Origin of the sequence: Bradyrhizobium genosp. SA-4 str. CB756 (genome assembly GCF_000473125.1) — a bacterium.
In the GTDB taxonomy this organism is placed as follows: domain Bacteria; phylum Pseudomonadota; class Alphaproteobacteria; order Rhizobiales; family Xanthobacteraceae; genus Bradyrhizobium; species Bradyrhizobium arachidis.
Genome location: NZ_KI421499.1, coordinates 3,426,436 through 3,483,815, shown reverse-complemented (window position 1 = coordinate 3,483,815; position 57,380 = coordinate 3,426,436). Strand labels below are relative to the sequence as shown.

At 65.6% G+C, this 57,380-nt stretch carries 48 protein-coding genes (2 of these 48 only partly in view); 21 read left to right on the top strand and 27 right to left on the bottom strand.

The window, feature by feature from the left end:
* Positions 1-149, top strand: the 3' end of a protein-coding gene (locus BRAGE_RS0117170; protein WP_027557772.1) for a helix-turn-helix domain-containing protein. It extends 388 nt beyond the left edge of the window; 149 of the gene's 537 nt are visible here — the last part of the coding sequence; the start codon falls outside the window, past its left edge; its stop codon occupies positions 147-149.
* Positions 150-177: 28 nt separating this feature from the next.
* On the opposite strand, the gene BRAGE_RS0117165 is transcribed toward BRAGE_RS0117170, so the two are convergent.
* A complete protein-coding gene (locus BRAGE_RS0117165; RefSeq protein WP_027557773.1) occupies positions 178-423 on the bottom strand; it encodes a hypothetical protein in 246 nt (81 codons plus the stop codon).
* A 267-nt stretch (positions 424-690) separates the two neighbouring features.
* Between BRAGE_RS0117165 and BRAGE_RS0117160 the strand changes: the two genes are divergently transcribed.
* Positions 691-972 (top strand): hypothetical protein, encoded by a 282-nt coding sequence (locus tag BRAGE_RS0117160; protein ID WP_028146306.1) that lies wholly within the window; start codon positions 691-693, stop codon positions 970-972.
* 268 nt (positions 973-1,240) lie between these two features.
* Here the strand turns inward: BRAGE_RS0117160 and BRAGE_RS0117155 are convergent, their stop codons facing one another.
* Positions 1,241-2,284: a hypothetical protein gene (locus BRAGE_RS0117155; protein WP_027557774.1), complete on the bottom strand. Its 1,044-nt coding sequence runs from the start codon at positions 2,282-2,284 to the stop codon at positions 1,241-1,243.
* Between the two features lie 375 nt (positions 2,285-2,659).
* On the bottom strand, positions 2,660-3,337 hold the full coding sequence (locus BRAGE_RS0117150; RefSeq protein WP_027557775.1) for a phasin family protein: 678 nt from the start codon (positions 3,335-3,337) through the stop codon (positions 2,660-2,662).
* 193 nt (positions 3,338-3,530) lie between these two features.
* On the opposite strand from BRAGE_RS0117150, the gene BRAGE_RS0117145 reads away from it, so the two are divergent.
* Entirely contained in the window at positions 3,531-4,529 is a 999-nt protein-coding gene (locus BRAGE_RS0117145; protein ID WP_027557776.1) for an acyl-CoA desaturase, read from the top strand.
* A gap of 117 nt (positions 4,530-4,646) precedes the next feature.
* Here the strand turns inward: BRAGE_RS0117145 and BRAGE_RS0117140 are convergent, their stop codons facing one another.
* From BRAGE_RS0117140 to BRAGE_RS0117130, 3 genes are all read right to left on the bottom strand, one after another.
* Positions 4,647-5,162 carry a ParB N-terminal domain-containing protein gene (locus BRAGE_RS0117140; protein WP_027557777.1) on the bottom strand — a complete coding sequence of 172 codons (516 nt, stop codon included), beginning with the start codon at positions 5,160-5,162 and terminating at the stop codon, positions 4,647-4,649.
* Positions 5,163-5,396: 234 nt separating this feature from the next.
* Positions 5,397-6,185 (bottom strand): transglycosylase SLT domain-containing protein, encoded by a 789-nt coding sequence (locus BRAGE_RS0117135; protein WP_028146305.1) that lies wholly within the window; start codon positions 6,183-6,185, stop codon positions 5,397-5,399.
* Between the two features lie 790 nt (positions 6,186-6,975).
* On the bottom strand, positions 6,976-10,743 hold the full coding sequence (locus BRAGE_RS0117130) for a vitamin B12-dependent ribonucleotide reductase (protein ID WP_027557779.1): 3,768 nt from the start codon (positions 10,741-10,743) through the stop codon (positions 6,976-6,978).
* 766 nt (positions 10,744-11,509) lie between these two features.
* Between BRAGE_RS0117130 and BRAGE_RS0117125 the strand changes: the two genes are divergently transcribed.
* Positions 11,510-12,406, top strand: a complete 897-nt coding sequence (locus BRAGE_RS0117125) for a DMT family transporter (RefSeq protein ID WP_027557780.1) — start codon at positions 11,510-11,512, stop codon at positions 12,404-12,406.
* A 100-nt stretch (positions 12,407-12,506) separates the two neighbouring features.
* Here the strand turns inward: BRAGE_RS0117125 and BRAGE_RS0117120 are convergent, their stop codons facing one another.
* A complete protein-coding gene (locus BRAGE_RS0117120) occupies positions 12,507-14,756 on the bottom strand; it encodes a CHASE3 domain-containing protein (RefSeq protein ID WP_027557781.1) in 2,250 nt (749 codons plus the stop codon).
* Positions 14,753-15,166 carry a response regulator gene (locus tag BRAGE_RS0117115; protein WP_027557782.1) on the bottom strand — a complete coding sequence of 138 codons (414 nt, stop codon included), beginning with the start codon at positions 15,164-15,166 and terminating at the stop codon, positions 14,753-14,755. The genes BRAGE_RS0117120 and BRAGE_RS0117115 overlap by 4 nt, the downstream gene beginning before the upstream one ends.
* Positions 15,167-15,699: 533 nt before the next feature.
* On the opposite strand from BRAGE_RS0117115, the gene BRAGE_RS0117110 reads away from it, so the two are divergent.
* The gene (locus BRAGE_RS0117110) at positions 15,700-16,839 is read left to right on the top strand and encodes a helix-turn-helix transcriptional regulator (protein WP_027557783.1); all 1,140 of its coding nucleotides are present in this window, start codon (positions 15,700-15,702) and stop codon (positions 16,837-16,839) included.
* A gap of 106 nt (positions 16,840-16,945) precedes the next feature.
* Here BRAGE_RS0117110 and BRAGE_RS0117105 read toward each other — a convergent pair whose 3' ends face one another.
* Positions 16,946-17,593, bottom strand: coding sequence for a BA14K family protein (locus BRAGE_RS0117105; protein WP_027557784.1), 648 nt, complete (start codon positions 17,591-17,593; stop codon positions 16,946-16,948).
* Between the two features lie 251 nt (positions 17,594-17,844).
* On the opposite strand from BRAGE_RS0117105, the gene BRAGE_RS0117100 reads away from it, so the two are divergent.
* Positions 17,845-18,252 (top strand): NADH:ubiquinone oxidoreductase subunit NDUFA12, encoded by a 408-nt coding sequence (locus BRAGE_RS0117100; RefSeq protein ID WP_027557785.1) that lies wholly within the window; start codon positions 17,845-17,847, stop codon positions 18,250-18,252.
* A gap of 364 nt (positions 18,253-18,616) precedes the next feature.
* Here BRAGE_RS0117100 and BRAGE_RS0117095 read toward each other — a convergent pair whose 3' ends face one another.
* The gene (locus BRAGE_RS0117095) at positions 18,617-19,270 is read right to left on the bottom strand and encodes a glutathione S-transferase family protein (RefSeq protein ID WP_027557786.1); all 654 of its coding nucleotides are present in this window, start codon (positions 19,268-19,270) and stop codon (positions 18,617-18,619) included.
* A 157-nt stretch (positions 19,271-19,427) separates the two neighbouring features.
* Entirely contained in the window at positions 19,428-20,114 is a 687-nt protein-coding gene (locus BRAGE_RS0117090; RefSeq protein WP_027557787.1) for a DJ-1/PfpI family protein, read from the bottom strand.
* Between the two features lie 94 nt (positions 20,115-20,208).
* On the opposite strand from BRAGE_RS0117090, the gene BRAGE_RS0117085 reads away from it, so the two are divergent.
* Positions 20,209-21,147, top strand: a complete 939-nt coding sequence (locus BRAGE_RS0117085; RefSeq protein WP_027557788.1) for a GlxA family transcriptional regulator — start codon at positions 20,209-20,211, stop codon at positions 21,145-21,147.
* A 23-nt stretch (positions 21,148-21,170) separates the two neighbouring features.
* Entirely contained in the window at positions 21,171-21,971 is an 801-nt protein-coding gene (locus BRAGE_RS0117080; protein WP_027557789.1) for a methyltransferase domain-containing protein, read from the top strand.
* Here BRAGE_RS0117080 and BRAGE_RS0117075 read toward each other — a convergent pair.
* Entirely contained in the window at positions 21,968-22,975 is a 1,008-nt protein-coding gene (locus BRAGE_RS0117075; RefSeq protein WP_027557790.1) for a hypothetical protein, read from the bottom strand. The genes BRAGE_RS0117080 and BRAGE_RS0117075 overlap by 4 nt on opposite strands.
* Before the next feature lie 30 nt (positions 22,976-23,005).
* Entirely contained in the window at positions 23,006-23,950 is a 945-nt protein-coding gene (locus BRAGE_RS0117070) for an alpha/beta hydrolase (protein ID WP_027557791.1), read from the bottom strand.
* A gap of 200 nt (positions 23,951-24,150) precedes the next feature.
* Between BRAGE_RS0117070 and BRAGE_RS0117065 the strand changes: the two genes are divergently transcribed.
* Positions 24,151-25,188, top strand: a complete 1,038-nt coding sequence (locus tag BRAGE_RS0117065; protein WP_027557792.1) for a DUF2155 domain-containing protein — start codon at positions 24,151-24,153, stop codon at positions 25,186-25,188.
* A 12-nt stretch (positions 25,189-25,200) separates the two neighbouring features.
* Here BRAGE_RS0117065 and aat read toward each other — a convergent pair whose 3' ends face one another.
* The 10 genes from aat to BRAGE_RS0117015 all read right to left on the bottom strand — a co-directional run bounded on the left by aat (position 25,201) and on the right by BRAGE_RS0117015 (position 35,067).
* Positions 25,201-25,881 carry a leucyl/phenylalanyl-tRNA--protein transferase gene (aat, locus tag BRAGE_RS0117060; protein ID WP_027557793.1) on the bottom strand — a complete coding sequence of 227 codons (681 nt, stop codon included), beginning with the start codon at positions 25,879-25,881 and terminating at the stop codon, positions 25,201-25,203.
* 50 nt (positions 25,882-25,931) lie between these two features.
* Positions 25,932-27,038, bottom strand: coding sequence for a sensor histidine kinase (locus BRAGE_RS0117055; RefSeq protein ID WP_027557794.1), 1,107 nt, complete (start codon positions 27,036-27,038; stop codon positions 25,932-25,934).
* A complete protein-coding gene (locus BRAGE_RS0117050) occupies positions 27,035-27,475 on the bottom strand; it encodes a response regulator (protein ID WP_027557795.1) in 441 nt (146 codons plus the stop codon). The genes BRAGE_RS0117055 and BRAGE_RS0117050 overlap by 4 nt, the downstream gene beginning before the upstream one ends.
* Positions 27,472-28,989 carry a sensor histidine kinase gene (locus tag BRAGE_RS0117045; RefSeq protein ID WP_027557796.1) on the bottom strand — a complete coding sequence of 506 codons (1,518 nt, stop codon included), beginning with the start codon at positions 28,987-28,989 and terminating at the stop codon, positions 27,472-27,474. Before BRAGE_RS0117045 ends, BRAGE_RS0117050 begins: the two co-directional genes overlap by 4 nt.
* A 107-nt stretch (positions 28,990-29,096) precedes the next feature.
* Positions 29,097-30,455, bottom strand: a complete 1,359-nt coding sequence (gene accC / locus BRAGE_RS0117040; protein ID WP_027557797.1) for an acetyl-CoA carboxylase biotin carboxylase subunit — start codon at positions 30,453-30,455, stop codon at positions 29,097-29,099.
* An 82-nt stretch (positions 30,456-30,537) separates the two neighbouring features.
* The gene (gene accB / locus BRAGE_RS0117035; RefSeq protein ID WP_027557798.1) at positions 30,538-31,035 is read right to left on the bottom strand and encodes an acetyl-CoA carboxylase biotin carboxyl carrier protein; all 498 of its coding nucleotides are present in this window, start codon (positions 31,033-31,035) and stop codon (positions 30,538-30,540) included.
* Positions 31,036-31,072: 37 nt separating this feature from the next.
* Entirely contained in the window at positions 31,073-31,540 is a 468-nt protein-coding gene (gene aroQ, locus BRAGE_RS0117030) for a type II 3-dehydroquinate dehydratase (protein WP_027557799.1), read from the bottom strand.
* A gap of 260 nt (positions 31,541-31,800) precedes the next feature.
* Positions 31,801-32,571 (bottom strand): DUF1236 domain-containing protein, encoded by a 771-nt coding sequence (locus BRAGE_RS0117025; RefSeq protein ID WP_027557800.1) that lies wholly within the window; start codon positions 32,569-32,571, stop codon positions 31,801-31,803.
* A gap of 215 nt (positions 32,572-32,786) precedes the next feature.
* On the bottom strand, positions 32,787-33,554 hold the full coding sequence (locus BRAGE_RS0117020; RefSeq protein ID WP_027557801.1) for a DsbA family protein: 768 nt from the start codon (positions 33,552-33,554) through the stop codon (positions 32,787-32,789).
* Positions 33,555-33,663: 109 nt separating this feature from the next.
* A complete protein-coding gene (locus tag BRAGE_RS0117015) occupies positions 33,664-35,067 on the bottom strand; it encodes a M48 family metalloprotease (protein ID WP_027557802.1) in 1,404 nt (467 codons plus the stop codon).
* A gap of 192 nt (positions 35,068-35,259) precedes the next feature.
* Here BRAGE_RS0117015 and BRAGE_RS0117010 point away from each other — a divergent pair, with 192 nt between their 5' ends.
* The 3 genes from BRAGE_RS0117010 to BRAGE_RS0117000 all read left to right on the top strand — a co-directional run bounded on the left by BRAGE_RS0117010 (position 35,260) and on the right by BRAGE_RS0117000 (position 38,511).
* Positions 35,260-36,447, top strand: coding sequence for a pyridoxal phosphate-dependent aminotransferase (locus BRAGE_RS0117010; RefSeq protein WP_028146303.1), 1,188 nt, complete (start codon positions 35,260-35,262; stop codon positions 36,445-36,447).
* An 87-nt stretch (positions 36,448-36,534) separates the two neighbouring features.
* Positions 36,535-37,092 carry a biotin transporter BioY gene (locus tag BRAGE_RS0117005; protein WP_027557804.1) on the top strand — a complete coding sequence of 186 codons (558 nt, stop codon included), beginning with the start codon at positions 36,535-36,537 and terminating at the stop codon, positions 37,090-37,092.
* A gap of 84 nt (positions 37,093-37,176) precedes the next feature.
* Positions 37,177-38,511: a dicarboxylate/amino acid:cation symporter gene (locus tag BRAGE_RS0117000; RefSeq protein WP_027557805.1), complete on the top strand. Its 1,335-nt coding sequence runs from the start codon at positions 37,177-37,179 to the stop codon at positions 38,509-38,511.
* Between the two features lie 28 nt (positions 38,512-38,539).
* On the opposite strand, the gene BRAGE_RS0116995 is transcribed toward BRAGE_RS0117000, so the two are convergent.
* On the bottom strand, positions 38,540-39,424 hold the full coding sequence (locus BRAGE_RS0116995) for an SDR family oxidoreductase (RefSeq protein ID WP_027557806.1): 885 nt from the start codon (positions 39,422-39,424) through the stop codon (positions 38,540-38,542).
* Positions 39,425-39,528: 104 nt separating this feature from the next.
* Here BRAGE_RS0116995 and BRAGE_RS0116990 point away from each other — a divergent pair, with 104 nt between their 5' ends.
* Entirely contained in the window at positions 39,529-40,365 is an 837-nt protein-coding gene (locus BRAGE_RS0116990; RefSeq protein WP_027557807.1) for a helix-turn-helix transcriptional regulator, read from the top strand.
* Between the two features lie 56 nt (positions 40,366-40,421).
* Positions 40,422-42,506 (top strand): tetratricopeptide repeat protein, encoded by a 2,085-nt coding sequence (locus BRAGE_RS0116985; protein WP_027557808.1) that lies wholly within the window; start codon positions 40,422-40,424, stop codon positions 42,504-42,506.
* Here the strand turns inward: BRAGE_RS0116985 and BRAGE_RS0116980 are convergent.
* Both BRAGE_RS0116980 and BRAGE_RS0116975 read right to left on the bottom strand, forming a co-directional pair.
* Positions 42,503-43,735: an NAD(P)/FAD-dependent oxidoreductase gene (locus BRAGE_RS0116980; RefSeq protein WP_027557809.1), complete on the bottom strand. Its 1,233-nt coding sequence runs from the start codon at positions 43,733-43,735 to the stop codon at positions 42,503-42,505. The genes BRAGE_RS0116985 and BRAGE_RS0116980 overlap by 4 nt on opposite strands.
* A 66-nt stretch (positions 43,736-43,801) precedes the next feature.
* Entirely contained in the window at positions 43,802-46,912 is a 3,111-nt protein-coding gene (locus BRAGE_RS0116975; RefSeq protein WP_027557810.1) for an Rne/Rng family ribonuclease, read from the bottom strand.
* Between the two features lie 705 nt (positions 46,913-47,617).
* Between BRAGE_RS0116975 and BRAGE_RS0116970 the strand changes: the two genes are divergently transcribed.
* The 7 genes from BRAGE_RS0116970 (at position 47,618) to BRAGE_RS0116940 (ending at position 57,070) form a co-directional block, all read left to right on the top strand.
* A complete protein-coding gene (locus tag BRAGE_RS0116970; protein ID WP_027557811.1) occupies positions 47,618-48,913 on the top strand; it encodes an N-acetylmuramoyl-L-alanine amidase in 1,296 nt (431 codons plus the stop codon).
* A gap of 231 nt (positions 48,914-49,144) precedes the next feature.
* Complete coding sequence (locus BRAGE_RS0116965) at positions 49,145-51,655, top strand: penicillin-binding protein 1A (protein ID WP_027557812.1); 2,511 nt, start codon at positions 49,145-49,147, stop codon at positions 51,653-51,655.
* 185 nt (positions 51,656-51,840) lie between these two features.
* Positions 51,841-52,972, top strand: a protein-coding gene (gene prfB, locus BRAGE_RS0116960) for a peptide chain release factor 2 (RefSeq protein ID WP_108914303.1) whose coding sequence is annotated in 2 segments (ribosomal slippage) — positions 51,841-51,909 and positions 51,911-52,972 — 1,131 coding nt in all. Because the reading frame shifts where the segments join, the coding sequence is not laid out codon by codon here.
* Positions 52,873-53,856, top strand: coding sequence for an NAD(P)-dependent oxidoreductase (locus tag BRAGE_RS0116955; protein WP_231164380.1), 984 nt, complete (start codon positions 52,873-52,875; stop codon positions 53,854-53,856). Before prfB ends, BRAGE_RS0116955 begins: the two co-directional genes overlap by 100 nt.
* A 12-nt stretch (positions 53,857-53,868) precedes the next feature.
* Positions 53,869-54,744, top strand: coding sequence for a DMT family transporter (locus tag BRAGE_RS0116950; RefSeq protein ID WP_027557815.1), 876 nt, complete (start codon positions 53,869-53,871; stop codon positions 54,742-54,744).
* 73 nt (positions 54,745-54,817) lie between these two features.
* Positions 54,818-55,729 carry a DMT family transporter gene (locus tag BRAGE_RS0116945; RefSeq protein ID WP_027557816.1) on the top strand — a complete coding sequence of 304 codons (912 nt, stop codon included), beginning with the start codon at positions 54,818-54,820 and terminating at the stop codon, positions 55,727-55,729.
* A 105-nt stretch (positions 55,730-55,834) separates the two neighbouring features.
* On the top strand, positions 55,835-57,070 hold the full coding sequence (locus BRAGE_RS0116940; RefSeq protein ID WP_027557817.1) for an ABC transporter substrate-binding protein: 1,236 nt from the start codon (positions 55,835-55,837) through the stop codon (positions 57,068-57,070).
* On the opposite strand, the gene BRAGE_RS0116935 is transcribed toward BRAGE_RS0116940, so the two are convergent.
* Positions 57,071-57,380 carry the 3' end of an O-antigen ligase family protein gene (locus BRAGE_RS0116935; protein ID WP_027557818.1) on the bottom strand. The gene runs 971 nt beyond the window's last position, so the window shows 310 of its 1,281 coding nt (coding positions 972-1,281); the start codon falls outside the window, past its right edge; its stop codon occupies positions 57,071-57,073. It lies immediately after the preceding gene.

Here is a 57,380-nt window from a genome sequence, read left to right as displayed (position 1 = left end):
TCGGCGTGTCGCCCGATTTCCTGTCGCTGGCCGAGAGGGGCGAGGCGGACATTCCGGTCTACCAGCTGATGCACATCGCCGATTTGCTGATGGTCAGTCTCGACGGGCTCGTGGCAGGGCCTGCGCCCGAGGACGCCGACGCGGCGTAGCGCTTCGCCCGCCGCACCACTTCGTCAATCAGCCGTGCGCCTCCAGGCAGGCGCGGACCTTGTCCGCCTGCGGGCGCGGGACGGCATGGGCGCGCCACTGCTCGCGCGTGGCGCCGGCAGCGGCGAGGCAGCGATTGATGTTGCGCTCATAGGTCTCGCGGGACATGCGATCGCGCTTGGCCTGGCAGGCGGGGTTGCCGCCGCACTCGTAAAGGGGAGCAGCCTCGGCCGCCGAGATGCCCACCGACAAGACCGTCACGACAAAAACCGTCATCAATTTGTTCATCAATCCCCCAAAAGATACGAATCGATTTGAATAATGACCAAACGTCTAGCGTGTTCAATTGGGCACTGCAATCCAAGGGGGTGCGCCGGTTGAGCCTGGACGTCGGACCGCCGACCCCACGAGGTTGCGGCCCGGAGAGCTGATCGGGGCGGGCGGCGAGCGAGAACCGACAGCGTTCATTCAAGCAAGTTGACAGCGAATTGGCTTGCCTTGCCTTGCATCCTTGAGCACTCTTCCCGCGAAGGAGATCAACGCATGAAGAAAATGACCCTCGCCTGTGCGCTCGGAGCCGCCGTGGCGCTGTGCAGCCTGGCAACGACAGGTGCTGAAGCCCGGACGCGGAAGGCTGTCGTCGTTCGCGCACCACAGGAGAGGCTTATCGTGACGGCGCCCGTGCTCCGGCCGACGCCGTGGGATTACAATGTCGTTCCGCGCTATCGTTATCGGCCTGAAGACGACCGCGTCGATCCCTACGGCCCGCCGCTGGTGCCGTCATATGTTCGTTATGAGGGATGGCGCTGGCCGTATTGGTGGTAGCGCCCCGGCTCTCGTAGCTCTCGTAGGGTGGGCAAAGCGACTTGTCCGCCGAAGCTCGAACAGCGAAGGCGGAAGCGTGCCCACCATTCCCGGCCGTAGAACTGGCTCGTGGGCACGGCGCAAGAGCGCCTTTTGCCCACCCCACGGATATTCCCCAGAGCGGCGTTCATAGGATGGGTAGAACGAAGCGAAATCCATCAACAGCGGTCGTGGAATGATGGGTTTCGCTTCGCTCTACCCATCCTACGGGCGAACCTGCCTTGCGAGCTCACCAATCCGGATCGCCGTAATAGGGATCCATATAGGGCGGAGGCATCCAGGGGCCTCGCGGCGGCGGCCTCGGCCGCCGGGGCGCAGCGTCTGGTACGTGCGGCCGGGCACGCGCAGCGGCCTCGTTGTTCACACTGCGCACGACGGGCTTTGCGGCTGCGGGCGTCGATGACGCGGTCGGCTGCGTTTGCAGCGCCTGGACCTGCGCGGCGAGGCGGGCGGTCTCCGCCGCATCCTTCTCCTGCGCCGCCTTGAGCTGTTGAATGGTGTCGGCCTGCTCGCGCAGGGTCTGCTCGCTGCGGCTTTTCAGTTGCTCGAGCTTGCCGTTGATGCTCGCAAGCTCGCTCGTGATGGCCTTGAGCGATTGCGCGAGATCGGACGATGACGTCTCAGGCGCCGCGGCGCCAGGCTTTGGGGCGCTTTCCGTGTTCTTGGCTTGCGTGTCCTTTGCTTGGGTGTCCTTGGCGACCGGCGGCGCGGGCACCGGGCTCGCCTCATCCGCCGCAGCCAGCAGCACGGCCTGCGGCTGCGCCGGACTTTCCACAGCGGAGGCTTGCGATTGTGTGCTCGTGGCCGGCGGACCCAATCGGGCCATGATCGACTTGCTGATCAACTTGGCCTCATCGCGATATTGCGAAGCGAAGGCCGCGCCGAGAAGGCCGATCGCCAGCACGAGGCCGACCAAGGCGCGCATCATGGTTCGGTCTCCCTTCAAGCCTTGATCGCGAGGCTTGTCATTCGGAACCCTGGCATCCGGCGTCGGCGCCTTGTTTGCGGGACCAGCGGCCGCCGTCGCAGCGGCGCTTGCGTGCGAGACGGGCGGGCTTTCGCTGGTGCGTTCCATTCCGGAAACCAGCCGGTCCAGCCGAGCAAGGTCTTCCTCGGCGCTCTTGATCCGGTCATAGGCCCGCGCCAGGCCGCCGTCGACGCGCGCCTCGTCCGGCTTGGCGGCATCAGGCTTCGTGTCATCAGGCTTGGCGTTATCAGGCCTGTCGGTCTCGGGTTTGGGGTCGTTCGTCTCAGGCACCGATGCGCTCTCCATCCGGTCGGGCGTCAATGGGAGGCAGTCCGATCGCTGGAAGGATAGGTCTCGCCGCTGTCCGACACAACGTGTGTGCAAAGGTAAAATTATGGCGGGCCCAGGGAGCTGGGCGGAGTGAGCGTAGGCTGGGTTGGCTCCGCGACTGCGCAAGCGCAGTTCGCAGGATGGGCCGAGCGGAGCGAAGCCCATCAACGTCGATGATCGTATGATGGGCTTCGCAAGGGTTCTACCCCTAAGGGCTTCCGGCCACGCGGCTCGGAATACGCAGCCGCCGCTAAAGCATGATCCGGAAAAGTGCGAAGAGGTTTTCCGAAAAGATCATGCGCAAACAACAACCTAAAGCGCGAGGACGATTCGTCCCAATCTCATCGCGCTTTAGTGATGTGTTGCGCGGATTTCGAGCGTCGTCTGGGTGAGCCTGGCCACGAACCCCTCAAAATGCATGACCCTTTGTCTGGTCATTTGTTCATGCAGCTCGGCGATCTCTTGGGATTTGGCGACGAAGGATTCGCACGCCTGTTTCGCGTACGCCATCTGAAGCTCAACGGCCTCAACGGGTGAGCGCGCCGTCGCGAGCTGTCCCAGGAAGGTCCAGGCGTGCTCAAGCGACGTCCTGATGTAGTCGCCATAGGCATCGGCAATCGCCTGCGCGCCGGCCTGGGAGGGTTCCCTTGGTGCGACGGGCGCGGCTGCAACGATCTCTATCCCGGACGGCAAGGTTGCAGCCGAGGGAACCTGCGCGCCGATCAGTCGGCTCGTCTCTACCTCTTGCTTGGTCTCTTGCCTGTTCTCTTGCTTGTTCTCTTGGCTGTTTTCTTGCCTGTTCTCCGCCGAGGCATCCGGCACTTGATGCGCCGCAGTTGCGTGGTGCTCGCCGGCCCCGGTCCGTTGCCCGGCCTTCTTCTTGCCGCCGCGCCGGCCGGATTTTCCCGTTGGCTTATTTTCTACCGAACTCAACATTGCAAATGGCTCCCGAATATCGCTGAAGCCGCAAGCCTCCATCCCGTTTGCGCTGAAATCGCGATTGTGGGTTGTCACTTGCGTGGCGGCCATGTGATGAGATTTTGCCGGATGCCGGCAGAGCGTGGGGTGGGTTAGCCCTGCGGACTGCGCGCAGCGCAGACCGCTTGGCGTAACCCACCCTACAGGCTCGCTCCGTAGTCGCGCGGCCGATCGGGTTGTTGCTAGAAATAATCTGCGTCTGTACCCTACGTTGCAGAAGTGTTTTGGAAATGGACTGCCTGAAATGACCGTAGTTGAGAGCGTGGCGCCGGAGCAGGGCACGGAGCCAAAAATGCCGCCGGGCGTGCTGTTCGAAGGACCGGTGGTCGACGCCAAATTTCGCGATTCCTACATCTCGTTCGCCCTGATGATCGGAGGCACGATCGGGGCGCTGATCTGGGCCTTCACCTATGGCATCGGGTGGGTGGAGATCGCGGTCTTCGCCGGCATGTTCGTGCTGACCACTGTTGGCATCGGCTTCATGCATCGCTACTTCGTCCACCGCAGCTACCGCTGCGGTCCGGTGATGCGGACGATCCTCGCCGCGATCGCCACGATGGCGGTGCAGGGCTCGATCCTGAAATGGGTGAGCAACCATCGCCGGCACCATCTTCACTCCGACCGGCCGGGCGACGTCCACAGCCCCTATTATGACGGCTCCGGCAACCCCATCGAGAGTTTTGCCAAGGGGATGGGCCACGCGCAGGGCGGCTGGGTGTGGGACAAGGAGACCACCGACGCCGAATACTACGCCAAGGATATCCTGGCCGACCCGATCGCGATGTTCTTCACAAGGACGCGCTGGTACTGGTACGCGCTGTCGGCGCTGATCATCCCCGCCGCCCTCGGCTACGCGCTCAGTGGCGTGCACGCGATGATCGGCTGCATCCTGTTCTCCGGCCTGTTCCGCAGCTACGTCATGACCATGGCCACCTCGCTGGTCAACTCGGTCTGCCACAGCGACGGCCGCTGGGGCTACCGCCGCTTCGACACCAATGACGGCACCACCAACGAGCTCGTCACCACGATCCTCACCTTCGGCGAAGGCCTGCACAACAACCACCACCGCTTCCCGCGCGACGCATACCTGTCGCACGCGTGGTATGAGGTCGACATCAATGGGCTGATTGTTTTGGGGCTGGGGAAGCTGGGGTTGGTGCAGGATATTTTTTCGGCCGGCAGCAAGACGCGAGGTTCGGACGGCGGAAAGAGTTCGATGCCGGATACGGAAGCAACGGTGTGAAGCATGTAGGATGGGTAGAGCGAAGCGAAACCCATCGATAGCCGTCCGTGGACTGATGGGTTTCGCAAGGGCTCAACCCATCCTACGGACCGGTCACCGTCATTCTTAAGCCGGCAATCAATAGCGGCCACCGCTGCCCTTTTGCTGCGTGATCCAGGCCGACAATGTTTTCGGCGCCGCTTTCGCAGTCCTGCCCGGTGATGCCTTCGGATTGTCGCGGACGCCTTTCGCCGACCGGGTGCGCGAAGATTCCGTTGCGCTGACGCCCCTCAAGGCAGCCGTGGATGCCTCTGCGGCCTCCTTCGCCAGGCGCAACTGCTTCAATCGCGCCATCTTGATGCGCTCTGCCTCGACTTCAGGTCGTTCGGCGAGCTGCGGCTTGGATTGAGCAAGCTCGGCCGGGACCAGGACACCGAGTATGGTCGTCTCGCCGAGCGCCTTGCAGGCTTCGAGCCGATGCAGTCCCTGGACCAGAACGAGGCGGTCTCCATCGAGCCGAACGGAAATGGGCTCCTGTTGTCCGATGTCCAGAATACTTTCCGCGATCTCCGCGACGGTTTCGGACTTGATGGCTTTTTTCTGCTTCGTGGGAACGAAGATCTTCTCGATCGGGAAGCTTTCCGGTTTGGGCATAATCTGACTCCGCGTCTACCGGGCCCGTCGGAACCGTATCGGTGAGACGAAGAGTTTAGGGGTGAAGTGGTCGACCGCAAAGGCAATTCGGAGGATTACGGTTGTGCCACGCACTTAATCACGGTCGCATGTGAAAGTTAGCCGAAGCACGTAGGATGGGTAGAGCGCAGCGAAACCCATCAATAGCCGTCCGTGGACTGATGGGTTTCGCTTCGCTCGACCCATCCTACGGCACTAACCGCCGTCATCCGCCGCAAGCCGCAAAAACTGCCGCTTCATCGCGCTGACCCTGGCGACATAGCTTGCGGCGAGGTGATCGCCGCACCGCTCGCCGGGCAGAATCTGAAACTTGCGGCGCGCATAGGCCGTGGCGGGTCCTGCGCCGCAGAGATGAATGAAGGCGGCCAGATCCTGCTTCTGCTGGGCGCTTGCCTTCACATCGCCCGCGAGGGCGAGAACTAGCGCGACATTGCGGTCCAGATACACCGACGCCAGTTCGATGGCGTGGCTCGGGATCGCGCGGGTGTAGAGGCGCGTGAAGCCACAGCCCGTCTCCGTGACCGCGTTGCTACGGATGCAGAAACGCGAGACCTCGGCGTAGGCCGGATCGGTCATCTGGAAGAGGCCGACCGCGCTGGAGGCGGGCCGGTAGATCGCCAGCGGATTGAAACTCCACCGCCAGCGCCAGTAGGTGCGCGCCACCGGATTGCCGGAGCTCTCGACTTGCGCCAGCGCGGCCAGCAATTCGGGCGTGATCGTTGCCGTGGAGTAGGTGCGGAAGAGGGGGCCGTAGTGACGCCAGGTCTCGGATGGATCCTTGTCGAGGGAATTGCCGACGAAGACGAAGAGTTCGGTGGGCTTGCGGATGACGTGGTAGGCGATGCTCAGGAGGGCGAGAGACGCGATCAGGATAGCCAGGCCGGCCGCGATCCGAACCATCCGTGGTGCGCGCGAGAACGTCTTTCGTGCCCACCGCCTAACGCTGCGCAGGCGAGGGAGGAGGTTTCGGTTTGTTCCGGGCATGGTCGGCGATTGGGGCTGCGAGAACGATGCTGGCGATCAACGCTTTAGACGATTGGACGCGGACATTCTGGCTGACTGTGCGGGGTTTGGTTGGCGCAGCGACAGGGCCAATCGCCGTGCGCCCAAAAAAAGTCATACCGCAATTGTGAATTGGTCCACAGACGGCGGCCGTTCAGTCTGTTTATCTGCCGCCAACCGGCCTGTTGTGCGCGCGTTTGGCATTGCGCATCTCGCGCCTTCGCATTTCGAAATTTCTGGGTGATCGCTATGGGCGTTTTTCATCGCACCGCCATGCTTTGCAGCTGGTTCATCGAGTCCACCATGAGCGGGTGTACCGAGAGATTTCGTGTGCGCTGAACAAGGCGCACAGAGATTTTCCCGAGGCCCCGCCGGTGACGGACGGGGCTTTTTCATGTTCGCAAGCTACCCATTCCGCCCGGCGGAGCCTTCGCGAGAAGGAGGCAGGGTCGTGTGGGAGTATTTTGGACCCGATTTCGCTTTCGACGTGGTCAAAGGGGTTGTCGCCGGAATAGCCTCAATGGCATTCCAGGTCGTGGCACCACGCACCTTTCGTGCCGCGAAGCAGTTTCGCGCGCGCTGGGTTGCGAGGAAAGCGGCGAGGCGAGCTGCGAGACGGGCACGCAGCGATGCGGTGGCCAATGATGAGCGGTGAGGAGCGAGTGGCCCGACGCATTAAGCGGATGAAGTTGCTGAAATAAAAAGGGCGGCCTTTCGGCCGCCCTTTGCATATGTCCGGATCTAACGATCCTCGAGACGACGTTCTACGGCCTCACGAACACCCCGTCGTGCTGCCGCAAGTATCGCACTTCATGCAGGTGCCATTCCGCACCAGCGTGAAGTTGCCGCACTCCGAGCACATCTCGCCCTCGTAGCCCTTGGCCTTGGCTTCGGCGCGGCGCTCGGCCTTGCTGGGAGCCGCGACCGTTGCGGCGCTGCCGGCCTTGCTCCACTGGAGCGCCTCGAGCTTCTCGGTTGGCGAGAGGTCGTGGCTGGCTTCCTGCTTGAGGGCGACGGCGCCTTCGATGGCGTCGCCGGCGCGGGCGCTTGCGCCGTGCGCGGCGAGGGCGGTGACCTTGCTGCCGCCGGTCGGCGCGCTGTCGTTGCCTTGCGCGACCGCGGCAGAGCCCCCACGCATCACGACGAGGTTGTCGGTCCGCGAGCGGGTGAGGCCGCGCGAGACCAGCTTGGTCGCGTGCTGGGTCTCGTCCGGCTCCTTGCCTTCCTCGACGCCCTTACCGAGCGCGTCGAAGTTCGACTCGGTCGGATCGACATGCGCGAGATCGAAGCGCGACATGTAGCTCACCGCCAGCTCGCGGAAGACGTAGTCGAGGATCGAGGTCGCGTACTTGATGCTGTCGTTGCCCTGCACGGGGCCCGCCGGCTCGAAGCGGGTGAAGGTGAAGGCGTCGACATACTCGTCCAGCGGCACGCCGTATTGCAGACCGAGGGAGACCGCGATCGCAAAGTTGTTGATGAAGGAGCGGAGAGCTGCGCCTTCCTTGTGCATGTCGATGAAGATCTCGCCGAGACGGCCATCGTCATACTCGCCGGTGCGCAGGTAGACCTTGTGGCCGCCGACGACCGCCTTCTGGGTGTAGCCCTTGCGTCGGTCAGGCATCTTCTCGCGCTCGCGCATCACGATGATGCGCTCGACCAGCTTCTCGACGATCTTTTCCGAGACCTGGGCGGCACGCGCCGCCATCGGCTTCTCGTAGAGCGTCTCGACCGCATCATCCTCGTCCTCGTCGTCGCTGATGAGCTGCGAGTTGAGCGGCTGGCTGAGCTTGGAGCCGTCGCGATAGAGCGCGTTGGCTTTCAAGGCGAGCTTCCACGACAGCATGTAGGCGGACTTGCAGTCCTCCACCGTGGCGTCGTTCGGCATGTTGATGGTCTTGGAGATCGCACCCGAGATGAAGGGCTGCGCCGCCGCCATCATGCGGATGTGGCTCTCGACCGACAGATAGCGCTTGCCGATCTTGCCGCAGGGATTGGCGCAGTCGAACACCGGATAGTGCTCGGCCTTCAGGTGCGGGGCACCTTCCACCGTCATCGCGCCGCAGATATGGACGTTGGCCGCCTCGATCTCGCGCTTGGTGAAGCCGACGGCCTGGAGCAGGTCGAAGCCGGGAGCCGCGATCGCCTCGGCACCGATGCCGAGCTGGTCGCGGATGAAATCCTCGCCAAAGGTCCACTTGTTGAAGGCGAACTTGATGTCGAAGGCGGTCGGCAGGGCCTTCTCGACCTTGGCGATGGCTTCATCGGTGAAGCCCTTGGCCTTGAGGGTCGAGGCGTTGATGCCGGGCGCGTTGGAGAGCGAGCCGTGGCCGACGGCGTAGGCCTCGATCTCCGCGATCTCGCTCTCGCGATAGCCGAGCGCGCGCAGCGCGGACGGGACCGCACGGTTGATGATCTTGAAGTAGCCGCCGCCGGCGAGCTTCTTGAATTTTACCAGCGCGAAGTCCGGTTCGATGCCGGTGGTGTCGCAATCCATGACGAGGCCGATCGTGCCGGTCGGCGCGATCACCGTGGTCTGGGCGTTGCGATAGCCGTGCTTCTCGCCGAGCTCGAGCGCCGCATCCCAGGCCGCCTTGGCACGCTCGACAATGTCGGCCTGCGGGCAGGAGGCGTGGTCGAGCGGCACCGGGTTGACGCTGAGCGCCTCGTAGCCGGAGGCCTCGCCATGCGCGGCGCGGCGGTGGTTGCGGATGACGCGCAGCATGTGTGCGGCGTTCTTCTTGTAGCCCGGGAAGGTGCCGAGCTCGGCCGCGATCTCGGCCGAGGTCTTGTAGGTGATGCCGGTCATGACCGCGGTCAGCGCGCCGCAGAGCGCGCGGCCTTCCTTGCTGTCATACGACAGACCCATGGTCATCAGCAGGCCGCCGATATTGGCGTAGCCGAGGCCGAGCGTGCGGAACTCGTAGGAGAGCTCGGCGATCGCGCGCGAGGGGAACTGCGCCATCATGACGGAGATTTCGAGCACGATGGTCCAGAGCTGGCAGAGGTGCTCGTAGCCGGCGACGTCGAACTGCTTGGTCGTGGTGTTGTAGAAGGTGAGCAGGTTCGCGGACGCCAGGTTACAGGCGGTGTCGTCCAGGAACATGTATTCCGAGCACGGATTGGACGCGCGGATGTCGCCGGACGCCTTGCAGGTGTGCCAGTCGTTCATCGTGGTGTTGAAGTGCAGGCCCGGGTCGGCCGACGCCCAGGCGGCGTAGCCGATCTTCTCCCAGAGGTCGCGCGCCTTCAGCGTCTTCGTCACCTTCTTGGAGGTGCGGGCGTTCAGGTTCCAGTCGCCGTCGGTCTCGACCGCGCGGAGGAAGTCGTCCTTCAGCGAGACCGAGTTGTTGGAGTTCTGGCCGGAGACTGTGAGGTAGGCTTCGCTATCCCAGTCGGTGTCGTAGGTGTCGAACTGGATGTCCTTGTAGCCTTGCTTGGCGAACTGGATCACGCGCTTGATGTAATTGTCAGGCACGAGGCTGCGGCGCGCGAGCTTGATCTCGCGGCGGAGCGCCGGGTTCTTCTCGGGGTCGAAGCAATCGTCGCCCGAGCCTTCGCAGTTCACGCAGGCCTTCAGCACCGCCTTGAGGTGCTTCTGGTTGATCTTGGAGCCGGTGACCAGCGCAGCAACCTTCTGCTCCTCCTTCACCTTCCAGTCGATGTAGGTCTCGATGTCGGGGTGATCGACGTCGACGACGACCATCTTGGCCGCGCGGCGCGTGGTGCCGCCCGACTTGATCGCGCCGGCGGCGCGGTCGCCGATCTTGAGGAAGCTCATCAGGCCGGACGAGCGGCCGCCACCCGACAGCTTCTCGCCTTCGCCGCGCAGGCGCGAGAAGTTGGAGCCGGTGCCGGAGCCGTACTTGAACAGGCGGGCTTCGCGGACCCAGAGGTCCATGATGCCGCCCTCGTTGACGAGGTCGTCACCGACGCCCTGGATGAAGCAGGCGTGCGGCTGCGGGTGCTCGTAGGCGGACTTGGACTTGGTCAGCTTGCCGGTGAAGGGGTCGACGTAATAATGGCCCTGGCCGGGGCCGTCGATGCCATAGGCCCAGTGCAGACCGGTGTTGAACCATTGCGGCGAGTTCGGCGCGACCATCTGCATGGCGAGCATGTAGCGGAGCTCGTCATAGAAGGCCTGGGCGTCTTCGTCATTGGTGAAGTAGCCGCCCTTCCAGCCCCAATAGGTCCAGCAGCCGGCGAGGCGATCGAACACCTGTTTTGCACTGAGCTCGCTGACATAGCGCTCTTTCTCGGGGAGCCCGCTAAGCGCCTCGGTGTCGGGCACGGAGCGCCACAGGAAGGAGGGAACGGATTCCTCCTCGACCTTCTTCAGGCGCGCGGCGACGCCGGCTTTGCGGAAATATTTCTGGGCCAGCACGTCGGAGGCGACCTGCGACCACTCGGTCGGGACCTCGACGTTATCCAGCTTGAACACGACCGAGCCGTCGGGATTGCGAATCTCCGACGTGGTCAGCCGGAACTCGATCCCGGCGTAAGGTGACTGTCCCGAAGTGGTGTGGCGCCGCTCAATCCGCATTGTCTTGCCCCGTCCTTATCTTTGACCGGATCCGCTCCCCGTTGGAAGCGGGCCGGGTCGTCATTTCGCTTCGCGAGTCCTCCCGGGCCGTAGCCTTAAGGCTTCGCAGTTCAGCCGGTGGATTCCGGCCCAGTTTCTCCCGGTGCGATGGCTCGATGCGTGCATCGATCATCCCGCCGGCATGTCCACACCCATCCGCCCCAACGGGATGTGCGCGACATGCGTTCAACGCCCCACAACGTCACTTCTTCAACCGATGCCATCCGAGCCTTTTGCCGGCCCGTTCTGGCGCCCGAAAAGCCCGCTTCTTGAGGGCAGACAAGCCCTCATCCGCAGCCTTTGGCCGGCTGGCGGAGCTAAGATTTGCGAGACCCTTTGGGGGAGTGCCGGCGGGACGCAAACTCACTCGCGCCGAACGGACCGAAAGCTAGGACTCTCCGTTGCGCCCGTCAAGAACTAGTGCGAGTTCCTGAATCAAATACTAAATATGGTGGATTGCGGGGGATAACAGGGGGCAAGCCCTCACCTGTTGTTGAGCCAAGTATCAGTGAGTCCTCAGGGATTCCCAACCGAAAAAATTTGTCTTCCGTGACGATACGGAGCCTTCATCCCGCTGTTCACAGGGCAGGTATATTTTTCGGGACCGGGATTGCGTCAGCAGGACTCACGTACCCTTACGGAAGGTGAGGGCAGGCATGCCCGCCGAGGTGGTGGTGAAGGGGGCGAATCCGGGCCAAGCTGACCTCGATTTTGCCGGACTGCCCACATGCTTGATTCGACTCGCCGGGATACGCGTCCGCGTATCGCCCCGGCCGGCCTGATGTTCCTCGCGATCACCTCGATCGGCTGGGGTTTCAATTGGCCGGTGACGAAATTCCTCCTCGCCGAGCTGCCGCCGCTGACCCTGCGCGGGGTGACCGGCGTGCTAGGCGCGCTGTTGCTGGCGGCGCTGGCGATCATCCGCCGGCAGAGCCTGAAGGTGGACCCTGCGATCTGGCCGCGCCTGCTCACCGCCGCCGTCCTCAACGTCACCGGCTGGATGGTGCTGATGGGGCTCGCGCTGCTCTGGCTGCCGGCGAGCGAAGCGGCGCTGATCGCCTACACCATGCCGGTGTGGGCCTCGATCATCGCCTGGCCGGTACTGGGCGAGCGGCCGACATTGCTGCGCACGCTCGGGCTGGTGATGGCCTTCGCGGGGCTTGCCTCGATCATGGGCGGCAACGGCATCGCCGCGAGCGCGGAGAAGCTGCCGGGGATCATCATGGCGCTCACGGGGGCGCTCGGCTTTGCCGTCGGTACGGTCTTCTCCAAGAAATACCCGATCCATCTGCCGCCGATCACGGCTGCAGCCTGGCAGATCGGGATCGGCTGCCTGCCGATCTCGATCGTCGGCCTCCTGGTCGAGACCTCGCATCTGGACAATGTGACGCCGGTCGGATGGTGGCTGCTGCTCTATTCGACCGTCGTGCAGTTCTGCATCGCCTATGTCAGCTGGTTCGCCGCGCTGGCGCGATTGCCGGCGTCGGTCGCCGCGATCGGGACGATGGCGGTGCCGGTGATCGGCGTCGTCGCGTCCGCGATCGCGCTGCACGAGCCGCTCGGAGCGGGCCAGATCGCAGCGCTGATCTTCACGCTGGCCGCCGTAGTGCTGGCGACGCGATGAGGCGCGATGCCATGTAGGATGGGTAGAGCGAAGCGAAGCCCATCCTCGTCACCATGAAAATCGTTGATGGGTTTCGCTGCGCTCTACCCATCCTACAATCTCAACTCGCGTTGTCGCCCAGCGCCTTGCGGATCATCTCGGCGAGCTGGTTGCGCCGATAGGGTTTTGTCAGCAGCAGCACGCCGTCATCTAACTTGCCGTGATGGACGATGGCGTTGTCGGTGTAGCCGGAGGTGTAGAGCACCTTCAGCCCCGGGCGGAGCGCTGCCACCTTGTCGGCGAGCTCGCGCCCGCTCATGCCGCCGGGGATGACGACGTCGGTGAAGAGGAGGTCGAAGGCCTGGCCGGCCTCGATCAATTCCAGCGCGGCCTTGCTGTCCGCAGCGGCGACGGTCTTGTAGCCGAGACCCTGCAATTGCGCGGTGACGAAGTTGCGCACCAGCGGATCGTCCTCGACCACGAAAATGGTCTCGGCGCCGCCCTCGGCTTGCGGCGGCGTGGCGGCGGCCGCGTCGCTCGCGCCTTCGCCCGGCGGCAGATAGAGCTTGATCGTGGTGCCGTGGCCCGGCTCGCTGTAGATCTTGATATGGCCGCCGGACTGCTTGACGAAGCCGTAGACCATGGAGAGGCCGAGGCCCGAGCCCTTGCCGACCTCCTTGGTGGTGAAGAACGGCTCGAACGCCTTCTGCTGGATGTCGGTCGACATGCCGGTGCCGGTGTCGCTGACCGCGAGCATGACGTAGGGACCTGGTACCACCTCGGCATTGGCCTGCGCATAGGCCTCGTCCAGCGCGACGCGGTGGGTCTCCAGCAGCAGCTTGCCGCCGTTCGGCATGGCATCGCGGGCGTTGATCGCCATGTTGAGCACGGCGTTGGTGAGTCGGGACGGATCGATATGCGCCGTCATCGGACCCTGTTCCAGCACGGTCTCGATCTGGATCTGCTCGCCGAGGGTCGGGCGCAAGAGTTTTGCGATGTCGGTGATCGCCGCGTTGATCTCGACGTTGCGCGGCTGGAGCGGCTGCTTGCGCGCGAAGGCGAGCAGATGCTGGATCAGCTCGGCGCAGCGCTCGGCGGCATCGTCGATCAGGCGCGCCACGCGCTGCAGCTCGGGCTGCTGCTTCAGGCTCGCCACCAGCGTCTCGGTGTTGCCGGAGATCACGGTCAGCATGTTGTTGAAGTCGTGCGCGACGCCGCCGGTCAGCTTGCCGATGGCGTCCAGCTTCTGCGACTGGTGCAACTGCCGCTCGGTGTCGCGCGAGGTGGTCGCGTCGTGATAGACCAGCACCGCGCCGGAAATGTCGCCTTGCCCGTCCAGCATCGGCCGGCCGCTGATCATCAGGTGGCGCGGGTCATTGCCGCTGTGCGGGCGGACGATCATCTCGATGGCTTCGAAATGCTCGCCGCGCAGCACGCGCGTCGACGGCAGCTCGTCGGCCCTCAGCGGCGTGACGCCGTCGCCGTGAAACACATCCGACAGCGCCCGCAGATTGCGCAGGTTCATGCCGGCCCGGTGCAGCAGCATGCGCTCGGCCGCCGGATTGGACAACAGGACATTGCCCTCGATGTCGATGACCAGCACCGCCTCCGCCATGCTGCGAAAGGTGCTCTGGAGTACGTTGACCGACAGGCGCAGCTCGTCATGCGCGGTGACCAGGTGCTCGGTGCGCTCGGCAACCGCGGCCTCGAGCTGTTCATTGGCGGCGGTAGCTTCCTCGAGCGTGCTCTTGAGCGCGCTCTGGGCGCGATGGCTCTCGCGCATCACCATCAGCACGAGCAGCAGGATCACCAGCGCGCCGGCAACGTCGATGCCGAGCAGCACGATGCCGGTGCGGCGCGAATCCTGGGAGCGCGCGGTCAGCAGTCGTTCCTCTTCCGTGCTCAGCTGGTCGAGATTGCCCATCACCGTGTCCATGAGGCCGCGGCCCTCGGCCTTGCCCTGGAGCGCGGCAATGCCGGCGTCGTCGTTCGCGGCGCGCAGGCGCATCGCCGCGGCGGCGACCTCCATCCGGCGCAGCGCCAGCGGCTCGGTGCCCTCCAGCAGCGCGACCTGGTCGGGATTGTCGCGCACGTCGCGCTTGAGGCTCGCGAGCGCCGGCGCGATCTGGGCGTGGGCGGCCTCGAATTCATCGCTGAAGGCCTGGTTGCGGTAGATTTCGTAGCCGCGCGCGGCGCTCTCGGCGCGGCGCAGCAGCACGCGCAGATCGGAGATCTTCTTCAGCACCTGGACGGTGTGGCTGACCCAGGTGGTATCGGACCGCGACTTGACGTCGAGGGCGATCGAGGCGGCGGTGATGATCAGGAGGATGGCGAGTCCAGCACCGAGAATGACGCGTTGCGTTGGGATCAAGGTGCTTCTTTCTGATCCTTCGGCAAGGCGGCCGCGCCGAGGCATTCCCGGATCGTGGTCAGCAGCGCATCGGGCGTGAACGGCTTGCGCAGGCAGCGCATCGCACCGAGCTCGAGCGCCATGCGGAGGAAATCGGGCGAGGGCGAGGCGGACGATGCGAAGGCGTAGCCGGACATCGCGATCAGCGGCACGGACGGCGCGCGCTCGTGAAAGATGCGGATCGATTCAAAGCCGCGCATATGCGGCATGAAGATGTCGACCAGCATCACGTCATAGGCCTGCGCTTCCAGCGCGGCCAGTCCCGTTTCGCCGCCGTCGGCCAGCGTGACGTCGAAGCCCTGACGTTGGAGGAGGACCTCGATGGTCGCGCCGACCATCGGATCGTCATCTACCACGAGGATACGCGGCATGACACTTCCCAGCAAATCCAAGTCCCCATCGGGATTTGTGATATCCGCGAATCGTGGGTCGGGTCAATTTTGGATTGGAGCGATGTAGATATGCACGGCGTGGTGCATAGGGGCATGCGGGTTCCATCGGGGCGCAATTCGGCACGCGAATTGTGACAAGGTTCGCGAAAGCTTGAAGCAAGGTGTAGGGAGCTGTCACGCTGGGCGCAAACGGCCAGGCCCGCCTCGATACGCGCTCCGGCGCCGCCTGCGCGACATCCGCGCTCAATGTCGGCGAATGATCCGCTCGCGATGAGAATTTGCAGAGGAGGCGCAAGCAACTTTGGTTGGGCTTGTACCCATGGAGCAGCTCTTCGCCTGAATCGTAGGCAGCGACATCGATGTTAGATTGAAAACGGAGATTTGACCGACGTCGAGCGCCTCTCACCTCATTGGGTGAGGCATCCTGCCGCGAGTCGCCATATCATCATATTGCTTCCTTAGATTGCACGAACAGTTATTGGTGTCCGGCGGCCCTCGGGCGGGGGAGTACGGTGAATTTCTCCAGTGATAAGATCGAGAAGGTCCTCGACCTCATTTACGACGCCGCGGCCGAGAACGTTCTTTGGCCACATGTGCTCACGGCGATCGCCGATCTGACGCGCAGCGAGGGCGGCATCCTGTTCGGTCAGTCCCTCACCGCGGAGCGGGTCTATTTCGATTTCAACGGCCGTCTCAACGAGGAGTGCAACCGCGTCTATCAGCAGCGGCATATGCAGAATCCCTGGTCGCAATACATGGAGAACCAGCCGGTCGGCCGGCTGGTGCTGTCCGACGAAGCGATCTCGCTGGGGGAGCTTCAAACGTCTGCGTTCTACGACGAGGTGCTGCGGCCGCAGGAGATCGGCCACAACGGAATGATGGCGCTCGCGGCGCGCGATGATTTTCGTGCCGCCTTCAACATGTGTCGCAGCGCGCGGCTGGGGCCGTTCGATCCCGACGAGCAGCAGCTGTTGGAATGGTTGGCTCCGCATCTCTGCCGGTCGGTGACGCTCGGATTCCGGATCGACGGCTACCTCGCCATGCAGCAGGCTGCCTTCAATGTCCTCGACCGGCTCGCCGACGGCGTCGCCGTGCTCGACCGCAAGGCGCGGGTGCTGTTCGCCAACGGCGCAGCCCGCCGCATGGCGGAGGAGGGCGTGCTGCGGCTGCATCAATCAGTCGGGACGCATTCGCCCGCACATTCGCAGCGGCTGAGCGAGCTGATCCGCGTCGCGTTGCAGGGCGGTGCTGGCGGTGCCATGAGCCTGCCGCGCAATAGCGACGGCCGGCTTCTGACCGTTCTGGTCGCCGCGATCCGGAGCAAGGATCTCGGGCGGCTGTCGGATGCCGGTGTGAAGGATGCTGCGGTGCTACTGTTCGTCATCGATCCCGCCAACCGGCGATCGATCCCGCTCGGACAGATCATGGACGCCTACTGCCTGACGCATGCCGAGGCGCGGGTGGCCCTTGCGGCCTCGTCGGGGAATACGGTCCTGGAGACCGCGCAATCGCTGAAGCTGTCGCCCAACACCATCAAGACGCATCTGCGCCGCGTCTTCGCCAAGACTGGGACCGGCCGCCAGGCTGAGCTTGCCGGCTTGATCGCGGCAATCGGCAGCGTGCGGATCGGGGAAGCGGACCAGGGACAGTGACGCCTTTGGCGTCGGATGAGCTTGCGGAGTTCGACCGGCTCGGAAAGCCGTGAGCGGCGCCGGTAGTCTACCGGCACCGCCCACTCATCGCGTTGTTCAGGTCGCCTTACGGGCAGGGATGGCGCTGGCCATCATAGCCAAGATACGTGCCGGAGGCCGGGTCGTAAGACTTGTAGCGCTGTGCGCAATACGCGGAGGAGTCGCCGCCGGTGTCCGGTACGACCGCAACTGACGGCTCATCGTAATAGGAGTCGTCGCCGTAGTAGTAGGGATCATCGTAATAGCCGCCGCCGTAATAGGCGTAGGAGCCGAGGCCGCCGATCGCGGCGCCGGCCGCGACGCCGGGCCAGAAGCCGCCGCCACGGTGATGCCAGCGGTGACCGCCCCAATTGCCGCCGCCGCCCTGCCAGTTGCCGCCGGCCGCTGCGACCGGACGGCCGCCGCTAAAGGTGGGTCCTGCGCTCGGACGCATGGCAACGCCGGCGCTCGGGCGCATGGCTGCGCCACCCGCGAAACTGGCGCCACCGCCTGGCCGCGGGCCAGCGGCAAAGCCGCCGCCGCCCATGCGGGGGCCACCGCCACCACCGAAGTGAGCACCGCCGCCGCCGCCACCAAAATGGGCGCCGCCGCCGCCACCGCCGACATGCGCTCCTCCGCCGCCAGCGGCGGGACGGCTCTGCGCGAAGCCCGGGCTCGCCAACGGAAGCATCAACGCCACTGCCGCAGCGGCACTCAAAACCTTCAGACTGTTCATGATCAAACTCCTTTCCCGGAAAAGCCAACCCGATGAAACAGCGCTGGTTCCAGGGATCACGCTGGTTTGCGTGTGTGCCGCGAGCCTCTCACCTCGCCGCTGTACCCGGCATGAACGGATCACGACCGATTTGCGGCGGCGCCGGCGGTCCGCAGCACCCGCATTTGGGAAGGGGACGGCCCCCGCGGGCCGAACTGGACATTTCGGCGTCCGGATGGCATCAGGGCCCCACGAAGCAGGGCCCTTGCCGTATGAAACAATTCCTTCTGAAGTTCTTCACCTGGTGGAATGGCCAGACCTTTGGCACCCAGCTCTGGACCAGCCGGTACGGCGAACTGGTCGGTGAGGACGAGCAGGGCAACCGCTACTATCGCACCCGCGGCGGGGCGATCGATCCGACGCTGGGCTTCGAGCGGCGCTGGGTGATCTATAACGGCTATGCCGAGGCGAGCCGCATCCCGCCGTCCTGGCACGGCTGGATCCATCACGTCGTCGACACCCCGCCGACCGCGACCAACTACCAGCCGCGCGAGTGGGAAAAGCCGCACCAGCCGAATCTCACCGGCACGGCCAAGGCCTACCGGCCCTCGGGCTCGACGTTGGCCAGCGGCCGCCGGCCGAAGGCGACCGGCGACTACCAGCCCTGGACGCCCGGCTAACCGTCGGCCCAAGCGCGAATCCTCATCATCGAGGGTGGATGCATGAGCATCCGCCTCACGCCGCTGTGGACAACGGGAACAGCGGGGATGGCGCTAGCGCCGGCGTTGCACCGGCGCGAGCGATGCGGCTCAATGATCCCATCTTACGGAGATGGGAAACCATCGCGTTCGGTTCGGGCAACAGTTCGCGACTGTCCCGAGATGCAGCGGCCGCCGAGTAAGGACTCGATCGGGAGATAGGCCCCCGGTCTGGAAGTTCCGAAATCGCCCGATGTGAATGTGCGCCGCCGTAAGACAGGAAAGGCCGCCTGGGAAACCGGGCGGCCTTTTTCTTTGATCCGCTGCTTTGGGTTTGTCCCACACCTCAAAGATGCAGATGGAGCGGGGGTGAGTTGCCAACCGGCATCATCTCATAGGGCGGCTTCCAGCCCGGCAATTCGGCGATGCGCCGGCGCCAGGCGTTGATGGCCGGAAAGGCCGCCGCAAGATCGAAACCTGTCTCCTCGGTTGGATAGTACAAATAGCCGAGCAGCGAGAAATCGACGATTGTCGGCCGGCCGCCCAGCATGAAGTCGCGGTCGGCGAGGTGTCGCTCGACGATCGAGAAGGCGCTCTCGGTCCGCGCCCGCAAGTACGCCAGCACGGCGGGATGCGCGGGCTCGGGCATGAAGCAACGCTGAAACCGGTGTTGGGCAAAGCTCGAGGTGAATTTGTGGTTGTCGAACAGCAGCCAGCGCATCGCCTCGAATGCTTCCACGCGTGTCGGAGCGAACACGCCATGAGTCTCGACGAGCCACAGTAGGATCGCGCCCGACTGGCTCAGAAGCCGACCATCAGCCTCGAGGACGGGGACCTCGCCCATGACGTTGGTCGCGGCCCGCCAGTCAGGCTTGCGGGTTTCACCGCCGGCAAAGTCGACGCCGACCGGTTCCCAGTCGAGCCCGGCGCAGTTGAGAAAGAGGGCGACCTTGAACGAATTGCCCGAAGCTCCGACGCAGTGCAGTCGGTATCGCGCCACGGTCAGGTCCTCCTGTGCGCACCGACCGGAAACTGCCAACGGGGCGGCCGGAGCCGGAGTGTCACGACAGGCTCCTGACAGCGTCGTGTCAGCAGCGTCGCTCCGGGCGATGCTTCGCATCGCCGGAACGTGCCGTACCATGTCCGCGACGGAAGGGCTACATCACCCTTTCGGCTGCGCGCTTGGCGGCTTCGAGCCGCCGCGCCTGCGATGGTGCGACCCGCTCCTTCATCAGCGCGAGCACCTCGGCCGGCGCAGTATCCGGCGAGCCGGCGTTGAAGGGCGGCGCGGGATTGTATTCGAGGCGGAGCTGCACGGCTTCCGCGGTGGTGCGATCGACCAGCAGCGACACCAGCTTCAAGGCGAAATCGATTCCTGCTGTGACGCCGCCGCCGGTCACACGATTGCGATCGATGCAGACGCGTGCCTTGGTGGGCGTCGCACCGAACAGCGCCAGCATCTCCATCGCGCTCCAATGGGTGGCGGCATTGTAGCCCTTCAACAGCCCGGCCGCGCCCAGCACCAGCGATCCCGTGCAGACCGACGTGACGAATTTGGCGCCGGATGCCTGCTTGCGCACGAAGTCGAGAGTCTCCTCATCATTGAGGAGCGCGTCGGTGCCGAAGCCGCCGGGAATGCAGATCACGTCCAGTTGCGGGCAGTCGGCGAACGTGATGGTCGGCGTCAGCATCAGCACGGAATCGCTCGGCACCGGGGCCAGCGTCTTCCAGATCAGGTGCACGGTCGCGCCGGGAACGGACGAAAACACCTGCAGCGGACCGGTGAAGTCGAGCTGGGTGACGCGCGGAAACACCAACAGACCGATCTGGAGCGGTGACGACATGGGCAGGTCCTCCAAAGATGAGCTTGACGGCGGCAGCCTCTCATGATGCCCTTCTGTCCAAAATGGCGTATTTCCCTCGCTTTCGGACATGACCATGATCGGCATCCTGATCTTCCCCGACTTCCAACTGCTCGATGCGGCCGGCCCGATCTCGGTGTTCGAGATCGCGGCACGTGCCAACGGCAAGCCGCTCGCGCTTCGGGTGCTGGCGCTGAATGCCGGGCCGGTGCGCAGCTCGTCGGGCGTCGAGATGATGGCGCGCGATTTCAAATCGACGAATGCGATCACGACGCTGGTCGTGGCGGGCGGCGCCGGCGTGTCGGCGCCGGCGCGCTGTCCCGTTACGCTCGCCTTCATCCAGCGGCTGGCCAAGCGCGGCGTGCGGATCGCCAGCGTCTGCTCCGGCGCCTATGTGCTTGCGGAGGCCGGCCTGCTCGATGGCCGCCGCGCCACCACGCATTGGGGCCGCACCCGCGATTTCGTTGCGCGGTATCCGAAGATCAAGTTCGAGCCCGACCAGATCTTCACCCGCGACGGCAATGTCTGGACCTCGGCGGGCATCAGCGCCGGCATTGACCTCGCGCTCGCGATGGTCACCGAGGACCATGGCGAGGAGATCGCGCAACAGGCCGCCCGCCAGCTCGTGCTCTACCATCGCCGCAGCGGCGGCCAGTCGCAGTTCTCATCGCTGCTGGAATTGAAGACGCCGAACGGCCGCTTCGGCGCGCTATTGTCCTGGGCGCGTGAAAACCTCGACGCGCCGCTGACGGTGGAAGACCTCGCCGATCGCGCCGGCATGAGCGCGCGGCATTTCGCCCGCGCCTTTGCCGCCGAGACCGGCACGACGCCGTCGAAAGCGATCGAGCGGCTGCGGCTCGAGGTCGCGCGCGAGCGCGTGCAGTCCTCGCGCGAGGCGATCGAGCTCGTCGCGGAGGTCACCGGCTTCCGCGATCCCGAGCGCATGCGGCGCGCCTTCATCCGCGCCTTCGGCCAGCCGCCGCAGGCGCTGCGCCGTGCGGCGCGGGCGGGGTAGCGAACTTCGTCTGGTACTCGAGCGTGGAGGCGACGATGAGCGGGATGGAGTACAGCAACGAAAATGCGAAACGGCTGCAGAGAATCTATCTCAAGCGTGATGTGATCGCCCAGCGCGCGGAGACGATGCGGCAGCTCGCTCTGACTGCCGGCGAGCGCGTTCTAGATATCGGATGCGGTCCCGGCTATCTCTGCGAAAGCATGGCGAAGATCGTCGGGCCCGATGGTGCCGTCGTCGGCATCGATGTGTCCATCGACCTGATCGCGGCCTGCAACCGGCAGAAGGCGTCCGCCTGGATCTCATATGCCATCGGCAACGCGACGGCATTGGATCAAGCCGATGCCTCGTTCGATGTCGTGGTGTGCACGCAGGTTGCCGAGTACGTGCCCGATGTCGACCGCGTCCTCGCCGAGACGTTTCGCGTCCTCAGGCCGGGTGGCCGCACGATTTTTGTCGCGACCGATTGGGACGCAGTGGTGTGGCATTCCGAAGACCCGGAACGGATGACCGCGGTCATGACCTCATGGGAAGCGCACTGCGCCCACCCGCGCCTGCCGAGATCGATGGCCCGCAGACTGGTGGAGGCGGGATTTCACCTCGACGGCGCATCGATCTTTCCCATCCTGAATTTGCAGTACGATGACGACAGCTACAGCAAGGGACTGGCCCAAGGCATCCGGGATTTCGTCGCCCGCAGGAACGACGTTCCGGCCGATGATCTCACCGCATGGCACAGCGAGTTCGAGCGTCTCGGCGCGGCGGGGCAGTACTTCTTCAGCACCAACCGTTATCTCTTCAGGGCCTCGAAGCCGACTGCGCCTTAGGTCGTCCTGCCTGCAGCCGCCGTGCCGGCGTCGTCCGCGCGGGCCGTCAGGCGCCGCGCGATCGGCGTCAGCATGTAGGGCGACAGGTGGATCGGAAACTGCGTCATCGCGAAATAGAGCCAGGTCGTGGCCGGCAGCGCGCCTGAGGTCGCAGCCAGCATCACGCCCAGATTGCGCTGCGCCACCATCAGCCCGAGCGCCAGCGCGCGCTCATAGCCGATGCGGCGGAAGATCAGCGTCGTCATGGCGAGCAGCGTGAAATAGATCGCAAAGGACAAGAGCGCGATGCCGATCGTGAAGACCGGATCGGTCAGCACGTCGTGGGCCACGTCGCCCATGATCGCGGAGGCGAACGCCAGCAGGATGATGATGTTGATGCCGTCGATCGGCCGCTTGTGGCGCTGGATCGCCTCCGCGCCGGCGAGGCGCCGGATGATGGTGGCGCCGAGCAGCGAGCCCGACAGCAGGCCGAGCAGCTTGAGGCCCAGCGCCAGCGGCGTGACGCTGAGCTTGGCGCCGAGGAACAGGCCAGCGAATAGCGTGGCGGTGAAAGGCACCAGCGCCGTCGAGGTCACCAGCGTGATCAGCACCAGGGTCGCATCGAGCCCCATCATGGCGGCGAGCGCCGGCGATGCCATCATTGGCGAGGCCATGCCTTGCAGCATCAAGCCGAGGAACAGGCCGGGCGCGTGGTTGTCGAAGCCGGTCGCCCAGGCGATCAGCCCGACGAGCAGGGGCACGCCGAGCGTGGTCCATGCGGTGGCGGTGGCGACCAGAGCAGGCCGGCGGAGATGGCCGTAGAGCGCGGCGAGATCGACGCGCATGAACGAGATGCAGAGCAGGCCGACGATCGCCCAGGTGAGATAGGGACGCAGCAGCGCGCCGATCGGCGGCACCGCGACCGCGATGAACACCACAGCCGCCACGGCGCGCGTGCCCTGGTCGCCGATCCAGGTGAGGGCGCGCAGGGGAACGGCGAAGAGAGATTTGAGGAGGGAGGACATCGGCGTCGTTGGTGCGTCGTGCTACGGAAGCTACAACCCCTTCAGCCACGCGCCGATCTCGCTCACGGCGACATCGGCCTGCGGCAGCAGTTTTCCCATCGTGAAGAAGCCGTGGAACTGGCCGGAATAGTGCTTGTAAGCGACGGGCACGCCCGCTTGCTTCAGCCGCTCGGCATATTCGTCGCCTTCGTCGCGCAGGGGATCGGCGCCGGCGGTCAGCACATATGTGGACGGCAAGCCGGCAAGGTTTTGTGCGCGCGCCGGGGAAGCGCGCCAGTCGTGGATGTCGGCTGTGCCGTTCAGATAATGATCGCGGAACCAGCGGATCACCGAATGGGTCAGCAGCACGCTGGTCTCGGGCTCGTTGTGCGAGCCGTGAGACATGGCGAAATCGGTCGCGGGGTAGATCAGCACCTGGCCCGCGATCGCCGGGCCGCCAGCGTCGCGCGCGGCAAGTGCGACGACGGCGGCGAGGTTGCCACCGGCGCTGTCGCCGCCGATCGCGAGGCGCGCGGCGTCGATGCCGAGCTCGCGCGCATTCGCGGCGATCCACCAGGTCGCGGCGATGGCGTCATCGACGGCGGCGGGAAACTTGTGCTCGGGCGCGAGGCGGTAGTCGACCGAGATGACGATAAGGGCGCCGGCCTCAGCAAGCTGGCGGCAGACGACGTCGTGGGACTCGAGATCGCCGATCACCCAGCCGCCGCCGTGGAAGAACACCAGCGCCGGCGACACTCCCTCAGTCCGGCGCGGCTCCTTTGGCAAGTAGAGGCGGGCCGGGATGGCGCCGTGCGGCGCCGGGATCGCGAGTTGCGTGACGCGCGCAAGCTCGGGCGGCTCGGGATTGGTGGCAAAGCGGGCTTGCGAATAATAGGCGCGGGCCTCCGGCGCGGTCAGGGTCTCGTAGGCGGGGCGCCCGGCCTCCCGAAAAGCCCGGTAGACGGCGGCGGCATCGGGATCGAGTACGACGGGCATGGGAGCGGCCTCAGGGGATTCTGGTTGGACGTCGGTATCGGGGGATTGCCCGCATTGGCCCCGGGGAGAGGCGCACCGAACTATCCCATCCGGTGGCGGGTCTGGCCAGCGGGCGGCGGGCAGGGCAGGGATGCCGCCCTTTCCCCGCCGTATTCGGCGTGTTAACCCGATAGCCTGCGAGCGGCGGTATCCCCTGTAGAATGTCCAACAAGCCCGATTCGCTGTTGAAGCCGCGCAAGATGTTCAAAACCTTTACCCTGACAGGCCTTGCGGCGCTGCTGGCTGCCACCGCGCTGACGGTTGCGACGCCTGCCCAGGCGCAGATCGGCACGATCTTCTCCGATCCGCCGCCGCGGCCGCCGGGGGCGATTCCGCGCGGCCAGCCGCAGCCTCCGATGCCCGAGGACGACGACGAAGAGGTCCCCGCGCTGCCGCCGCAGGGCCGCGTGCTGCCGTCGCGTCCGATGCCGCCGCCGCCGGGCCGGCAGGGCAACGTGATGCCGGGGCCGGTCGAGAGCCAGCCGCTGGCGCCGCCGCCGGGCTCCACGGTCGCTCCGCCGAACCAGCCGCCGTCCGTCGCGGTCGCGCCGCCCAATGCGCCGGGAGCCGCACCGGGTGCGCCCGGTCAGCGCCAGCCGCAGCAGAAGGGCGCGCCTGGTGGCGCCGTGCCGCAGACGCCGGCGAGCCTCCAGCCGGGCGACGAGGTCGTGACCGAGCCGCCGGCCCAGAAGATCGTGAACAAGAAGGCCACCTTCTCCGGCCTCGACAAGATCACCGGACGCATCATTAATTTCGACGAGGATATCGGCGAGACCGTCCAGTTCGGCGCGCTCAGGGTCAAGACCGACGCCTGCTACACGCGGCCGGCGACGGAAGCCGCCAACACCGACGCCTTCGTCGAGGTCGACGAGATCACCTTGCAGGGCGAGGTGAAGCGCATCTTCTCGGGCTGGATGTACGCGGCAAGCCCCGGCCTGCACGGCGTCGAGCATCCGATCTACGACATCTGGCTGACCGACTGCAAAGAGCCGCAGCAGACCATCGCAACGGCGGCGCCCGATCCCGCGAGCAAGCCGGCCCCGCCACCGCCGCCGCCCGCGCAGAAGAAAGCCGCACCCAAGCAGGTGCAGCAGCGTCCGCCGCAGCCTCTGCCGCCGATGCAGCAGCAGCAACCGGCACCGCCTCCGCCGCCGGAGCAGCGGCCAGGCCTGTTCGGTATCCCGGGGTTTGGCCGCTAGGCCAGCTATCGGTTATTGCCGCGAGGCGATGATCTCGAGCGCGCGTGCGCCGGGGATTGCGTCACCCGGCGACAGCCGCAGGAAATCGCCGGGCTCGCCGGCGAGCGCCTTGTCGAGCAGCGCGGTGTAGCGCCGCCGCGAGATCTCCACCGCGCCAAAGCTCTTCAGATGATCGGTGACATATTGCGTGTCGAGCAGCTCGAAGCCGCCATGGATCAGCCGCGCCACCAGATGCACCAGCGCCACCTTGGAGGCATCGCGCGCGGTGTGGAACATGCTCTCGCCGAAGAAGGCGCGCCCGAGGCTGACGCCGTAAAGACCGCCGACGAGCTCGTCGCCCTGCCAGGCCTCGACGCTGTGGCAATGGCCGAGCTCGTAGAGGCCGCCATAGAGGTCGCGGATGCGCTTGTTGATCCACGTGTCCTCGCGGCCGGTCTGCGGCGCGGCGCAGCCGGCGATTGTCGCCTTGAACGCGGTGTTGACGGTAACGCGCAACCCATCCGAGCGCACGGTGCGCGCAAGGCGCGAGGCCACGCGAAAACCGTCGAGCGGGATCACGCCGCGCAATTCCGGCTCGACCCAGAACAGGGTCGGATCGTCGGCGCTTTCCGCCATCGGAAAGATGCCGCAGGCATAGGCGCGCAGCAGCACGGCCGGCGTGATTTCAGACGAGGCGGAGTCGCGCGAAGTCATGAGGCAACAATAGCAGGATCGCAATTCGGTTGCGATGGGTGGCGCGCAGGTCAGCTCGCGGCGGCGCTGCTGGTCTTGCCGGGCACGTCAGGCACGCGGCGGAACCGCAACACGATACGGGTTCCGGAATGCGCGGGATCGCGCTCGACGGTCGCATCCAGCTTGGAGGCCATCGCCGCGACGATGCGCTGGCCCATGCCGGTCGAACGCGGATCGGCCTTGACGTTGTCGCCGACGCCGTCGTCGCTGATCGCGAGCAGCAGATCGTCTCCTTTCGAGCTCAGCTCGACATGGATCGGGCCGGCGCCATCTGGATAGGCGTATTTCACCGCGTTCATCACCAGCTCGTTGACGATGATGCCGACGGCGACGGCACGGTCCGGGTCGATCTCGATCGGCTCGGCCTTCAGCGTCAGGCGCGACATCCGGTTACCTTCGGCCGAGCGGCGGAGATCCTCGAGCAGCGAGTCCAGGTACTGGTTCAGCACCACGCTCTTGAGGTCCTGCGAGGTGTAGAGGCGGCGGTGCACCTGCGCGACCGCAGCGACGCGGCCCATCGCATTGGTCAGCGCCGCCTTGACCTCTTCCTGCGCGGCCGAGCTCGCCTGCAGGTGCAGCAGCGAGGCGATGATCTGGAGCGAGTTGCCGACGCGGTGGTTGACCTCGCGCAGCAGCAGCTCGCGCTCGGCGGCGAGCGCGGCATAGCGGTCGCGCGAGGCGTGGATCTCGGCCTCGGCTTCCTCGCGCGCCCGCTGCATCTCGGCCTGGCGCAGCGCGCCCTCGGCCGCGACGTGGAGCAGGGGGATGAAGTCGCCCTTGACGTCCTTGACGAGGTAGTCGGCCGCGCCCGCCTTCAGAGCTGTCACCGCGATGGTGGAATCCTGCGAGGCTGTGACGAACACCACCGGCGGCGCGCCCGCTATCGCCATGATCTGCTCGAGCGTCTCGAGGCCATCGAGGCCGGGCATGTACTGGTCGAGCGCCACGACGTCGATGCCGCCCTCGGTCTCCGCGCGGCGGATGCGCTCGAGGCCTTCCTCGCCGCTTGCGGCAAGAACGACCTTGAAGCCGCGCCGCGTCAGGCCGCGATCGACCAGACGCGCCAGCGCGTCGTCGTCGTCAATATAGAGCAGTGTTGGCGTGCGCTGTTGGTTCATGTGGCGGCAGGCGGGACCTGAATGACCGAGAAGAACAGGCCGAGCTGCCGGATGGCATTGGCGAAATTCTCGTAATTGACGGGCTTGGTGATGTAGACGTTGCAGCCGAGCTCGTAGCAGCGCTTGATCTCCTGGGAATCGTCGGTGGTGGTCAGCACCACAACGGGCGAGGCCTTCAGATATTTGTTCTCCTTGATCTGCTTCAGGATGTCGATCCCGGTCATGTCGGGCAGGTTGAGATCGAGCAGGATCAGGAGCGCGTTGCCCTTCTGCACGAGACCGGATCCGTCCGCGCCGAACAGGTGCTTCATCGCGTCGGTGCCGTTCGGGAACGAGACGATCTCGTTGTTGACCCCGGAGCGGCGGATGTTGCGCTCGATCAGCCGGGCGTGTCCCTCGTCGTCCTCGATCATGATGATGGTGACAGGCTGGGTCATCGATCTGCGTTCCGGTTGCTGACGTTCCAGGTGATGGGCAGCGTGATCGTGAAGGTGCTGCCCGCGTTTAGTTCCGATGATACCGACATCGTGCCCCCGAGGCGGCGCACAAGTGCACGCACATGTGCAAGACCTATGCCCTGGCCGGGCTTGTCCTGGGTTCCCGCACGGCGGAACAGGTCGAAGATCCGCTGGTGATCCCTAGGGTCAATACCGCGGCCGTTATCGCTGATTTCGAAGATAGCGTAGCCGAGCTTGGTGCGCCCGCGGATTCTGATCTCGCCGGGAACGCCAGTCTTCAAATATTTGATCGCGTTATCGATCAGATTGGAGAAAATCTGCTCCAGCGCAAGGCGGTCGCTGATGAGATTCGGCAAGGGCGCGACATGAATCTCCGCCTGCGCCTCGGCGGCCTGGTGGGCCAGGGTCGAGACGATCGCCTCGATCAGCTCGCGCGTGTCGATCTTCTCCGGCTGGAACTCGCGGCGGCCCTCGCGGGTGAGGTTGAGGATGGCCGAGATCAGCCGGTCCATCTTGGCGATCGACGATTTGATGAACCCGAGCGCCTCGGCAAAATCCGTCGACAATTGCTTGTCGGGGCCTTCGAGCGCGATCTCGCCGGCCGGCAGCGGCGGCCCGTCGGCGGGGACGTGGGCAAGGCCGCTGATGCGGCGGAAAATGTCGCCGCCGAGCTCCTCGAGCTCGCTGGTGAAGCCCATGATGTTGACGAGGGGCGAGCGCAGATCGTGGCTCACGATATAGGCGAAGCGCTGGATCTCGTCATTGGCTTCGCGCAGGTCCGCCGTGCGCTCGTCGACCACGGCCTCCAGATTGACGTTGGCATCGCGCAGGCGCGCTTCCGCCTCGTCACGGGCGCGGGCCGAGCGCCGCACCAGCCAGATCGAGATCAGGGCCAGCAGCACGACGAGGCCGGAGCCGATGCCGGTCATCGACGCCGCCAGCGTCTGGCTCCGGTCGGAGTTGGCGCTGCGGATCTGGAACAGCCGTTCCTCCTCGCGGATCATCGCGTTGGCGAGGTTGGTGATCGTGGTCGTGGTATTGCCGGCAGCGGCCTCGCGGACGAGCGCGGTGGCATCGTCGGGGCGGCCCTGCTTCACGAAATTCATCTCGCGTGAGAACTGGTCGAGCCGGGTCTCGATCGCCGCGCGCAGCTTCTCGAGGCTCTCGCGTTGCGCCGGATTGTCGCCGATCTGGCGCGTGAGCTTGTCGAGCGCGGGAATGATCGCTGCGACGGCTTTCTGGTGATCCGACTGGAAATCCGGTCCCTGCGTCAGGAGAAAGCCGCGGGCGCCGCTTTCGGCGCGCCGGATCTCGAGCAGCAGGGTGTTGATCTGGTTCTCCGCCTCGATGGTGTGAAGCACCCATTTGGCGTCGTCGCGCGCCTTGTTGACGAGGTAGACCGAGCCGGCACTGATCACGGTCAGCACCAGAAGGCCCGCCGCGAACAGCAGGATCTGCCAGAATGCCCGCCGTCGTTGGCCCTCGGCCGTCACGACGGTTTCACTCGCTCAGGTTCAACGGAATTCAAAACGCCCCCTCGGGAACTTGCCCCACCGTCGAGAACTCGATTGGGGCCAATGGGTTCCGTGGGGAGAGAGGATTATTTCGTGCCCGGTTCCGCCTTGCCGGCGAGATATTGTTCCAGCCAGTGGATGTGGTAGTCGCCGTTGATGATGTCGTCCTGGCGCACCAGGTCGCGGAACAGCGGCAGGGTGGTCTCGATGCCGTCCACGACCATCTCGTCCAGCGCGCGGCGCAAGCGCATCAGGCATTCGGTGCGGGTCTTGCCGTGGACGATCAGCTTGCCGACGAGCGAGTCGTAATAGGGCGGGATCTGGTAGCCCTGGTAGACCGCGGAATCGATCCGCACGCCGAGCCCGCCGGGCGGGTGGTACTGCGTGATGCGGCCCGGCGAGGGCCGGAAGGTCTGCGGATTCTCAGCGTTGATGCGGCACTCGATGGCGTGGCCGATGATCTGCACCTCTTCCTGCTTCGCGGGCAGGTCGCCGCCGGCGGCGATGCGGATCTGCTCCAGCACGAGGTCGATGTCGGTGATGCTCTCGGTGACGGGATGCTCGACCTGGATGCGCGTGTTCATCTCGATGAAGTAGAACTCGCCGTCCTCGAACAGGAACTCGATGGTGCCGACGCCGAGATATTTCATCTCGCGCATCGCCTTGGCGCAGGTCTCGCCGATCCTGGCGCGCGCGGCGGCGGCCAGCACCGGCGAGGGGCCTTCTTCCCAGACCTTCTGGTGGCGGCGCTGCAGCGAGCAGTCGCGCTCGCCGAGATGGATCGCGCCGCCGCGGCCGTCGCCGAGGATCTGGATCTCGATATGGCGCGGCCTCTGGAGGTATTTTTCGAGGTAGACGGAGGCATCGCCGAAGGCGGATTTGGCCTCATTGGCTGCCGTCGACAGTGCGACCTGGAGATCGGCCTCGCTGTGCGCGACCTTCATGCCGCGTCCGCCGCCGCCGGCGGCGGCCTTCACCAGCACCGGGAAGCCGATCTTCTTCGCGATCGCCATCGCGTCGTCATCAGGGCCGACCGCGCCGTCGGAGCCGGGCACCACGGGGATGCCGAGCCGCTTGGCGGTCTTCTTGGCCTCGATCTTGTCGCCCATCAGGCGGATGTGCTCGGCCTTGGGGCCGATGAACTGCAGATTGTGCTCGGCGAGGATTTCCGCGAAGCGCGCGTTCTCCGACAGGAAGCCGTAGCCGGGATGCACGGCATCGGCGCCGGTGATCTCGCAGGCCGCGAGCAGCGCGGGCACGTTGAGATAGCTGTCCTTGGACGGCGGCGGTCCGATGCAGACGCTCTCGTCCGACAGGCGCACATGCATTGCATCGGCGTCGGCGGTGGAGTGCACGGCGACGGTCGCGATCCCGAGCTCCTTGCAGGCGCGCAGGATGCGAAGGGCGATCTCGCCGCGATTGGCTATGAGGATCTTGTCGAACATGTTGTCCTGCAGCGAATGGCGACTGGCGAATGGCGAGTAGGGAAGGCTGACGCCATTCGCTATTCGCTATTCCCCATTCGCGTCACTCAATAATGACCAGCGGCTCGCCGTACTCGACCGGCTGGCCGTCCTCGACCAGGATCTGCGTCACCGTGCCGGCGCGCGGCGAGGGAATCTGGTTCATGGTCTTCATGGCTTCGATGATCAGCAGGGTCTGGCCGACCGAGACTTTGTTGCCGACTTCGATGAACGGCTTTGCGCCGGGCTCCGGCGCCCAATAGGCGGTGCCGACCATCGGCGAGGTCACCGCGCCGGGATGCTTCGACAGGTCGGCGGCGGCCGCAGCGGGCGCAGCGGCGACGCTTCCCGCCATCGGCAGCGCGGCGGGAGCGGCTGCGATCGGCATCGGCATGGTCGCGGCGACGCTGATGTTGCGGGCGACGCGCAGGCGCAGGCCCGCGCGTTCGATCTCGATCTCGGTGAGGCTGGTCTCATCGAGCAGAAGAGCGAGCTCGCGGACGAGCGCGGAATCCTCGCTGGAAAACTTTGCGGCTGCTTTGTCGTCTGGCTGGCGCGCCATGTTGTTTGATCCGAATGTTCTGTGTGAGGAGGGTGCGTCAGGCTTTGGGCTTGATGTCGAGCTTGGCGGCAAGGCCCTGGATGGCGAGGCGGTAGCCCTCGATGCCGAAACCGCACAGCGAGGCGAAGGCCGCGCGCGCGGTGTAGGAGTGGTGACGGAAGCTCTCGCGGGCGTGGATGTTGGTCACGTGAACCTCGACCGTCGGGATCTGCACCGCGAGCAGCGCGTCGTGCAGCGCGATCGAGGTGTGCGAATAGCCGCCGGCATTGATGATGATGCCCTTCATCTTGCGCGCATGCGCCTCGTGGATGAAGTCGATCAGCTCGCCTTCGCGGTTGGACTGGCGGCAGTCGGCCGTGAGGCCGAAATGTGCTGCCGTCTCCCGGCACAGCGCCTCGACGTCTGCCAGCGTCGCATGGCCATACTTCTCGGGCTCGCGCGTCCCCAGCATGTTGAGGTTCGGCCCGTTCAGGACGAGGATCGTGTCGGTTGCAGGTTGAGCCATTCCAATCCCGGAAAAGAGGTGCTTCGGCGTGGCGGGGGTTATAGGTAACAAAGCGCGTGAGGGGAAGCCTTGAAGGACCTCCAAGGCGGGTTCAGGCACCTCATCCGTTGCGCAAAAACCTGTGCGGAAACTACGGAAATTGCTTGTTAACCAGTCCGAAGCATGGCTGCCGCCCGGGACAGGCGGGACAAGCCGGCCAACAGGCCAAAAGCCCCCGCCGATCTCTCGGCAGGGGCTCGTCTGGTCTTCACCGAAGCGGCTTAGCCTTCGATGATGTACACGATCTCGCGCGTCTGCGGACGGACGATCACATACTGGCCGCGGACGTAGATCACCTCATAGCCACGCCACTGCGGGTAGATCTCGACAATCCGGGGCGGCAGCGGGTGGAAGTGGACGGACGCCGGGACCGCGGTGCCGACCGAGACGTTGAAGTTGACGTTGGTGGTCTCCTCGATCTTGGTCGACTTGATCGCCGTTGAGATTTCAGTCCGCTTCTCGGCGGGCGGCGCCGCGGCAGTCGCGGAGGCGTTGCCCGTCGTGGTCTGAGACTTGCTGTCGGTCGCGCCCGGACGGTTTTCGGCATTGTTGCTCTTGGCGGCGCCGCCGGCCTTGTTGTCCTCGGCCTTCATGTCCTTGGCGCCGGACTTAGTGGAGTCAGACTTGGTCGAGTCCGAGCTCATGCTCTTCGACTTGTCCTGTGCACCCTGGGCGTGCTCGCCCTTCGCGCCGGCCTTCTCGTCAGCCGCGTTCTTGTTCATCGTGCCGGACTTTTCCATCCCACCGGACTTCTCCGCGGCGCCGGATTTCTCCATCGAGCCGCCGGCCTGGCCGACGGTGCCCTTCTCGGCGCCCGAGGACTCCTTGCCCATCGAGCCGCGCTCTGCGGCGCCGCCGGAAGGCTGCGAATGCTGCATCTGCTGCTGCGAACCAGCGCCGCCAGTGTCGCGGCCCTTGTCCTGTGCGTTCGCCAGACCGGTGCCCGCCACCAGCGCGAGTGCGGCAACCGAGATCATAAAGCGGTTCAACATCGAATTCTCCTCACGTGTCCATTTGCGTCATTGCCCGCGCCGACAACGAAAGGAGATTTGAGTTGTTCCGGAACATCGCCGGTTCCGGGGTATTTGTTTCCTAAACGCGAGATGAATGCGCGCGCCGGATTCGCGCCAGCTTTGGCCGACGAAAAAGGCCGGCTTTTCAGCCGGCCTCGATGCATGCTTGAGTTGTGAGCTGCGCGATCGCTCTGTCAGCAAGTCGCCTTGCCGCAGCGGGCGACGCCGATCTTCTCCTTGAGGCCTTCGAGGCCGACGGCGCCGATCACGATCTGCTTGCCGATCACGTAGCTCGGCGTGCCGTTCATGCCCATCGCCTCCGCAAGCTTGAAGTTCTCCTCGATGGTGGCGCGCACCTCGGGGCTGGCGATGTCCTTCTCGATCTTCGCGGTGTCGAGGCCGGCTTCCTTGGCCGCTTGCAGGGCGCGCGCCTTGTCGGCGGCGCCGCGGCCGCCGAGCAGCTTCTGGTGGAAGTCGAGATATTTCTTGCCGGTGGGATCCTGCATGCGCACGGCGACCGCGACCTGCGCCGCTTCGACCGAGCCCTGGCTCAGCACCGGAAACTCCTTCAGCACGACCTTCAGCTTCGGATCGCTCTTCATGAGGTCGAGCATGTCGCCCATGGCGCGCTTGCAGTAGCCGCAATTGTAGTCGAAGAACTCGACGAAGGTGACGTCGCCGTCCTTGTTGCCGAGCACGACCTGGCGCGGCGAGTTGAAGATCGCATCCGAGTTCTGCGCGATGCTGGCCTCGTGCTTCTTGGTTTCGGCATCGGCCTGGCGCTTGCTGAGCTCGGTCATCGCCTCCTCGAGCACCTCGGGATGGGTGACGAGGTAGTTCTTGATGATTGCCTCGATGTCGGTGCGCTGGGCATCGGAAAAGCTGTCGGCCGACGCGGGCGCGGCCGCGCCGAACATGGCGAGCGCAAACAGCGCGGGGGCAAGCAGGCGCAGCGAAGGCATAGGCAAATCCTCTTATCCAAAGCAGGTTTCGGAAAACGTCCCGGCGGACTGGTTCTGGTGTCGTGACGTCGTGGGTATCAGGCGTCGTCTTACTTAGTTTGAGTTTGACTTAGTTGCGCGGCGGCTTTGACGCCACGATGTCGTCGGCCTTGACCCATCCGGGCGTGCCGACGGCGAAACGGGTTTTCGCGCGCGTGGCAAGCTCGCGGGCGGTCTTGTTGTCGCCGCGCAGGTAAGCGGCCTGCGCCGAGGCGAGATCGGCCTCGGCATAGTCGCCCTTCCGGCCATAGGCCATCGCGAGCTGGGTGTAGCCGAGCGGCGCCTCGGGCTCCCGTGCCACCGCGGCACGGAGAATCCGAACAGCATCGTCCGTGTAGGCCTTATTATCGGTTCCAACCAGAGCCTGCCCAAGTAACATCTCGATGAGGGGGGCGTTGTTGGAGAGTGCGACAGCCTTGCGCAGGGGCGCGATGGCGTCGGCCGGCTTGCCGCTCTCCAGCAGGGCCTGGCCGCGCACCTCGTAGAAGTACGGGTTGTTGGGCTGGACCTGGATCAGGGCGTCGATCTGGGCCAGCGCGCTGCGCAGGTCGCCGTGCAGATAGGTGCTGATGGCGCGGGCATAGCGCGCCGGCAGGCTGTCATTGGTCTGCGGATAGCGGCGATACACCGTCTCCGGCCGCTCCATGAAGGCGGAGATCTTGGCGCGCACCATGTCGTGGCGGAGCTGGAGCGCCGGATCGTCCTTCTTGTCCCAATAGGGGCTGGAGCTGGCGAACTCCTGGAGCGCAGCGACGCGCTCGGTCGGCATCGGGTGCGACTGGAGGTAGGGATCGGCGCCGCGCGCGGCGAACAGGCTCTCGCTGGTGAAGCGCTTGAAGGTCTCGTACATACCCTTCGGCGACTGCTGCGTCGCGGTCAGGAACTTCACGCCGGCACGGTCGGCGTTCTCCTCCTGCTGGCGCTGGTAGGACAGCAGCGTCCGGCGGATCATCTCCTGGGGGCCGGCGATCGCGGCCGCGCCGGCATTGGCAAGCCCGTTATTGCCGGCGCTGCTGCTGCCGCGAGTGCTGCCCGCGGCGATTGCACCGGCGCCGAGCAGCATCGCGATGATCATCTGGGTCTGGGCGGTGGCGAGCTGCTCACGCAGCTTGGACAGATGGCCGCCGGCCAGATGCCCGGTCTCGTGCGCGAGCACGCCGATGATCTGGTTCGGCGTCTCGGACTGGAGGATCGCGCCGTAATTGACAAAGATGCGGCGGCCATCCGCGACGAACGCGTTGAACGAGGCGTCGTTGAGGATCACCATCTGGATGTTCTGCTTCTCCAGGCCGGCGACGCGCAGGATCGGGCGGGTGTATTCGCGCAGCAGCTGCTCGGTCTCGGTGTCGCGCAGGACCGGCGGCCCCTTGGCCTGCGCATGCGCGGCCGGGACCGGCAACAGCGCGATCGCTGCGGCCGTGACGAGGGCGGTGAGGGCGGAGGCCTTCCTGCGCAATGCGATCTGGAGCAACATCAGGCGGTCTGGGTCAAACGGTCTGGCAAAGCAGTTTGGTGATTGGTTTTTGGCGATTGGCGGCGGACCGGATACGCGATATGCCCTTGTGAGCCGTACCCCTTATGAGCCGTACAATGCGGCCAGTCTGGGGCGCAAGCGCCCCGTTTCCCGGACCGGACGGACCGGCCCGCCAGCGAATAGCAGAAATCGATGCACGACGCGACATTGAGGAACCGGTTGGGGCAGTGGCTCGAGCCCTCCCGCCGCAGCGAGGTTCCCCCCTTCATGGTGATGGACGTGATGGCCGCGGCGGCCCGAATCGAGGCCGCCGGCGGTCATGTCATCCACATGGAGGTCGGCCAGCCCGCGGCCGGCGCGCCGAAGACGGCGATCGCGGCCGCCCATGCGGCGCTCGAGGCGGGACGGATCGACTATACCTCGGCGCTCGGTATCCCCTCGTTGCGCGAGCGCATCGCGCGGCATTACCGCGACGCCCATGGCTGTGACGTCAGCCCTGACAGGATCGTGGTGACGACGGGCTCGTCCGGCGGCTTCATCCTGGCGTTCCTGTCAATGTTCGAGCCGGGCGACCGCGTCGCGGTGACAGTGCCGGGCTATCCGCCATACCGCCACATCCTCACCGCGCTCGGCTGCGAGCCGGTGCTGATCGAGACCACGGACGAGACCCGCCATGCGCTGACCGGCGAAGCGCTGCTCGCCGCCCATCGCAAGGCGCCGCTGAAGGGTGTGCTGGTCGGCAGTCCCGCCAATCCGACGGGCACGATGATGTCCCGCGAGGCGCTCGCAGGGCTGATCGCGGCGGCGGAAGACGCCGGCATCCGTTTCATCTCCGACGAGATCTATCACGGGCTCGACTACGCGTTTCCGGCGGTGACGGCGGCGGCGCTGTCGGAGCACGCACTCGTGATCAACTCGTTCTCGAAGTATTTTTGCATGACCGGATGGCGCGTCGGCTGGATGGTCGTGCCCGAGATCCTGGTGCGTCCGATCGAGCGGCTGCAGCAGAACCTGTCGATCTCGGTGCCGGCGCTGTCGCAGATCGCGGCCGAAGCCGCCTTCGACGGCGCGGCCGAGATGGAGGAGATCAAGCACGGTTATCAGGAAAACCGGCGCATCCTGATCGAGGGATTGCCCAAGGCGGGCCTGCGCAAGTTCCTGCCGGCCGATGGTGCATTTTATCTCTATGCCGACGTCTCGGATTTCACCTCCGACAGTTTCGAGTTTGCGAAGCAAATGCTCGAGCAGGCGAACGTCGCAGCGACGCCAGGGCTCGATTTCGATCCCGTTCACGGCCGCTCGTTCATTCGCTTTTCCTATGCGCGCTCGCCGGACGAGATGCGCGAGGCAGTTGACCGGATCGCTCACTGGCTTAAATAGCCGCCAGTTTTCGCCAGCCTTCCGGAGTTCAACTTGTCTGACCGTTCCGTCCCGTCCACCGCCACGCATTCTCCTCTTGCCGCCTTGATGTGGCCGACCCGGCCGGGCGAAAGCGTCGGCGCACTGCGCGCCGTCGTGCTGATCGCGCTCGGCACCGCCTTGATGGCGCTGTCAGCCAAGGTGAACCTGCCGCTGCCCTACGTGCCCATGACCCTGCAGACGCTGGTGGTGCTGATGATCGGCGCCACCTATGGCTGGCGCCTTGGCAGCGCAACCATGATTGCCTACCTCGCTGAAGGCGCGATGGGACTGCCGGTGTTCGCCGGCCCGGTCGGTGGGATCGCACCACTGGTCGGCCCGACCGCCGGCTATCTGTTCGGCTTCGTCGGCGCCGCCTTCGTCACCGGCTGGCTCGCCGAGCGCGGCTGGGATCGCAGCGTCGTGCTGCTGTTTGCGGCAATGGCGGTCGGTCATATCGTCATACTGGCGGCCGGGTTCGGTTGGCTCGCCTTTGGCCTCGGGCTCGGCGCCGCGAAGGCCTGGCAGGTCGGCCTTGCGCCGTTCATCGCGGCCTCGCTGGTCAAGAACGCGCTTGGCGCGACGCTGATGCCGGCGGCACGCCGGCTCGTCGATCGCCGCGGGTAAAGCGCACCATTCCGAGCAGTTCCAATTGACAGGGCCGGCCAAGTTGATCTTGGCTGGCTCTGATTTTTGAGGGGGAGTGAAACGATGACGACGACAACGATAGCGGCGGCGCCGGCAGCGCCAGCCGCAGCAAAGCCGTGGTACAGAGTTCTCTACGTCCAGGTGCTGATCGCCATCGTGCTCGGCGCCATCGTCGGCTGGTTGTGGCCGTCGCTCGCCACCAATGAGTGGATCAAGGCGATGGGCGACGGCTTCATCAAGCTGATCAAGATGGTGATTGCGCCGATCATCTTCTGCACCGTCGTATCCGGCATTGCGCACATCCAGGACGCCAAGAAGGTCGGCCGCATCGGCGTCAAGGCGCTGGTCTATTTCGAGGTGGTCTCGACCTTCGCGCTGGTGATCGGCCTCATCGTCGGCAATGTCGTCAGGCCGGGCGCGGGCTTCGGCAATGCCGCCGCCAATGCGCAGGCGGTTGCCAGCTACGCCAAGCAGGCCGAGGCGCAGAGGTCGGTCGACTTTGTCCTGCACATCATTCCCGACACCGTGGTCGGCGCCTTCGCGCAGGGCGAGATCCTCCAGGTGCTGCTGTTCTCGGTGCTGTTCGGCTTCGCCATCATGAGCTTGGGGGAGCGCGGCCACACCATCCGCAACTTCATCGACGATGCCGCGCATGCCGTGTTCGGCGTCATCTCCATCGTGATGCGCGCTGCTCCCATCGGCGCGTTCGGCGCGATGGCCTACACCATCGGCAAGTTCGGCACCGGCGCGATCCTCAACCTGGTCGGCCTGATCGCGACGTTCTACCTGACCGCGGCGCTGTTCGTGTTCGTGGTGCTCGGCATCATCGCGCGGCTGGCGGGCTTCTCGATCTTCAAGTTCCTCGCCTATATCAAGGACGAGCTCTTGATCGTGCTCGGCACCTCGTCGTCGGAAAGCGCGCTGCCGTCCTTGATGGAGAAGCTGGAACGGCTCGGCTGCTCGAAGTCGGTGGTGGGTCTGGTGGTGCCCACGGGCTATTCGTTCAACCTCGACGGCACCAACATCTACATGACGCTGGCGACGCTCTTCATCGCGCAGGCGCTCGGCTTCGATCTCTCCTTCGGCCAGCAGCTCACCATCCTGGTGGTGGCGATGCTGACCTCGAAGGGTGCCTCCGGCATCACCGGTGCGGGCTTCATCACGCTGGCGGCGACGCTGGCCGTGGTCGATCCGCGCCTCGTGCCGGGCATGGCGATCGTGCTCGGCATCGACAAGTTCATGAGCGAATGCCGCGCGCTGACCAATCTGTGCGGCAACGGCGTCGCCTGCGTGATCGTCGCCTGGTGGGAGGGCGAGCTCGACCGCGACAAGCTCAACGCGCGGCTGAACCAGCAGATCGATCCGACCGACATGGAAACGGCCATCACGACGGACTGATGCGGATTTGACAGCGCGAGCCGCGCTGTCAAACCTTGAAGTAATAGGGCTGGTCGAGATCCTCGATCAGCCCTTTTTCTTTCGGCTCCCAGCCGAGCGCGGCGCGGGTCTTCGCGCTGGAGGTCGGAACGTCGACGGCCGCAAATCGCGCGAACCAGCCGAAATGGGCCTCCGCTTCATCCGGCGTCTTCGCAACCACGGGCACGCCGAGCCTTTTGCCGATCACCTCTGCAATCGCCTTGAACGGCACGCCTTCCTCGGCGATGGCGTGATAGCGGCGGTTAGATGCGCCTTGCTCCAGCGCGAGGCGGTAGACGCGTGCGGCATCGAAGCGGTGCGCGGCCGGCCAGCGGTTGCTGCCATCGCCGAGGTATGCGGCGGCTCCTTTCTCGCGCGCGATCGCGATCAGGCGCGGCACAAAGCCGTGGTCGCCTTCGCCATGGGTGGTGGGCGGCAGCCGCACGATGCCGGCACGGACGCCTTGCTGCATCAGGTCTTCGGCGGTGGCCTCCGACACGCGCGGGAAGTGGCGCGCCGCCGCATCGTCCTCGGTCGCAAGGCGTCCGGGCGCGAGCAGCGCCACGCCCGAGGTGACGATGAGCGGACGGTTCGAGCCCTTCAGCCCCTCGCCGAGCGCGAGGATGGCGCGGCGGTCGAGTTCGCAATTCTCAGTGAATTTCGAGAAGTCGTGGTTGAAGGCGAGGTGAAGCACGCCGTCGGAAGCAGCCGCGCCGCTGCGCAAGGAGGCGTGGTCCTCCAGCGAGCCGCGATGGACCTCCGCGCCCATCGCGGCGACGGCGGCCGCGCCTGCATCGGTCCGGGCAAGACCGGTGACACGGTGGCCGGCGGCGATCAGGTCACGAACGACGGCGGAGCCGACAAAGCCGGTGGCGCCGGTGACGAAAACACGCATGAGGTATCTCCAGGGATCGATCGAGGGCGTTGGTGGAGACGACCATCTGCGCTAGGATTATCCGGGTAAAGTAGTGACCTTATCAGGGTATAATAGCTAACAGGATGAGCGAGACCGCCACCGCTGAAAACCTGCTCGGCGCCTACCTCAAGGACCGCCGCACCCGGCTCGATGCCACAGCGTTCGGCTTTTCCGGCAGCCGCAGGCGCACGCCCGGGCTGCGCCGCGAGGAAGTGGCGCAGCGCGCCAATATCAGCCCGACCTGGTACACCTGGCTGGAGCAGGGCCGGGGCGGGGCGCCGTCGGCCGACGTGCTCGACCGCATCGCCCGCGCCTTGATGCTGACGGATGTCGAGCGCGAGCATCTGTTCCTGATCGGGCTCGGCCGGCCGCCCGAGGTGCGTTACCAGGCCACCGAAGGCGTCTCGCCACGGTTACAGCACGTGCTCGACGCGCTCGAATTCAGCCCGGCCTTGGTGCGGACCGCAACCTGGGACGTCGTCGCCTGGAATCGCGCCGCAAGCGTCGTGCTGACGGACTATGGCGCGATCCCGCCGGGCCAGCGCAACATCCTGCGCTTCATCTTCTGCGATCCGCGCGTGCGCGCCGCACAGTATGATTGGGACAGCGTCGCGCGCTTCGTGGTGGCAGCGTTCAGGGCGGATGCCGCGCGCGCGGGCGCGGTCTCGCATGTCGCCGATTTTGTCGACGAGCTCTGCCACGCCAGCCCGGAATTCGCGGCGTTGTGGCGCGACAACGACGTGCGCCACCACGGCGACGGCACCAAGCGGCTGCGACATCCCCTTCACGGCATGATGTCGTTCGAATATTCGAGCTTCAACGTCGAGGGCCGCTCCGATCTCAGCATGATCGTCTACAACCCGGCGACGGCCGAGGACGCCGAACGGATCAAAAAGCTGCTCACCGCGCGCGCCGACTGACGGATTTTGCGACCTCGCGCGTTTAACCCGCATCTGGCTTCCAAGGGGCGGGTGGCATCGTGGGCAAGGCGGTCGATCGGATTGTGTTGCAGGCGGCGGAGCATTTTTCGGCGGGACGGCCGGATCACGCTGAGGCGCTCTGTGCGGAGGCGCTGAGGATCGCGCCCGATCATTTGCCGGCGCTGCATCTTGCGGCGGTGGCTGCGTTCGTCACCGATCGCGCGGCCGACGGTGCCGCGCTGCTCGGCCGTGTCTTCAACATCGATCCGGACCATGCGCCGGCGCTCGTCACGCTCGGCGATGCGCTTGCGGTGAAGGGCGAGCAGGAGGGCGCGGTGGCGGCGTTCCGCCGTGCGCTGGTGCGGCGGCCGGACGATGCCGGCCTGCACAACAAGATCGGCGTGGCGCTGGGCGAGCTTTCGCGTTTCGGCGAGGCCGAAGCCGCCTATCGCCGCGCGCTGGCGCTCGATGCCCATCTCACGCGCGCCTGCTTCAATCTCGCCATCGTGCTCGCGGAGCAGGGGCGATTGATGGAAGCGGAGGAAGCCTATCGCGCGGTCATCGCGCGGGAGCCTTCCTATCACGGCGTCTGGCTCAATCTCGGCAATCTCCTTGCGGATCAGATGAGGCTCAGCGAGGCAGGGGCCGCCTATCGCCGCGCCCTCGACGCCGATCCGGATGATCCCGGTCTGCTGTGCAGTCTCGGCGCCGTGCTCTACCGGCAAGGATTGCTCGAAGCCGCCATTGCCGCGTACCACCGCGCCATCGCCTGCGCGCCGGACAATGCTCCGGCGCTGCGCCTGCTCGGCCTCGTGCTGCACGAGGCCGGTCACCTCGTGGAGGCCGCCGAGATCTACCGGCGCTCCCTTGCGCTCGACGCGTCTGATCATGTGATCGCAAGCAATCTCGGCGCCTGTCTCTCCGAGCTCGGCCTGCTCGACGAGGCGATTGCTTCCTGCGAGCACGCGCTGCTGCTCAAGCCCGACTACGCGGCGGCCTGGACCAATCTCGGCATCATCTTCGAGAAGCAGGAGCGCGCAGGCGATGCGGTCGCCGCGCATCGCTGCGCGGTCGTCGCCGACCCCGGCTATGCCAAGGGCCACGCCAATCTCGCGGTCGCGCTGCGCAATGCCGGCGACATCGACGAGGCGCTCGCGGTCTCGCATCGCGCGATCGCGCTCGATCCGGAGCAGCCGCTCGCGCAGTACAACCATGCGCATTTCCTGCTGATGAACGGCGATTTCGTGAATGGCTTCGAAGCCTATCGCTGGCGGCGCAAATGCAAGACACTGTCGGACGGCGACCCAACCTTCAGCGAGCCGGAGTGGCAGGGGGAGCCGCTGGACGGCCGTACGTTGCTTCTCTTCGCCGAATATGGGCTCGGCGATGCCCTGCATTTCGTGCGTTATCTGCCGATGGTGACGGCGATGGGCGCCAAAATCATTCTCCAGGTTCAGCCTGCGCTCGCCGGGTTGCTGCGGCAGCTCCCTGACGTCACCGTGATCGCGCGCGGCGAAGCGCTGCCGCATTTCGACCTGCAACTGCCGCTGATGAGCCTGCCGCGGATATTCGGCACCACGCTCGGCACCATTCCGGCCGACGTGCCGTATCTGCATCCCGATCCCGCAAGACTGTCGCGCTGGCGCGCGGCGCTCGCGGATGTGACGGCGCTGAAGGTCGGCGTGGTCTGGGCCGGCAATGCCAGGCACAAGGGTGACAAGCAGCGCTCGCTGCCGGCCGAAGCCGTGCTGCCGCGTCTCGTGATGCAGGGCGTTCAGCTCTACTCCCTGCAAAAGGAGCCGCGCCCCGAGGACGGCGAGGTGCTCGCGGCGCTCGGCAAGGACGTCATCGACCTTGCACCTGCGCTCGGCGATTTCGCCGACACCGCCGCGGCGGTCGCGGCGCTCGATCTCGTCATCGCCGTCGATACATCGGTTGCGCATCTCGCCGGCGCGCTTGGCCGGCCGGTGTGGATGCTGACGCCATACGCGCTCGACTGGCGCTGGCTGCGCGATCGCGAGGACAGTCCGTGGTATCCGACCATGCGGCTGTTTCGGCAGCGCAGCCCCCGCGAATGGGATGACCCGCTGATGCGGATTTCGGCCGCGCTCGCGGTGCTCGCCGCGAACGCGGAGGGCTAGAACCGCTCCGGCCGGTACGGTGCCGGGTCGATCGCCGGCGTCTCGCCGCTCATGATCTCGGCGAGCAAGCGCCCGGTCGCGGGCCCCAGCGTAAAGCCCTGGTGGCCGTGGCCAAAGTTCATCCAGAGGCCGGGATGGCGCGGGGCCTGCCCGAGCACCGGCAGCATGTCGGGCGTGCAGGGCCGCGTGCCGAACCACGGATCCGGCTCGACGCGCTGGCCGAGATCGATCAGCTCGCGCGCAGAGGCCTCGGCGCTGGCGAGCTGCACCGGCGTTGCGAGCGCATCCATGCCGGTCAACTCCGCGCCGGTGGTGATGCGGATGCCCTTGGCCATCGGGCCCATCGCGTAGCCGTTGCCCTTGTCGACGAGAGGCAAATCGAGCGACGCGCCGCCGGCATAGTGCATGTGGTAGCCGCGCTTGCGCACCAGCGGAATGCGGTAGCCGAATTTGGTGAGCAGATCGGGCGACCATGGTCCGAGCGTCACGACGGCGTGGGGGGCGTCGATGCGTCCCTTGTCGGTGTTGACCGACCAGCCGGTCGCGGTCTGCTGCAGGCTCTGGGCGTCCCCGAGCACAATGCTGCCGCCGAGGCGCTCGAGCAGCTCGGCATAGGCGGTGACCAGCGCGCCGGGATCGGACACTGTCCAGGTGTCGAGCCAGTGGATTGCGCCGGGGAGATCGTCGCGCAAGATCGGCTCGGCCTTGGCGAGCTCGGCCCCGGAGAGCGCGCGAAACCTCACGCCAAACTCCCGCTCGTCGTCCTCCGCGGCCTTGACGGCCTGATCGAACGAGGCTGGGTCGCGATGCAGATGCCGGTATCCGGCGCGGCGGATCAGATTGTCCGCATGCGCCTCGCGAATGAGGATGTCGTGCTCGCTTGTCGCGTAGGCGATCAGCCGCGCCCAGGCGTCGATCGCCTCGCGATGCCGCTTCGGCGCCGAATGCCACCAGTAGCGGAGCAGGGGCTCGATATGGAGATGAAGCGAGGACAGGCTGTAGTGCACGTCATTGGTGCGGCCGGTCGCGATCTTGAGCAGCGAGGCAAGGTCGCGCGGCATCGGATAGGGGCGCACCGCTTCGGCCTGGATCATCCCGGCATTGCCGTAGCTGGTCTCGCGGCCCGGCTCCCTGCGGTCGACGAGCGTGACGGCCCAGCCGCGCTGCCGCAGGTGCAGCGCGGCGCTGACTCCAATCATGCCGCCGCCGAGAACGATCGCACTTTGCATCGACACTGACCTCGCCAAATCAAAAACCGCCCGGTTTGGCCGGGCGGTTTCATCTGGATGTTGCTGTTACTCGCCGCCGCCGAAGCGCCGTGACCACCATCCGGCGCGACGCGGCGCGGCTGGGATTTCGCTTGCTGCTTCCGGTGCGGGCTCGGGGGCCGGCACGGGCGGAGCAATCGGTTCGCTCGCCTGCGCAACCGGTGTCGCGGGCTCGCTCGGGCTGCTCGACAGGAAGCTCACCTTTTCCCGGACCGTGGAGCGGCGTCGCGCGGCCTTGTCGTCGGCGGGCTCTTCGGCCTCTGCGCTGGGAGCGGGCTCCGGCTGGGCCGGCGCCTCGGTCGGCACCTCAGCACGCACCTCAGGCAGAGCAGCTTGCGGCTCGGCGAAGAGCTCGGCCTGCGCGATCGGGGGCGCGGCTTCGTTGCCGATGCTGTCGAAATCGGCGACCGCGTCGCTCGCTTCCGGCGGCGCATTGGCCGCGAGCTCGTCGCCGATGGAGCCGGCGAGACCATCCTCGCCACCGCCACGCCGACGGCGTCCGCCGCGGCGACCGCGCCGGCGCCGGCGCTCGCCGCTACCCTGCTGCTCGCCACGGGCGGCCTGCTCCTCGCCTTCCTCGCCATCCTGCTCGGATTCGGCATCGTCCTCGCCTTCGCCGGCAGCCACCGCCGCCTCGGGAAGGGTGGTCGGGCTGTCCTCGCGCAGCTCGCCTTCGCGCTGGCCACCGCGGCCGCGCCGGCGACGGCGGCGCTTGCGGCGCTGGCCGTCCTGCTCGGGGCCGGCCTCGCCGGCCGCCTGTTCTTCAGCGAGACCTTCGGTCTCCTCGGTCTCGACCTCGGATTCCAGCTCCGGATCGAATTCCTCGTCGTCATAGGCCTCTTCAGCCAGCGGCGGCGGGCTTGCGGCGGCCTGCGCTGCCAGCAGCGCCTTGGCGGCTTCGAGCGTATGCACCTGCTCGCCGCGGTCGATCAGATAGGCCTGCGGGCCGCTGACGCTGGGGTCGGCGATGACCGACAGCGTGACCTTGAAGCTGTTCTCGAGGTCGCGCAGATGGCCGCGCTTGTGGTTCAGCACGTAGAGCGCGACGTCGGTGCGGGTGCGGACCACGAGATTGTGGGTCGCGCCCTTCATCAGGATCTCTTCGAGGCCGCGCAGCAGCTGGAGCGCCACCGAGGACACCGAGCGGACGTGGCCGGTGCCGCCGCAATGCGGGCACGGATCGGTCGAGGATTCCAACACGCTGGCGCGGATGCGCTGGCGCGACATCTCGAGCAGGCCGAAATGCGAGATGCGGCCGACCTGGATGCGGGCGCGATCCTGCCTCAGGCAATCGGACAGCTTGCGCTCGACCGCACGGTTGTTGCGCTTCTCGTCCATGTCGATGAAGTCGATGACGATCAGGCCGGCGAGGTCGCGCAGGCGGAGCTGGCGGGCGACCTCTTCGGCCGCCTCCAGATTGGTCTTGAGCGCGGTGTCCTCGATATGGTGCTCGCGGGTCGATCGCCCCGAGTTGACGTCGATCGAGACCAGCGCCTCGGTCTGGTTGATCACGACATAGCCGCCGGAGCGAAGCTGCACGGTCGGCGAGAACATCGCGTCGAGCTGGCTTTCGACGCCCATGCGCGAGAACAGCGGCTGGCCGTCGCGATACTGCTTCACCGCGCTGACATTGGCGGGCATCAGCATCTTCATGAAGTCGCGCGCTTCGCGGTAGCCGGATTCGCCGGCGACCTGAATCTCGTCGATCTCCTTGTTGTAGAGGTCGCGCAGCGAGCGCTTGATCAGCGAGCCTTCCTCGTAGACGAGGGTCGGGGCCTGCGACTTCAGCGTCAGGTCGCGCACCGTCTCCCACATCCGGATCAGGTATTCGAAGTCGCGCTTGATCTCCGGCTTGGTGCGGGAGGCGCCGGCGGTGCGCAGGATGATACCCATGCCCTCGGGCACGTCGAGATCCTGCACCACTTCCTTCAGGCGCGAGCGGTCCTGGGCGCTGGTGATCTTGCGGCTGATGCCGCCGCCGCGCGCGGTGTTGGGCATCAGCACGGCATAGCGGCCGGCGAGCGAGAGATAGGTCGTGAGCGCCGCACCCTTGTTGCCGCGCTCTTCCTTGACCACCTGCACCAGCATCACCTGGCGGCGCTTGATGACTTCCTGGATCTTGTACTGGCGGCGCGGGCGGAAAGTGCGCTCCGGCACTTCCTCCAGCACGTCGTCACCGCCGACGGATTCGACGACTTCCTCTTCGGCTTCCTCGCCGTCCTCGTCCTCGTCGTCTTCACCGGCCGCGTCCGCGGCCTCGGCATGGGGCGCCTCGGCGACATCGCCGGCGGCATAGACCGCATCAGCCGGCTCGGCGGCGGCCGTCACGGCTTCAGCCAGAGCCTCGGCATGTGCTTCGGAGGTGTGGGCTTCGAAGGTCTGGGCTTCCTGCGGCTCGGGAGCGGTTTCGGTCGCGACCACGGGCTCGGCGCCGATCGCTGCGACAGGCGCGGGCGTCTCGGCGGCATGATCATGATCGTGCTCGTCGTCATGATGATGATCGTCATGATCGTGCGCGTGATCGTCATCATGGGCATGATGGTGGTCGTCGTGGCCATGCGCTTCATGGTCATGATCGTGGTGATCATGATCGCCATGGTCGTGGTCGTGATGCTCGTGGCCGTCGTGATGCTCCGCATCGGCGAGCAGGTGCTCGCCCTCGTGCGATGCGCCCTCGGCGTGCAGGGCTTCGCCCTCGACCGGCTGGGCCGCGGGATCGGCGCCGGCCTCGAGACCTTCGACGATGTCGCTGCGGACGCGCTCGCCTTGACCGCGGCGGCGGGCATTGCGGTGGCGCGAGCGGCGGCGGCCGTGGGAGCGGTTCTCGCTCTCTTCCTCGGCCTCGCGATGGGCCTGCTCCTCGGCCTCGATCAGCGCCTGCCGGTCGGCGACCGGGATCTGATAGTAGTCGGGATGGATTTCGCTGAAGGCGAGGAAGCCGTGGCGGTTGCCGCCATATTCGACGAAGGCGGCCTGGAGCGAGGGTTCGACCCTTGTGACCTTGGCGAGGTAGATATTCCCGCGCAGTTGCTTGCGTTGCGCGGTCTCGAAATCAAACTCTTCGACGCGATTGCCGCGGACCACGACGACCCGGGTCTCTTCCGGGTGAGTGGCATCGATCAACATCTTGTTGGGCATGTCTTAACTCTTGGCGGCGGCGGGCGCGCTCGACCGTGGGCGCGAATTGCGCTGCCGGGTGACGCGACGGTCCACCTGATTCGGGGGTGAGGGGAAGGCCGAAACGCCGTCTCTCGCGCCTTGCCGAACCGGAAGCTTCAGAACCGAAGCGGCGCGCGGGATTGTCACTCCGCAGCGTCGCGAATGGTCCTTCAGAATTCGTCGGCACAGTCTGGCGCATCAAGCGTCGGCCCGTATGAAGCATTGGGCGGCGAGGCCGCCCCTCAATCAGTTGCTGCTGGCCAGGCATGGCGCGAGCGCGCTCGCCTTGGGGATTACGAACCGCTCCCTTGGGATTAAGGGACCGGGTAAATGGTCACGCCGCTGTCAGAACCGTCCCGGACACGCTAAGGTAACCAGGGACCGTCCGCCACCGGGGCTTTGCCCCGCTCCACCTCGCTGCCGCGCACCGCGCTGGCCTTAGAGGGGAACGGAAAACGCTGGAATTCCCAAATCTTGGGAGCTCCGGCGCTGCACCGGGAGGCTGAATGCGACACAACCGGAAATATCGGCCGTCAGCATTCCGTACATACGTGGAATGGGCCAACCGTGCAAGGGAGCGTCGCACGGCGGTCACAGTCGGCGAGTTTCGCATTTCTGTCATTAGGGATCGATTAACCCTGTGGTTCTATTGCGTTAAAAGGGCTGCTCGGAGGCACGGAATCGGTGGCGAGCCGCACAAATCAAAGGGTTTTACTGGGTGGCGCGCTGCTGTGCACTGCACTATTGGCGGGCGCTGATTCCTGGCGCCTGAGCGCGGCGGAAAGCCAGCCGCAAGCCGCTGTATCAGCGGCGAATTTTCCAATCGCCTCGGCCGCGCGCCTCGCCGGCGATGCCAAGCAGACCCGCTTCGTCCTCGACCTCGACCAGACCGTCACCTTCCGCACCGTGACCCTGGCCGACCCCTATCGGGTGGTGGTCGACGTGCCCCAGCTCAATTTTCAGCTGCCCGCCGGCACCGGAATTGGGGGGCGGGGGCTGGTCAAGGCGTTCCGTTACGGCCTCGTCATGCCCGGCGGCTCGCGAATCGTGTTCGACCTGACGGGACCCGCCAAGATCGCCAATTCCTACGTGCTGGAGGCGGCCAATGGCCAGCCGGCGCGGCTCGTGCTCGAGCTGGAGGAAGTCGATCGCACCGCGTTCGTGCCGACGATTCCTCCGGAGAACCGCCCGGAGCTGCGGCCCGCGATCGCCGATGCGCCGCCGGCCACGGTTCCGGCCGCGCCGGCGCCGGAAGCGGCGCAGCAGAAGGCTGATGGCCGCCCGGTGGTCGTGATCGATCCGGGCCATGGCGGCATCGACAACGGCACCCAGTCGAGCGGCGAGAGCGAGAAGAATCTGGTGCTGGCCTTCGGCCTGGCCCTCCGCGACAGGCTCGAAAAGGCCGGCAAATACCGGGTGGTGATGACGCGGGACGACGACACCTTCATCCCGCTCAATGACCGGACCAAGATCGCCCGTAACCTCAAGGCGGCCTTGTTCGTCTCGATTCACGCCGACGCGCTGCCCAAGGCCGAGGGCGATGCGCAGGGCGCCACGATCTACACGCTGTCCGACAAGGCCTCCGACGCCGAGGCGCAGCGGTTGGCGGACGCGGAAAACCGGGCGGACGCCATCGCGGGGTTCAATCTGGCGGAGGAGCCGACCGACGTCGCCGACATCCTGATCGACCTCACCCAGCGCGAAACGCGTACGTTTTCAAACCGTTTCGCCCGGCTATTGATGGCTGAAATGAAGGCGAGCGTGCGGATGCACAAGCATCCCCTGAAATCGGCCGGCTTCCGGGTCCTGAAGGCACCCGACGTCCCGTCGGTCCTGGTCGAGATCGGCTACGTCTCGAACAAAGGCGACCTCGGGCACCTGGTATCGGAGGGCTGGCGGTCCAAGGCCGTGGGCTCGATGGCACAGGCCATTGACGGGTTCCTGGCCAAGCGACTGGCCACGGCAGGTCCTTCGAATTGAAAGGGTTTTTTCGTCCCGCCGCAAAGGCCCTAGTTTGGCCACAGCGGACGCTTTATAAAAATGCCGCAGGGGGTTCCGGAATCGGAGAGAATCCCGCTCGGCAAGCGTCTCTAGGCCTGGTCTTGATGTGATTGCGTAGGCCGGTGAATTCGCGACGTGAGGTTGGCACCAGTTTTGGGTGCCAAGGGGCTGATACTGGGCTGATCCAGAGTTTGAACGGATAAACACATAATGCGCTTGCTTGTGCGGTTCATGGGCTTCCTGTTCGCCGCGGGAACGGTGGTGTTCCTTGTCGGCGTCGGCGCCGTGGCAGGCCTGATCTGGCATTTCTCCAAGGACTTGCCCGACTACTCTCAGCTCCAGGATTACGAGCCGCCGGTGATGACCCGCGTGCACGCGGTCGACGGTTCGCTGCTCGGCGAATACGCCAAGGAGCGGCGGCTGTATCTGCCGATCCAGGCGGTGCCGAAGCTCGTGATCAACGCCTTCCTCGCGGCCGAGGACAAGAATTTCTACGAGCATGGCGGCATCGACTACACCGGCATGGCGCGCGCCGGACTGCTCTATCTGCAGAACTACGGCTCCAACCGCCGGCCGCAGGGTGCGTCCACGATCACCCAGCAGGTCGCCAAGAACTTCCTGCTGACCAACGAGGTCTCCTTTGCCCGCAAGATCAAGGAAGCCTTGCTGGCGATGCGCATCGAGAAGACCTACTCGAAGGACAAGATCCTCGAGCTGTATCTGAACGAGATCTATCTCGGTCTCGGCGCTTACGGCATCGCGGCTGCTTCGCTGGTCTATTTCGACAAGTCGGTGAACGAGCTGACCGTGGCGGAAGCCTCCTACCTCGCCGCGCTGCCGAAGATGCCGGCGACGCTGCATCCGGTCCGTAACCGCGACCGCGCCGTCGAGCGCCGCAACTACGTCATCGACCGTCTCTTGGAGAACGGCTGGATCAAGCAGGCCGACGCCGACAAGGCACGCAAGGAGCCGCTCGCCGTCACCAACCGCTCCAACGGCGCCCACACCTTCGCCGGCGAATATTTCGCCGAGGAAGTCCGCCGCGACATCTTCGAGCGTTACGGCGAGAAGAAGCTGTATGAAGGCGGTCTCTCTGTCCGCACCACGCTCGATCCCAAGATCCAGGTCATGGCGCGCAAGACCATGGTCTCGGGCCTCGTGAACTATGACGAGCAGCAGGGCTATCGCGGCGCCATGAGCAAGCTCGATATCTCCGGCGATTGGGGCGTGAAGCTCGCCGAGATCAAGTCGCTGTCGGACATCTCGCCGTGGCGCATGGCGGTGGTGCTGGAGACCAGCGACCAGTCGGCGCGCATCGGCTTCCAGCCGAGCCGAGAGCTCGGCGGCGCCGTCAGCAAGCAGCGCGAGACCGGCCTCGTCACACTCGACGGCATACGCTGGGCGAGGGCGGCCCAGGGCAATGCCAAGGGCAAGACCCCGACGTCCGTGGCGCAAGTGCTGGCGCCCGGCGATGTGATTTACGCCGACCCCCTCTACAGCAAGGAAGGACAGCCGGTCGAAGGCCAATATCGTTTGCGCCAGATCCCCGAGGTCTCCGGCGCGATGGTGGTGATGGATCCCTGGACCGGCCGCGTGCTCGCGATGGTCGGCGGCTTCTCGTTCGACCAGAGCCAGTTCAACCGGGCCACGCAGGCCTACCGGCAGCCGGGTTCGTCGTTCAAGCCGATCGTCTATTCGGCCGCGCTCGACAACGGCTACACGCCCTCGACCGTCGTCCTCGACGCGCCCATCGAAATCGACCAGGGCCAGGGCGCCGGCGTGTGGCGGCCGGAAAACTTCTCCTCGGGCAAGTTCCAGGGACCGGTGACGCTGCGCAACGCGCTGCGGCAGTCACTCAACACCGTGACGGTGCGCCTCGCGCAGGACATCGGCATGCCCCTGATCGGCGAATATGCCCGACGCTTCGGCGTCTATGACGAGCTGCCGAACTATCTGTCCTACGCGCTCGGCGCCGGCGAGACCACGGCGATGCGCATGGTCACCGCCTATTCGATGCTCGCCAACGGCGGCCGCCGCGTGAAGCCGACTTTGATCGACCGTATCCAGGATCGCTACGGCCACACCATCTTCAAGCACGACCAGCGCGAATGCCGCGGCTGTGACGCGCCGGGCGGCTGGAAGAACCAGCCCGAACCGCAGCTGATCGACCGCCGCGAGCAGGTGCTGGACTCCATGACCGCCTATCAGATCACCGAGCTGATGGAAGGCGTGGTGCAGGCCGGCACCGCGACCGTGGTCAAGGAGGTCGGCAAGCCGATCGCCGGCAAGACCGGCACCACCAACGAGGCCAAGGACGCCTGGTTCGTCGGCTTCTCGCCCGATGTCGCCGTCGCCATCTACATGGGCTACGACAAGCCGCGTGCGCTCGGTAAGGGCAACGCCGCGACCGGCGGCCATCTGGCAGCCCCCATCGCGCGCGATTTCCTCAAGCTCGCGCTCGCCGACAAGCCTGCCGTTCCGTTCAAGGTGCCGGCCGGCATCAAGCTCGTCCGCGTCGTCGCCAAGACCGGCATGCGCGCCGGCCCCGGCGAGACCGGCGGAACCATTCTGGAGGCGTTCAAGCCGGGCACGGCGCCGCCGGACAATTATTCGGTCATCGGCGTTGCTGACGCTGACGGGCGCGGCGGCGTGCCGGCCTCGCAGCAGCAGCAGCCGGATTCCGGCTTCTTCATGCGGCCGGGTACCGGCGGGCTGTACTAAGGCGCAGGACAGGACAGACATCTGTCGCAGCGGCGGTTGCGCTTTGCAGCCGCCGCCGCTACATCCCCATCTGCGCGATGAGTCATCGCGCTTTATTTCTTGTTTGCGCATGATCTTTCGGGAAACCGCTTCACACTTTCCCGGATCATGCGCCCACGCGGGATTCCGCGAGACCAGAGAACGACATGCGCGCCGAAATCGAACGGTTGGTAGAAGAGATCAAGCAGTCAGTCGGGCTGCTGAGGAGGCATCTTTGACGTCGAGAAATCGACGGCGCGCCTCGCTGAGCTGAACAAGCTCGCAGAAGATCCCAACCTCTGGAACGATCCCCAGAAAGCCCAGAAGCTGATGCAGGAGCGAACCTCGCTTGAGGACGCGCTCTCCGGCATCGGCAAGGTCGAGCAGGAGCTCGAAGACGATATCGGCATGATCGAGCTCGGCGAGGCTGAGGGCGATGACGGCGTCGTGGCCGAGGCCGAAGCTGCGCTGAAGAACCTGAAGAAGGAAGTCGCGCGGCGCGAGCTCGAGGCGCTGCTCTCGGGCGAGGCCGATCGGTTCGATTCCTATCTCGAGGTCCATGCCGGCGCCGGCGGCACCGAGAGCCAGGACTGGGCGCAGATGCTGCTGCGCATGTACACGCGCTGGGCCGACACCCACGGCTTCAAGGTCGAGGTGTTAGAGGAATCCGAGGGCGAAGAGGCCGGCATCAAGTCCGCGACCATTCAGGTCTCCGGCCACAACGCCTATGGCTGGCTGAAGACGGAGGCCGGCGTGCATCGCCTCGTGCGCATCTCGCCGTTCGATTCCAACGCGCGGCGACACACCTCGTTTTCGAGCGTGCAGGTGTTTCCCGTCATCGACGACAGTATCAAGATCGACATCAAGGAATCCGACGTCCGCGTCGACACCATGCGCTCCGGCGGCGCCGGCGGCCAGCACGTCAACAAGACCGAATCCGCGGTGCGGCTGACGCATATTCCGACCGGCGTCGCGGTGGTCTGCCAGGCCGGCCGCTCCCAGCACAAGAACCGCGCGCAGGCGTGGGACATGCTGCGCGCGCGCCTCTACGAGATCGAGCTGAAGAAGCGCGAGGAGAAGGCCGCCGCCGACCAGGCCGCCAAGACCGATATCGGCTGGGGTCACCAGATCCGCTCCTACGTGCTGCAGCCCTACCAGATGGTGAAGGACCTGCGCACGGGCGTGCAGACCTCCGACACATCAGGCGTGCTCGGCGGCGATCTCGACGAGTTCATGGCCGCCACGCTGGCACAGCGTGCCTTCGGCACCACGAGCGGCGACATCGAGGACGTGGATTAGCGATGACGCGGGTCGCCTTCATCGGGCTTGGTCGGATGGGCCATGGCATGGCCGGCCGCTATCTCGATGCCGGCTTCACGGTGACGCTTTGGAATCGCAGCAAGGCAAAAGCCGAAGACCTGATCGCGCGCGGCGCGCTGTGGGCGACCTCGCCGGAGGATGCCGCGATCGATGCCGACGCAGTCGTGACCATGGTCGCCGACGACGAGGCCTCGCGCGCAGTCTGGCTCGGATCGGACGGCGCGGCCAAGACGGCGAAATCAGGCACCATCGCGATCGAATGCTCCACCGTCTCCTATGACCATGCCCGCGAGATGGGCCGTGAGCTCAACGCGCGCGGGCTGATCTATATCGATTGCCCCGTGACGGGCTTGCCGGATGCAGCAGCGGCCGGAAAGCTGACGCTGCTGGTCGGCGCCAATGCCGCCGATCTGGAACGCGCGCGGCCGTTTCTCGAACCGATCGGCTCGACCATCCGGCATTTCGGCGCGGTCGGCTCCGGCACCGTCTACAAGCTCATCAACAATCTGATGGGCGCGATCCAGATCGCCGGGCTCGCCGAGGGCCTCGCGATTGCCGAGCAGGCCGGGCTCGACATGAACCTCGTGCTGGCCTCGATCCAGGCGGGCGTTGCCGCAAGTCCGCAGGTGCAGCGCCACTCCAAGCGCATGGTCGCCCGCGATTTTTCCGGCGCGACGTTCACCGCAGCGCTGCGGCACAAGGATGCTGCTTACGCCGTGAGGCTCGCGGAAAGCCTGCTCGCCGACAAGCCGCTGGTGTCGCGCGCCGCGGTCGAGTCCTACGCGCAGGCCAAGGCCGCGATGCCGGATGACGATGAAGGCAGGATGATCGAACTCGTATCGCGGCCGAAGAAGCCGTCTTAACCGGAATTCGACATGGGGCAGCCTCGATCGGATCGCGGTCTCGGCATTGCCCTCGTCATCGCCGCTGCGGTTGCCTGGAGCACGGCGCCGTTCTTCACCCGCCTGCTGCCGTTCGATCCCTGGACCATCCTGTTCTGGCGCGGCGTGTTCGCGGGCAGTCTGATCAGCGTGTTTCTCGTCGTGATGCAGGGCCGTGCGGCCCTGCGGCAATTGGTGGTGCCGGGAAGGGGAGGTTTGCTCGTCGCCTCCTTGTCCACCATCGGCATGGTCTCGTTCATCCCCGCGCTTCAGATGACCAAGGTGATGAATGTCGCGGTGCTGATCGCAACCCAGCCCTTTGTTGCCGCGGCGCTGGCGTGGCTGTGGCTCGGCGAAGCCGCGACGTGGCGCACGCTAATTGCGAGCCTGATCGCCTTTGCCGGCGTCGTCGTCACGGTCGGCGGCGTGCAGGCCGGCGCCGACCTCGGCGGTCTTGCCTTGAGCTGCCTGATGGTGCTCGCCATCTCCGCCATGACGGTGGTGGTCCGGCGCCACCGCGAGACGTCGATGGTGGCAGCGGCTGCGCTTTCGAACTTCCTGGGAAGCCTCGTCAGCCTGCCGTTCGCCCACGACATCGCCCATGTCGGCGGCAACGGCCTTGCGATCCTCGCGATGTTCGGATGCCTCCAGGTCGCGCTCGGCCTGACCTTCTACATGCTCGGCTCGCGCCTCTTGCCGTCAGGCCAAGCCTCGTTGATCGCGACGCTGGAGACGCCGCTGATGCCGTTCTGGATCTGGGTTGCCTTCCGCGAAGTGCCCGCCGTTCATGCGCTCGTTGGCGGGGCGTTGGTGATCGGCGCGGTGGTCGCCGACATCGCCGGCGATGCCCAGACACGACGGTCCTCATGACATTGTCGGAAATCGGGTGGGAAAGTTGGCTGAGCCGTCCTAGGCGACAGGTTTGGCCGCTGAGGCGAGACGCATGCCCCCGAACGACAACCGGATTGATGCGCGAGACTGGTCGCTGCTTGCGGTGCTCTCGATCCTCTGGGGCGGCTCGTTCTTTTTCAATGGCGCGGCGTTGCGGGAGTTGCCGCCGCTGACGCTTGTGCTCCTGCGCGTTGCGCTCGGGGCGGCCATGCTCTTGCCGTTGCTCCGGATGCAGGGCATCAGTCTTCCCAAGGATATGGCAGGCTGGAAGCCGTTCGTCGCAATCGGACTGCTCAACAACGTCATCCCGTTCTCGCTGATCGTGATCGGTCAGACCTTCGTTCCGAGCGGGCTGGCCTCGATCCTGAATGCCACGACGCCGCTGTTCACGGTAATGGTGATGGCGGCGGCCGGCGAAGAGGCTCTGCAGATACGGCGTGTGGCCGGCGTGGCGCTGGGCGTCGTCGGCGTGGTCATCCTGCGCGGATGGGGCATCGAGACGAGGTCGGGGCAGGGCCTCGGAATCCTGCTTTGCCTCGGCGGCGCATTCAGCTATGGCCTTGAGGCGCTGGCGGCGCGGCGGCTGCTGAAGGACTCCGCTCCACTTGGCACCGCGACGTTTCAGCTGATGGCGTCAACGGTGATGATGGCCATCGTCGCCGGCGCGATGGAACAGCCGTGGCATCTGCCGATGCCGGGTCTTGCGACCTGGCTCGCGGTGCTCGGGCTTGCCGCGCTGTCGACGGCGCTCGCCTACATCGTCTTCTTTCAGATCATCCGGCGCTCGGGCGCGACCAATGTGATGCTGGTGACGCTGCTCATTCCCGTCACGGCCATCCTGCTGGGATGGCTGCTACTGGGCGAGCCGATCTCTGCGCGGGAGATCGCGGGCGCGCTCGTCATCAGCAGCGCGTTGCTGGTGATCGACGGACGCGTTGTGAATCTGCTGCGGCGCGTCACGTAAGTTCCGGGTCGCCGTTTCATCTCGCGGAAAATCGTCGAGCTTGCCAGCGACGAGTCTCCTTGCGACACTCTCCACAAAACAAGACTACAAAACAGGGAGAGAACGATGCCGGGTCGTCGCGAAAACCTTGCTGCCCTCGCCATGCTTGTCGCCGGCGTGCTCGCCGCGACGCCGGCCTCGGCGCAGAAGAAATACGACCCCGGCGCTAGCGACGCCGAAATCAAGATCGGCAACATCATGCCCTATAGCGGGCCGGCGTCGTCCTATGGCGTGATCGGCAAGACCGAGGCCGCGTTCTTCAAGATGATCAACGACCAGGGCGGCATCAACGGCCGCAAGATCAATTTCATCAGCTATGACGATGCCTATTCGCCGCCGAAGGCGATCGAGCAGGCGCGCAAGCTGGTCGAGAGCGACGAGGTGCTCCTGATCTTCCAGCCGCTCGGCACGCCCTCGAACTCCGCGATCATGAAATACATGAATGCGAAGAAAGTGCCGCAGCTGTTCGTCGCCTCGGGCGGCACCAAGTTCGGCGATCCCAAGAACTTCCCCTGGACCATGGGCTTCCAGCCCAACTACCAGAGCGAGGGCCGGATCTACGCAAAATACATCCGCGATCATTTTCCGAACAGCAAGATCGCCGTGTTCTGGCAGAACGACGACGCTGGCAAGGACCAGTTCAAGGGCCTGAAGGACGGGCTTGGCGACAAGGCCAATATGATCATCGCCGACAAATCCTACGAGGTCAGCGATCCTTCGATCGACTCGCAGATCGTGGCCCTGCACGATTCCGGCGCCGACATCTTCTTCTCATGGGCGGCGCCGAAAGGTTCGGCACAGGCGATCCGGAAAGTGGGCGAGCTCGGCTGGAAGCCAAAATTCTTTCTGGCCAACACCGCGACCTCGGTTGCCTCGGTGCTCAAGCCCGCCGGGCTCGAATATTCCAAGGACATCATCTCGACGGTCTATCTGAAGGATCCGACCGATCCGACCTGGGACAAGGATCCGGCCGTGGTGAAATGGCGCGAATTCATGGACAAGTATTACCCTGATGGCGACAAGGCCAATGCCAACAACGTCTATGGCTATGTGCAGGCCGAGGCGATGGCGCAGGTCCTCAAGCAGTGCGGCGACAATCTCACGCGCGAGAACGTCATGAAGCAGGCCGCGAACCTGAAGGAGTTTCATACCGACCTGATGCTGCCGGGGATCATGGTCAACACCTCGCCGGATGATTATTTCCCGATCGAGCAGATGCAGCTGATGCGCTTCAACGGGCAGGCCTGGGAGCTGTTCGGCGAGGTCATCACCGGCGAGGTCGGCCACGAGCGCAGCCAGTAGTCACGGTCGGCTGCAGGCTTTGGCCTTCAGCGCCATGCCGCCCGCGACGCCGACGCCGAGCACATACATCCAGCCCTCGTGGAAATCGAACAGATGCGAGTTCAGAAGTGAGCTCGCGATGTTCTGCACGACGGCGACGAGCCCGATCCAGGCCGCAAGACCCTCGCCGAGGAACAGGCGGAGGTGCGCGAGCCACATCGCGTAGAGCAGGACGATGCCGAGCACGCCCCATTGCATCGCGACGTTCAGGGTCTGGTTGTGCGGATTGCTGACGACCTCCGCATCGAGGCTGCTGCCGTCCGTGGCGGCG

Excerpts from the sequence above, each read along its gene's own strand:
- BRAGE_RS0117165 (WP_027557773.1), bottom strand. The coding sequence starts at position 423 with ATGACGGTTTTTGTCGTGACGGTCTTGTCGGTGGGCATCTCGGCGGCC.
- accC (WP_027557797.1), bottom strand. The coding sequence starts at position 30,455 with ATGTTCGACAAGATCCTCATAGCCAATCGCGGCGAGATCGCCCTTCGC.
- BRAGE_RS0117000 (WP_027557805.1), top strand. The coding sequence starts at position 37,177 with ATGACGACGACAACGATAGCGGCGGCGCCGGCAGCGCCAGCCGCAGCA.
- BRAGE_RS0117135 (WP_028146305.1), bottom strand. The coding sequence starts at position 6,185 with ATGCCCGGAACAAACCGAAACCTCCTCCCTCGCCTGCGCAGCGTTAGG.
- BRAGE_RS0116940 (WP_027557817.1), top strand. The coding sequence starts at position 55,835 with ATGCCGGGTCGTCGCGAAAACCTTGCTGCCCTCGCCATGCTTGTCGCC.
- BRAGE_RS0117070 (WP_027557791.1), bottom strand. The coding sequence starts at position 23,950 with ATGCCCGTCGTACTCGATCCCGATGCCGCCGCCGTCTACCGGGCTTTT.
- BRAGE_RS0116945 (WP_027557816.1), top strand. The coding sequence starts at position 54,818 with ATGCCCCCGAACGACAACCGGATTGATGCGCGAGACTGGTCGCTGCTT.
- BRAGE_RS0117145 (WP_027557776.1), top strand. The coding sequence starts at position 3,531 with ATGACCGTAGTTGAGAGCGTGGCGCCGGAGCAGGGCACGGAGCCAAAA.
- BRAGE_RS0116995 (WP_027557806.1), bottom strand. The coding sequence starts at position 39,424 with ATGCGTGTTTTCGTCACCGGCGCCACCGGCTTTGTCGGCTCCGCCGTC.
- BRAGE_RS0117100 (WP_027557785.1), top strand. The coding sequence starts at position 17,845 with ATGAAACAATTCCTTCTGAAGTTCTTCACCTGGTGGAATGGCCAGACC.
- BRAGE_RS0117065 (WP_027557792.1), top strand. The coding sequence starts at position 24,151 with ATGTCCAACAAGCCCGATTCGCTGTTGAAGCCGCGCAAGATGTTCAAA.
- BRAGE_RS0117005 (WP_027557804.1), top strand. The coding sequence starts at position 36,535 with ATGTGGCCGACCCGGCCGGGCGAAAGCGTCGGCGCACTGCGCGCCGTC.
- BRAGE_RS0117050 (WP_027557795.1), bottom strand. The coding sequence starts at position 27,475 with ATGACCCAGCCTGTCACCATCATCATGATCGAGGACGACGAGGGACAC.
- aroQ (WP_027557799.1), bottom strand. The coding sequence starts at position 31,540 with ATGGCTCAACCTGCAACCGACACGATCCTCGTCCTGAACGGGCCGAAC.
- BRAGE_RS0117085 (WP_027557788.1), top strand. The coding sequence starts at position 20,209 with ATGATCGGCATCCTGATCTTCCCCGACTTCCAACTGCTCGATGCGGCC.
- BRAGE_RS0117025 (WP_027557800.1), bottom strand. The coding sequence starts at position 32,571 with ATGTTGAACCGCTTTATGATCTCGGTTGCCGCACTCGCGCTGGTGGCG.
- BRAGE_RS0116980 (WP_027557809.1), bottom strand. The coding sequence starts at position 43,735 with ATGCAAAGTGCGATCGTTCTCGGCGGCGGCATGATTGGAGTCAGCGCC.
- BRAGE_RS0117105 (WP_027557784.1), bottom strand. The coding sequence starts at position 17,593 with ATGAACAGTCTGAAGGTTTTGAGTGCCGCTGCGGCAGTGGCGTTGATG.
- BRAGE_RS0116965 (WP_027557812.1), top strand. The coding sequence starts at position 49,145 with ATGCGCTTGCTTGTGCGGTTCATGGGCTTCCTGTTCGCCGCGGGAACG.
- BRAGE_RS0117115 (WP_027557782.1), bottom strand. The coding sequence starts at position 15,166 with ATGCCGCGTATCCTCGTGGTAGATGACGATCCGATGGTCGGCGCGACC.
- BRAGE_RS0117020 (WP_027557801.1), bottom strand. The coding sequence starts at position 33,554 with ATGCCTTCGCTGCGCCTGCTTGCCCCCGCGCTGTTTGCGCTCGCCATG.
- BRAGE_RS0117130 (WP_027557779.1), bottom strand. The coding sequence starts at position 10,743 with ATGCGGATTGAGCGGCGCCACACCACTTCGGGACAGTCACCTTACGCC.
- accB (WP_027557798.1), bottom strand. The coding sequence starts at position 31,035 with ATGGCGCGCCAGCCAGACGACAAAGCAGCCGCAAAGTTTTCCAGCGAG.
- BRAGE_RS0117150 (WP_027557775.1), bottom strand. The coding sequence starts at position 3,337 with ATGGCCGCCACGCAAGTGACAACCCACAATCGCGATTTCAGCGCAAAC.
- BRAGE_RS0117155 (WP_027557774.1), bottom strand. The coding sequence starts at position 2,284 with ATGGAGAGCGCATCGGTGCCTGAGACGAACGACCCCAAACCCGAGACC.
- BRAGE_RS0117125 (WP_027557780.1), top strand. The coding sequence starts at position 11,510 with ATGCTTGATTCGACTCGCCGGGATACGCGTCCGCGTATCGCCCCGGCC.
- BRAGE_RS0117140 (WP_027557777.1), bottom strand. The coding sequence starts at position 5,162 with ATGCCCAAACCGGAAAGCTTCCCGATCGAGAAGATCTTCGTTCCCACG.
- BRAGE_RS0117010 (WP_028146303.1), top strand. The coding sequence starts at position 35,260 with ATGCACGACGCGACATTGAGGAACCGGTTGGGGCAGTGGCTCGAGCCC.
- BRAGE_RS0117075 (WP_027557790.1), bottom strand. The coding sequence starts at position 22,975 with ATGTCCTCCCTCCTCAAATCTCTCTTCGCCGTTCCCCTGCGCGCCCTC.
- BRAGE_RS0117090 (WP_027557787.1), bottom strand. The coding sequence starts at position 20,114 with ATGTCGTCACCGCTCCAGATCGGTCTGTTGGTGTTTCCGCGCGTCACC.
- BRAGE_RS0116990 (WP_027557807.1), top strand. The coding sequence starts at position 39,529 with ATGAGCGAGACCGCCACCGCTGAAAACCTGCTCGGCGCCTACCTCAAG.
- BRAGE_RS0117055 (WP_027557794.1), bottom strand. The coding sequence starts at position 27,038 with ATGAACCAACAGCGCACGCCAACACTGCTCTATATTGACGACGACGAC.
- BRAGE_RS0116950 (WP_027557815.1), top strand. The coding sequence starts at position 53,869 with ATGGGGCAGCCTCGATCGGATCGCGGTCTCGGCATTGCCCTCGTCATC.
- BRAGE_RS0117160 (WP_028146306.1), top strand. The coding sequence starts at position 691 with ATGAAGAAAATGACCCTCGCCTGTGCGCTCGGAGCCGCCGTGGCGCTG.
- aat (WP_027557793.1), bottom strand. The coding sequence starts at position 25,881 with ATGACTTCGCGCGACTCCGCCTCGTCTGAAATCACGCCGGCCGTGCTG.
- BRAGE_RS0117015 (WP_027557802.1), bottom strand. The coding sequence starts at position 35,067 with ATGTTGCTCCAGATCGCATTGCGCAGGAAGGCCTCCGCCCTCACCGCC.
- BRAGE_RS0116975 (WP_027557810.1), bottom strand. The coding sequence starts at position 46,912 with ATGCCCAACAAGATGTTGATCGATGCCACTCACCCGGAAGAGACCCGG.